Source organism: Variovorax raffinosi (assembly GCF_051216615.1).
GTDB lineage: Bacteria > Pseudomonadota > Gammaproteobacteria > Burkholderiales > Burkholderiaceae_C > Variovorax.
On sequence record NZ_JBPJZR010000002.1, the window covers coordinates 1 to 55,817 of the forward strand.

51 protein-coding genes and 3 pseudogenes (1 of these 54 running past the window's edge) are annotated in these 55,817 nt (G+C 67.2%); 29 read left to right on the forward strand and 25 right to left on the reverse strand.

The genetic code is table 11. The features are described from left to right. Positions 1-148: 148 nt before the first annotated feature. Positions 149-1,702 carry a glucose-6-phosphate isomerase gene (gene pgi / locus ACSFB7_RS06110; protein ID WP_435468103.1) on the reverse strand — a complete coding sequence of 518 codons (1,554 nt, stop codon included), beginning with the start codon at positions 1,700-1,702 and terminating at the stop codon, positions 149-151. 5 nt (positions 1,703-1,707) lie between these two features. Next, positions 1,708-2,664, reverse strand: coding sequence for a transaldolase (gene tal / locus ACSFB7_RS06115; protein WP_435468105.1), 957 nt, complete (start codon positions 2,662-2,664; stop codon positions 1,708-1,710). A 234-nt stretch (positions 2,665-2,898) separates the two neighbouring features. On the opposite strand from tal, the gene ACSFB7_RS06120 reads away from it, so the two are divergent. Further along, a complete protein-coding gene (locus ACSFB7_RS06120; protein WP_435468107.1) occupies positions 2,899-3,576 on the forward strand; it encodes a lipocalin family protein in 678 nt (225 codons plus the stop codon). Here ACSFB7_RS06120 and ACSFB7_RS06125 read toward each other — a convergent pair. The 4 genes from ACSFB7_RS06125 to ACSFB7_RS06140 are packed head-to-tail and all read right to left on the reverse strand — an operon-like array spanning position 3,522 to position 8,521. Beyond that, on the reverse strand, positions 3,522-4,184 hold the full coding sequence (locus tag ACSFB7_RS06125; protein ID WP_435468109.1) for an HAD family hydrolase: 663 nt from the start codon (positions 4,182-4,184) through the stop codon (positions 3,522-3,524). The two genes, ACSFB7_RS06120 and ACSFB7_RS06125, sit on opposite strands and share 55 nt — an antisense overlap. Positions 4,185-4,196: 12 nt before the next feature. Beyond that, positions 4,197-5,237: an ABC transporter ATP-binding protein gene (locus ACSFB7_RS06130; RefSeq protein ID WP_435468111.1), complete on the reverse strand. Its 1,041-nt coding sequence runs from the start codon at positions 5,235-5,237 to the stop codon at positions 4,197-4,199. Beyond that, positions 5,234-7,507, reverse strand: coding sequence for an ABC transporter permease (locus tag ACSFB7_RS06135; RefSeq protein ID WP_435468112.1), 2,274 nt, complete (start codon positions 7,505-7,507; stop codon positions 5,234-5,236). The genes ACSFB7_RS06130 and ACSFB7_RS06135 overlap by 4 nt, the downstream gene beginning before the upstream one ends. After that, positions 7,508-8,521, reverse strand: a complete 1,014-nt coding sequence (locus tag ACSFB7_RS06140) for an ABC transporter substrate-binding protein (protein WP_435468114.1) — start codon at positions 8,519-8,521, stop codon at positions 7,508-7,510. Between the two features lie 142 nt (positions 8,522-8,663). On the opposite strand from ACSFB7_RS06140, the gene zwf reads away from it, so the two are divergent. Continuing rightward, positions 8,664-10,136 (forward strand): glucose-6-phosphate dehydrogenase, encoded by a 1,473-nt coding sequence (gene zwf / locus ACSFB7_RS06145; RefSeq protein ID WP_435468116.1) that lies wholly within the window; start codon positions 8,664-8,666, stop codon positions 10,134-10,136. 22 nt (positions 10,137-10,158) lie between these two features. Here the strand turns inward: zwf and ygiD are convergent, their stop codons facing one another. From ygiD to ACSFB7_RS06195, 10 genes are all read right to left on the reverse strand, one after another. Continuing rightward, positions 10,159-11,061, reverse strand: a complete 903-nt coding sequence (gene ygiD / locus ACSFB7_RS06150; RefSeq protein ID WP_435468118.1) for a 4,5-DOPA-extradiol-dioxygenase — start codon at positions 11,059-11,061, stop codon at positions 10,159-10,161. Positions 11,062-11,142: 81 nt separating this feature from the next. Next, a complete protein-coding gene (mctP, locus tag ACSFB7_RS06155) occupies positions 11,143-12,648 on the reverse strand; it encodes a monocarboxylate uptake permease MctP (RefSeq protein WP_435468120.1) in 1,506 nt (501 codons plus the stop codon). Further along, positions 12,648-12,827, reverse strand: coding sequence for a DUF3311 domain-containing protein (locus ACSFB7_RS06160; protein WP_435468122.1), 180 nt, complete (start codon positions 12,825-12,827; stop codon positions 12,648-12,650). Before ACSFB7_RS06160 ends, mctP begins: the two co-directional genes overlap by 1 nt. 94 nt (positions 12,828-12,921) lie before the next feature. Further along, a complete protein-coding gene (locus ACSFB7_RS06165) occupies positions 12,922-13,953 on the reverse strand; it encodes an ABC transporter ATP-binding protein (RefSeq protein ID WP_435468124.1) in 1,032 nt (343 codons plus the stop codon). Continuing rightward, on the reverse strand, positions 13,950-15,020 hold the full coding sequence (locus ACSFB7_RS06170) for an ABC transporter ATP-binding protein (RefSeq protein ID WP_435468126.1): 1,071 nt from the start codon (positions 15,018-15,020) through the stop codon (positions 13,950-13,952). The genes ACSFB7_RS06165 and ACSFB7_RS06170 overlap by 4 nt, the downstream gene beginning before the upstream one ends. A 22-nt stretch (positions 15,021-15,042) precedes the next feature. After that, complete coding sequence (locus tag ACSFB7_RS06175) at positions 15,043-15,954, reverse strand: ABC transporter permease (RefSeq protein ID WP_435468127.1); 912 nt, start codon at positions 15,952-15,954, stop codon at positions 15,043-15,045. Positions 15,955-16,115: 161 nt separating this feature from the next. Further along, entirely contained in the window at positions 16,116-17,696 is a 1,581-nt protein-coding gene (locus ACSFB7_RS06180; RefSeq protein ID WP_435468129.1) for an ABC transporter substrate-binding protein, read from the reverse strand. A 31-nt stretch (positions 17,697-17,727) separates the two neighbouring features. Beyond that, positions 17,728-19,002 carry a M20 aminoacylase family protein gene (locus ACSFB7_RS06185; RefSeq protein ID WP_435468131.1) on the reverse strand — a complete coding sequence of 425 codons (1,275 nt, stop codon included), beginning with the start codon at positions 19,000-19,002 and terminating at the stop codon, positions 17,728-17,730. A gap of 1 nt (position 19,003) precedes the next feature. Further along, entirely contained in the window at positions 19,004-19,984 is a 981-nt protein-coding gene (locus ACSFB7_RS06190) for an ABC transporter permease (RefSeq protein ID WP_435468133.1), read from the reverse strand. Between the two features lie 173 nt (positions 19,985-20,157). Then, positions 20,158-21,471 (reverse strand): porin, encoded by a 1,314-nt coding sequence (locus tag ACSFB7_RS06195; protein ID WP_435468135.1) that lies wholly within the window; start codon positions 21,469-21,471, stop codon positions 20,158-20,160. A gap of 281 nt (positions 21,472-21,752) precedes the next feature. On the opposite strand from ACSFB7_RS06195, the gene coq7 reads away from it, so the two are divergent. Then, positions 21,753-22,382 (forward strand): 2-polyprenyl-3-methyl-6-methoxy-1,4-benzoquinone monooxygenase, encoded by a 630-nt coding sequence (gene coq7, locus ACSFB7_RS06200; RefSeq protein WP_435468137.1) that lies wholly within the window; start codon positions 21,753-21,755, stop codon positions 22,380-22,382. A gap of 7 nt (positions 22,383-22,389) precedes the next feature. Here the strand turns inward: coq7 and ACSFB7_RS06205 are convergent, their stop codons facing one another. Beyond that, complete coding sequence (locus tag ACSFB7_RS06205) at positions 22,390-22,839, reverse strand: OsmC family protein (protein ID WP_435469927.1); 450 nt, start codon at positions 22,837-22,839, stop codon at positions 22,390-22,392. Between the two features lie 270 nt (positions 22,840-23,109). Here ACSFB7_RS06205 and ACSFB7_RS06210 point away from each other — a divergent pair. After that, positions 23,110-23,580: pseudogene (locus tag ACSFB7_RS06210) on the forward strand (porin); the annotation flags it as partial. A gap of 127 nt (positions 23,581-23,707) precedes the next feature. Here ACSFB7_RS06210 and ACSFB7_RS06215 read toward each other — a convergent pair. Continuing rightward, a complete protein-coding gene (locus tag ACSFB7_RS06215; RefSeq protein ID WP_435468139.1) occupies positions 23,708-24,838 on the reverse strand; it encodes a hypothetical protein in 1,131 nt (376 codons plus the stop codon). A gap of 50 nt (positions 24,839-24,888) precedes the next feature. Between ACSFB7_RS06215 and ilvA the strand changes: the two genes are divergently transcribed. Continuing rightward, positions 24,889-26,502: a threonine ammonia-lyase, biosynthetic gene (ilvA, locus tag ACSFB7_RS06220; RefSeq protein ID WP_435468141.1), complete on the forward strand. Its 1,614-nt coding sequence runs from the start codon at positions 24,889-24,891 to the stop codon at positions 26,500-26,502. 91 nt (positions 26,503-26,593) lie between these two features. Here the strand turns inward: ilvA and ACSFB7_RS06225 are convergent, their stop codons facing one another. Continuing rightward, positions 26,594-27,217: a type II secretion system protein N gene (locus ACSFB7_RS06225; RefSeq protein ID WP_435468143.1), complete on the reverse strand. Its 624-nt coding sequence runs from the start codon at positions 27,215-27,217 to the stop codon at positions 26,594-26,596. Between the two features lie 49 nt (positions 27,218-27,266). Between ACSFB7_RS06225 and gspG the strand changes: the two genes are divergently transcribed. The 14 genes and pseudogenes from gspG to ACSFB7_RS06295 all read left to right on the forward strand — a co-directional run bounded on the left by gspG (position 27,267) and on the right by ACSFB7_RS06295 (position 40,742). Next, positions 27,267-27,707 carry a type II secretion system major pseudopilin GspG gene (gene gspG, locus ACSFB7_RS06230; RefSeq protein ID WP_435468145.1) on the forward strand — a complete coding sequence of 147 codons (441 nt, stop codon included), beginning with the start codon at positions 27,267-27,269 and terminating at the stop codon, positions 27,705-27,707. After that, positions 27,682-28,188 (forward strand): prepilin-type N-terminal cleavage/methylation domain-containing protein, encoded by a 507-nt coding sequence (locus ACSFB7_RS06235; protein ID WP_435468147.1) that lies wholly within the window; start codon positions 27,682-27,684, stop codon positions 28,186-28,188. Before gspG ends, ACSFB7_RS06235 begins: the two co-directional genes overlap by 26 nt. Further along, a complete protein-coding gene (gene gspI, locus ACSFB7_RS06240) occupies positions 28,185-28,565 on the forward strand; it encodes a type II secretion system minor pseudopilin GspI (RefSeq protein ID WP_435468149.1) in 381 nt (126 codons plus the stop codon). The genes ACSFB7_RS06235 and gspI overlap by 4 nt, the downstream gene beginning before the upstream one ends. Continuing rightward, positions 28,565-29,284, forward strand: a complete 720-nt coding sequence (locus ACSFB7_RS06245; protein WP_435468151.1) for a PulJ/GspJ family protein — start codon at positions 28,565-28,567, stop codon at positions 29,282-29,284. The genes gspI and ACSFB7_RS06245 overlap by 1 nt, the downstream gene beginning before the upstream one ends. Further along, positions 29,281-30,291, forward strand: coding sequence for a type II secretion system minor pseudopilin GspK (gene gspK / locus ACSFB7_RS06250; RefSeq protein ID WP_435468153.1), 1,011 nt, complete (start codon positions 29,281-29,283; stop codon positions 30,289-30,291). Before ACSFB7_RS06245 ends, gspK begins: the two co-directional genes overlap by 4 nt. 126 nt (positions 30,292-30,417) lie before the next feature. Next, on the forward strand, positions 30,418-31,629 hold the full coding sequence (gene gspL, locus ACSFB7_RS06255; protein ID WP_435468155.1) for a type II secretion system protein GspL: 1,212 nt from the start codon (positions 30,418-30,420) through the stop codon (positions 31,627-31,629). Beyond that, on the forward strand, positions 31,626-32,165 hold the full coding sequence (gene gspM / locus ACSFB7_RS06260; RefSeq protein WP_435468157.1) for a type II secretion system protein GspM: 540 nt from the start codon (positions 31,626-31,628) through the stop codon (positions 32,163-32,165). The genes gspL and gspM overlap by 4 nt, the downstream gene beginning before the upstream one ends. Before the next feature lie 16 nt (positions 32,166-32,181). Continuing rightward, positions 32,182-32,985 carry a type II secretion system protein N gene (locus ACSFB7_RS06265; RefSeq protein ID WP_435468159.1) on the forward strand — a complete coding sequence of 268 codons (804 nt, stop codon included), beginning with the start codon at positions 32,182-32,184 and terminating at the stop codon, positions 32,983-32,985. A 7-nt stretch (positions 32,986-32,992) separates the two neighbouring features. Further along, entirely contained in the window at positions 32,993-35,305 is a 2,313-nt protein-coding gene (gene gspD, locus ACSFB7_RS06270; RefSeq protein WP_435468161.1) for a type II secretion system secretin GspD, read from the forward strand. A 64-nt stretch (positions 35,306-35,369) separates the two neighbouring features. Further along, on the forward strand, positions 35,370-36,761 hold the full coding sequence (locus ACSFB7_RS06275; protein WP_435468163.1) for a GspE/PulE family protein: 1,392 nt from the start codon (positions 35,370-35,372) through the stop codon (positions 36,759-36,761). Positions 36,762-36,779: 18 nt separating this feature from the next. Further along, positions 36,780-38,018, forward strand: coding sequence for a type II secretion system inner membrane protein GspF (gspF, locus tag ACSFB7_RS06280; protein ID WP_435468165.1), 1,239 nt, complete (start codon positions 36,780-36,782; stop codon positions 38,016-38,018). A 22-nt stretch (positions 38,019-38,040) separates the two neighbouring features. Next, positions 38,041-38,940 carry a 5'-nucleotidase gene (locus tag ACSFB7_RS06285; RefSeq protein WP_435468167.1) on the forward strand — a complete coding sequence of 300 codons (900 nt, stop codon included), beginning with the start codon at positions 38,041-38,043 and terminating at the stop codon, positions 38,938-38,940. Positions 38,941-39,051: 111 nt separating this feature from the next. Further along, positions 39,052-39,324 (forward strand): annotated as a pseudogene (locus ACSFB7_RS06290) (phospholipase domain-containing protein); the annotation flags it as partial. Positions 39,325-39,344: 20 nt separating this feature from the next. Beyond that, complete coding sequence (locus ACSFB7_RS06295) at positions 39,345-40,742, forward strand: 8-oxoguanine deaminase (RefSeq protein ID WP_435468168.1); 1,398 nt, start codon at positions 39,345-39,347, stop codon at positions 40,740-40,742. Positions 40,743-40,757: 15 nt separating this feature from the next. On the opposite strand, the gene ACSFB7_RS06300 is transcribed toward ACSFB7_RS06295, so the two are convergent. Then, positions 40,758-41,177 (reverse strand): hypothetical protein, encoded by a 420-nt coding sequence (locus ACSFB7_RS06300; RefSeq protein WP_435468170.1) that lies wholly within the window; start codon positions 41,175-41,177, stop codon positions 40,758-40,760. Between the two features lie 209 nt (positions 41,178-41,386). Between ACSFB7_RS06300 and ACSFB7_RS06305 the strand changes: the two genes are divergently transcribed. Further along, positions 41,387-43,393 carry a lipoxygenase family protein gene (locus tag ACSFB7_RS06305; protein ID WP_435468172.1) on the forward strand — a complete coding sequence of 669 codons (2,007 nt, stop codon included), beginning with the start codon at positions 41,387-41,389 and terminating at the stop codon, positions 43,391-43,393. Between the two features lie 39 nt (positions 43,394-43,432). Here ACSFB7_RS06305 and ACSFB7_RS06310 read toward each other — a convergent pair whose 3' ends face one another. From ACSFB7_RS06310 to ACSFB7_RS06320, 3 genes are read right to left on the reverse strand one after another with little or no spacing between them, the layout of a single operon-like run. Next, positions 43,433-44,719, reverse strand: coding sequence for a c-type cytochrome (locus tag ACSFB7_RS06310; protein ID WP_435468174.1), 1,287 nt, complete (start codon positions 44,717-44,719; stop codon positions 43,433-43,435). 11 nt (positions 44,720-44,730) lie between these two features. Continuing rightward, positions 44,731-45,447, reverse strand: coding sequence for a c-type cytochrome (locus tag ACSFB7_RS06315; RefSeq protein ID WP_435468176.1), 717 nt, complete (start codon positions 45,445-45,447; stop codon positions 44,731-44,733). Then, the gene (locus ACSFB7_RS06320; RefSeq protein ID WP_435468178.1) at positions 45,444-45,632 is read right to left on the reverse strand and encodes a DUF2970 domain-containing protein; all 189 of its coding nucleotides are present in this window, start codon (positions 45,630-45,632) and stop codon (positions 45,444-45,446) included. Before ACSFB7_RS06320 ends, ACSFB7_RS06315 begins: the two co-directional genes overlap by 4 nt. A gap of 99 nt (positions 45,633-45,731) precedes the next feature. Here ACSFB7_RS06320 and ACSFB7_RS06325 point away from each other — a divergent pair, with 99 nt between their 5' ends. Continuing rightward, positions 45,732-47,150, forward strand: a complete 1,419-nt coding sequence (locus ACSFB7_RS06325) for an aminotransferase-like domain-containing protein (protein ID WP_435468180.1) — start codon at positions 45,732-45,734, stop codon at positions 47,148-47,150. A gap of 24 nt (positions 47,151-47,174) precedes the next feature. Here the strand turns inward: ACSFB7_RS06325 and ACSFB7_RS06330 are convergent. Next, positions 47,175-48,381, reverse strand: a pseudogene (locus ACSFB7_RS06330) (MFS transporter). A 177-nt stretch (positions 48,382-48,558) separates the two neighbouring features. Here ACSFB7_RS06330 and ACSFB7_RS06335 point away from each other — a divergent pair. Both ACSFB7_RS06335 and ACSFB7_RS06340 read left to right on the forward strand, forming a co-directional pair. Then, positions 48,559-49,458 carry a DapH/DapD/GlmU-related protein gene (locus tag ACSFB7_RS06335; RefSeq protein ID WP_435468182.1) on the forward strand — a complete coding sequence of 300 codons (900 nt, stop codon included), beginning with the start codon at positions 48,559-48,561 and terminating at the stop codon, positions 49,456-49,458. A 26-nt stretch (positions 49,459-49,484) separates the two neighbouring features. Continuing rightward, entirely contained in the window at positions 49,485-49,937 is a 453-nt protein-coding gene (locus tag ACSFB7_RS06340) for a GNAT family N-acetyltransferase (protein ID WP_435468184.1), read from the forward strand. A gap of 15 nt (positions 49,938-49,952) precedes the next feature. Here the strand turns inward: ACSFB7_RS06340 and ACSFB7_RS06345 are convergent, their stop codons facing one another. Next, on the reverse strand, positions 49,953-50,777 hold the full coding sequence (locus tag ACSFB7_RS06345) for a GntR family transcriptional regulator (protein ID WP_435468186.1): 825 nt from the start codon (positions 50,775-50,777) through the stop codon (positions 49,953-49,955). Between the two features lie 130 nt (positions 50,778-50,907). On the opposite strand from ACSFB7_RS06345, the gene ACSFB7_RS06350 reads away from it, so the two are divergent. The 6 genes from ACSFB7_RS06350 to ACSFB7_RS06375 all read left to right on the forward strand — a co-directional run. After that, positions 50,908-51,780: an isocitrate lyase/PEP mutase family protein gene (locus ACSFB7_RS06350; protein WP_435468188.1), complete on the forward strand. Its 873-nt coding sequence runs from the start codon at positions 50,908-50,910 to the stop codon at positions 51,778-51,780. A gap of 1 nt (position 51,781) precedes the next feature. Then, the gene (gene leuC, locus ACSFB7_RS06355; RefSeq protein WP_435468190.1) at positions 51,782-53,182 is read left to right on the forward strand and encodes a 3-isopropylmalate dehydratase large subunit; all 1,401 of its coding nucleotides are present in this window, start codon (positions 51,782-51,784) and stop codon (positions 53,180-53,182) included. A gap of 2 nt (positions 53,183-53,184) precedes the next feature. Next, entirely contained in the window at positions 53,185-53,811 is a 627-nt protein-coding gene (gene leuD, locus ACSFB7_RS06360) for a 3-isopropylmalate dehydratase small subunit (RefSeq protein ID WP_435469929.1), read from the forward strand. After that, complete coding sequence (locus ACSFB7_RS06365; RefSeq protein ID WP_435468192.1) at positions 53,808-54,440, forward strand: YbhB/YbcL family Raf kinase inhibitor-like protein; 633 nt, start codon at positions 53,808-53,810, stop codon at positions 54,438-54,440. Before leuD ends, ACSFB7_RS06365 begins: the two co-directional genes overlap by 4 nt. A gap of 47 nt (positions 54,441-54,487) precedes the next feature. Next, positions 54,488-55,480, forward strand: coding sequence for a Bug family tripartite tricarboxylate transporter substrate binding protein (locus ACSFB7_RS06370; RefSeq protein WP_435468194.1), 993 nt, complete (start codon positions 54,488-54,490; stop codon positions 55,478-55,480). A gap of 80 nt (positions 55,481-55,560) precedes the next feature. Next, positions 55,561-55,817 carry the start of a 2-methylaconitate cis-trans isomerase PrpF family protein gene (locus tag ACSFB7_RS06375; RefSeq protein WP_435468196.1) on the forward strand. It continues 916 nt past the right edge of the window, so the window shows 257 of its 1,173 coding nt (coding positions 1-257); the start codon lies at positions 55,561-55,563; its stop codon lies beyond the right edge, outside the window.

The following is a 55,817-nucleotide window of genomic DNA, read 5'->3' on the forward strand; positions in this document are numbered from 1 at the left end:
CTCTGAGCGCTCACGTCGATACGGGGCTCTTTTTCGCGAAATAAAGGAGGAGCGAAGCGGGGGACATTCGCGAAAAAGAGCACCGTGTCGGCGGGAGTGCCGCCCTGAACAGCAGCAACCGAACAGACACCGACAGGCGACAAGCCCCTCAGGAACTCAGCCGCTTCAACAAACCCGCCGTAGAGGCATCAAGCCCCGTGATGTCGCCGGAAGCCAGGCGCGGTTCGATATCGCGCGCCAACACCTTGCCCAGTTCCACACCCCATTGGTCGAAGCTGTTGATGCCCCACAGCGCGCCGCTGGTGAACACCCGGTGCTCGTACAGCGCCAGGAAGGCACCGAGCGTTTCAGGCGTGAGCTTCTCGAACACGAAGAAAGTGCTCGGCCGGTTGCCCGGAAAGTTCTTGTGGCCGCCCGCATCGAGCTTGCCCACCATCAACGCCTGTGCCTGCGCGAGCGCATTCGCCAACAGCTTGGGGTGATGGCCTTCGAGGTCGTGCGCCGCATCGCGCACCGCCACGAACTCAAGCGGAATCACGTCCGTGCCCTGATGCAGCATCTGGAAGTAGGCGTGCTGGCCGTTGGTGCCCGGCTCGCCCCAGAGCACCGGCGACGTGCCGAAGGCCACGGGCTTGCCACTGGCATCGACCTGCTTGCCGTTGCTTTCCATCTCCAACTGCTGCAGGTAAGCCGGCAGGCGCTTCAACGCGCTGTGATACGGCGCGATGCTGCGGCTGGTGAACTTGTGGAAGTTGCGATACCAGACGTCGAGCAGACCCAGGCGCACCGGCAGGTTCTGCGCCAGCGGTGCGGTGCGGAAGTGCTCGTCCATCGCATGCGCGCCCGCGAGCAGCCGGCGGAAACCATCCGCACCGATGGCCAGCGCAATCGGCAGGCCGATGGCCGACCACAGCGAATAACGACCACCCACCCAGTCCCAGAAACCGAAGGTGGTGTCGATGCCGAACTTGTTCGCGGCCTCTACGTTGGTGGTGAGCGCCGCGAAGTGGCCCGCGATGTCGGTGCCGCCCGACTGCTCGTACCAGCGCTTGGCCGAGAGCGCGTTGGTCATCGTCTCGGCGGTGGTGAAGGTCTTCGAGGCAATGAGGAAGAGCGTGTGTTCGGGTGCCAGCCCCTGAAGCACGCCGGACAGCTCGTGGCCGTCGACGTTCGAGACGAAATGAAAGCGCTTGCCCGGCGCCGCGAACTCGGCCAGCGCAAGCACCGCCATCTGCGGGCCGAGGTCGGAGCCGCCGATGCCGATGTTGACCACGTCGGTGATCGTGTGGTCGGCGCGCACCTTCTCGGCGTAGGCCAGCATGGCGTCGAGCGTGGTGTGCACTTCGCGCAGCTCGTTCACCGTCTTCGGACCGGTCGGCGCATTCGCCGGTGCGCGCAGCAGCGTGTGCAGCACGGCGCGGTCTTCGGTGTTGTTGATGTGCTCGCCCGCGAACATGGCGTCGCGGTGCGCTTCGAGGCCACATTCGCGCGCCAGCGTCAGCAGCAGCTCTTCGATGCGCGTGTCGATCAGGTTCTTCGACAGGTCGGCAAACACGTACGGCGCCTCCTGGCTGAAGCGGTCGTAGCGCCCTGCGTCGTCGACAAAGGCGTGGCGCACATCGAACTGGCGGCCCGCCGTCTCGAAGTAAGCCTGCAGTTGCGCCCAGGCCGGCGCACGGTCGCAGCGAAGGGTCATGGCCATGTTGTTTACTTGCCGCTTTCCAGCATGAGCTTTTCGAGCTTCACCGCGTCGGCCGCGAAGGCGCGGATGCCTTCGGCGAGCTTCTCGGTGGCCATCGCGTCTTCGTTAAGCGCGAAGCGGAAGCCGGCCTCGTCGTAGCTCACCTTCTTCGCGTCGCCGCTGGCGGCGGCCTTGGCATCGAGCGCGTGTTCGAGCGGCTCGTTGCTCGCGGCCAACTCGGCCAGCAGCTCGGGGCTGATGGTCAGCAGGTCGCAACCGGCCAGTGCCTGGATCTGCCCGACGTTGCGGAAGCTCGCGCCCATCACTTCGGTCTTGATGCCGTGCTGCTTGTAGTAGTTGAAGATTTCGCGCACCGACTTCACGCCGGGGTCATTGGCACCGGCGCTGGCGGCCTCGTCCCACTTGGCACCGGCCGACTTCTTGTACCAGTCGTAGATGCGGCCCACGAAGGGCGAGATCAGCTGCACGCCCGCATCGCCGCAGGCCACGGCCTGTGCGAACGAGAACAGCAGCGTGAGGTTGGTGCGGATGCCCTTTTGCTGCAGCGCGCGTGCAGCCTCGATGCCTTCCCAGGTGGAGGCGACCTTGATGAGCAGGCGCTTTTCGGTGTCGATGCCTTCGGCCTTGTAGAGCGCCACGATGCGCTCGCCGCGCGCCACGGTGGCGGCGGTGTCGAAGGACAGGCGGGCATCGACTTCGGTCGACACGCGGCCCGGAATGATCGAGAGGATTTCGGTGCCGAAGCGCACCAGCAGGCGGTCGATGACCTCGTCGAGCGGCTTGCCGGCATGCTTTTTCACGGTCTCGTCGAGCAGGGGCCGGTATTCGGGCTTCTGCACGGCCTTGAGGATCAGCGACGGATTGGTGGTCGCGTCTTGCGGCTTGGAAGCGCTGAGTTGCTTGAAGTCACCGGTGTCGGCAACCACGGTGGTCCACTGGCGGAGGGCATCGAGTTGGTTCATGAAATCATTATCCTGTGCGGGTTGTGACAAGTCCTGCACGCAGTTGCGCGTCGGCCGATGTTTTCATGCGCACCGTAGCACGGGTTTTCACGCGATGGCATCGGCCTGTTGCCCGTGTGGTTGTCCGGCCGCCCTGCCCTACACGGGCTGTGGTCCGCGGCTGACGGGGTTTGGCAAGAGGCGGGGGCACCCTGCACCTTAAGCCGAATGTTTGACCCCCTCAGGAGTGCACCCATGTCCCTTCGCCAACGCCCCGCAGCGCCCGCTGCAGCCGCCGTCAGGCCTTTCGACGACCGCCGCACCAGCGCCGCGATCGGTGCCATGTCCACCGCTTTCGTCGTGGGCGGCGTGGCCGCCTGGCTCGCACTGGGCGCGGCGCGCACCGCCCGCGCCCAGTTGGCCGGCCCGGCCGATGGCGCACCGCTGATGCGCGCGCCGCTGCAGGTGGTGGCGCCGGTCGATCTGCAGCGCTACGCGGGCATGTGGCATGAGCAGGCCCGCCTGCCGAACCGCTTCCAGAAACAATGCGCCGGCCCCGTGACGGCCGAGTACGCAACGCAGCCCGATGGCACGGTGCAGGTGCTCAACCGCTGCGTGCGGGCCGACGGCAATTTCGATGAAGCCATCGGCACCGCGCGCGTGGTGCCCGTGGCGGGCCAGCCCGGCGCGGGCCGCCTCGAAGTGCGCTTTGCGCCGTCCTGGCTCGGTTGGCTGCCGATGGTGTGGGGCGACTACTGGATCCTGAAGCTGGACCGCGAATACCAGGTGTCGCTGGTCGGCACGCCCGACCGCGAGTACCTGTGGGTGCTGTCGCGTGCGCCGCGCCTGGACGACGCGGTGCTGCAAGTCGAGCTGGATTACGCTCGCAGCCTGGGGTTCGACACCGACAAGGTGGTGCTGACCGGCAGGTAACGCTGCAGTTGCGACGCCAGCGTGGCCGGCGTGGTGCAGTGGATGGCCTGCCAGCCGAAGGCACGTGCCGCCTCGACGTTGGCGGCCGAATCGTCGATGAACACGGTCTGCGCCGGATCGAGCGCGTAGCGCATCGCCAGCACCTCGTAGATTTCACGATCCGGTTTGATGAACTTCACGTCGCCCGAGAACACGCCGCCGTCGAAGCGCCGCATGAACGCATGCCGGCGCTCGATGGCGCGGGCATAGGGCGAGGGCATGTTCGAGAGGTAGTACAGCCGCAGCGGCTGGCCGGCCTCGCGGTGGGCAATCAGCTCTTCGAGCATGGCCACCGTCACGTCGATGGGCTCCAGCCGCTCGCCCAGCGTGTCGAGCATCGCGTGCAGCGCCTCGGCCGGCAGCGCCAGCCGGGCCGACATGCGGGCGATGGAGTCACCCAGCGCGCGGGTGCCGCAATCGAAGCTGGTCCAGTCGTCGTGATGGAAAAGCGCACGTCCCAAGGCCGCGGCGGCGGCCTCGGTGGGCGCATGCGGGGAGAGATGGGCCTGTACCAGCCGTGTGGGCTCCCATGCGAACAGCACGGCGCCAAGATCGAAAACCACGTTCATGGCGCCATTGTTTCATGCGCCGGGCACCACGCTCACGCCATGGGCTCCGAGCGACAGCGTGGTCTGCGCGCCCGCGGCCAGCGGCTGCGACAGATCGGTCGACACCACGAAGACCGGCCCCAGCGTGGTGTCGAAGCCGTATTCGTAGAAGCTGCCGAGGTAGGCGGCCTTGCGCAAGGTGGCCGGCAAGCCCCCTGCGGTGCCGATCTGCCAGGCCTCGGGCCGCACCGCGACCTTCACCGATCCGGGCGCGACCGCATGGCGCGGCTGCAGGCGCAGCGGGCCCAGGGCCACGCTGCCGTCCGCTTCGGCGACGGCGGGGAACACCATGGCCTCACCCATGAAGCCGGCGACGAATTCGCTCTCGGGCCGGCCGTAGAGCTGCTCGGGCGTGCCGCGCTGGGCGATCACGCCGTGGTCCATCACGATGATCTGGTCGCTCACGGCGAGCGCTTCGCTCTGGTCGTGCGTGACATAGGCGACGGTGAGCTTCAGCCGCTGCTGCAGCGCGCGGATTTCCTCGCGCATCTCGCGCCGCAGGCGGGCGTCAAGGTTGGACAGCGGCTCGTCGAACAGCAGCACCGCCGGTTCGAGCACCAGCGCGCGCGCCAGGGCCACGCGCTGCTGCTGGCCGCCCGACAGCTCGCTGGGCAGGCGCTCGTCGAAGCCGACCAGGCCCACGCCCTTGAGCGCATCGCGCGCACGCGAGGTGGCCTCGTCCTTCTTCACGCCGCTCATGCGCAGGCCGTAGCCCACGTTCTCGATCACGTTCATGTGAGGGAACAGCGCGTAACTCTGGAACATCATGCTGACGTTGCGCTCGGCCGGCCCGAGCGTGGTGACGTCGCGACCGCCCATGAAAATCGAGCCCGAGGTCGGCGATTCGAGCCCCGCGATCATGCGCAGCGTGGTCGTCTTGCCACAGCCCGAAGGGCCGAGGATGGTGGTGAGCGTGCCCACGGGCACCTCGAAGCTGATGCCCTTGACGGCCATCGGCCCGTTCTTGTCGGTGCCGTAGCGCTTGGTGACGTTGCGGAATTCGATGCCGTTCATACAGAGAGGCTTTCCATTTTGTGATGCCCTTGATGGGTTGGCGTAGCACCACGCCGCCCCAGCTTGCGCTCCCCGACCACGAACTGCACCAGCGCGATCGCCAGCGACATCAGGATCATGAGCACCGTGCAGTACGCCAGCGCAATGCCGTAGTCGCCATTGCCGACGCGGCCGATGATGTACGTCGTGGCAAGCTCGTTCTCGGCGGTGACCAGGAAGATCACCGCGCTCACCGTCGTCATGGCGCGCACGAAGCTGTAGACCAGCGCGGCCACCAGCGCCGGCTTGAGCAGCGGCAGCACCACCTTGAAGAGCGTCTGCGAGGTCGAGGCGCGCAGCATCAGCGAGGCTTCGTCGAGCGAGCGATCGAGCTGCTTGAAGGCGGCAGTACCGGCCCGCACGCCCACCGGCAGGTTACGGAACATGAAGCACAGCACGATGATGAGCCCGGTGCCCGTCAACTCCAGCGGCGGCACGTTGAAGGCCAGGATGTAGCTCACGCCGAGCACCGTGCCCGGAATGGCGAAGGCCAGCAGCGCGCCGAACTCGAAGGCGCCCTGCCCCTTGAACTCGTTGCGCGCCAGCAGCCATGCGATCAACAAGCCCAGTGCCGCGGTGATCGGCGCCGAAATGCCCGCCAGCTTGAGCGTGGTGATCAGCGAGTTCCAGGCCGTGCCGGCCCACACCAGCCCGAACTGCCCCCACTCCAACGCGAACGCGCTCTTGAAGTGGTTCAGCGTGAAGGTGTAGTCGCGCCCCCAGGTCTGCACGAAGCCGCCCGCGAAGGCGAACAGGTAGACCACCACGGTGAACGCGATCCACGGCAGCGCGATGCAGTAGATGGTGCGGCGCACGCCGTCGGGCAGCGCCATCGCGATGCCGGCGTCGCCCTTGCCGCTGACGGTGGTGTAGTTCTGCTTGCCGAGCAGGCCGCGTTGCAGCGCGAACACGCCGAGCGCGAAGATCGTGAGCACCCAGGCCAGCGAAGCGGCACGGCCCTGGTCGTACTGCGCGCCGACGATGGCAAAGAAGATGTCGGTCGACAGCACCGAGAACTGGCCGCCCACCACCACCGGATTGCCGAAGTCGGCAATGCTCTCGATGAAGCCCACCAGGAAGGCGTTGGCCAGCCCCGGCTTGAGCAGCGGCAGCGTGATCGTGAAGAAGGTGCGACGCCGGTCGGCGCGCAGCATCTGCGCGGCTTCTTCCAGGCTGGGCGCGATGCCCTGCACCACGCCGCGCATGATCATGAAGGCGATGGGCGTGAAGGCGAACAGCTGCGCCACCAGCACGCCCGGCATGCCGTAGAACCAGCGCGTGGGCTCGATGCCGAACACGTTCTCCAGCACCTGGTTGACGATGCCGGCACGGCCGAACAGCAGGATCAGGCCCAGGCCCACCACAAAGGGCGGCGTGATGATCGGCAACAGCGCCAGCACCCGCAACGCGCCCTGCCCGCGCTTGCTGCCGCGCTCGGCCATCAGCGCCATCAGCGTGCCGAGGAAAGTGGTGCCGGCCGCCGTGAGCAGTGCCAGCACCAGCGTGTTCCAGGCCACGCCGCATCGCACGCCGCCCGACAGGCAACCCACGCCCCAGATGCGCTCGGTGAACACGCGCGCAACGAAGGCGCTGATCGACCATTGCCCGTCTTCATTGAAGAAGGCACCGGACAGCGCCTTGCTCACCGGATAGGCAATGAACAGTGCCATCAGCACGCCGCAGCCGACGACCGCGGCCGCCACGAACAGGTCGCCCTTGAACAGGCCGAGCCGCGCGATGCCGAAGGCCGCCAGCAGCACGAGCGCAGTGAGCGCCACGAAGCCACCCGCGCCAATGCCGAACTGGTTGATGGCCAGTTCGCCGAACTGCGTGTTGAGCGCCGCGAAGCTCCAGCCCTTCGCGCCGATGGTGAAGCCCGCGACCGCCAGGCCGATGGCGCCGATCGCACCGCCCGCCAGCAGCCAGCGCCCCTGCGCCCGGCCCGCCGGCAACCACGCGCCGACGGCGCACATCAGCAGGCCCGCAAGCCCGATGAGGAGCCAGGTGCGGCCCTGCGTGAGGGCTTGCATCAGGCCATTGGCGCCTTCGCCACTGCCGAAGACCTGCGGAACGGCTTCGTACCAGGTCGCGTCCTGGATCGCATACCAAGGCAGCAGCAGGTACGCCGCAACGCCCAGCGCGACCCACGCCCAGATCCAGCGCTGCGAGCGCCGGGCCGCGGCCAGGGACGCCGGATTGACGGGCGCCCCTTCGATGGAACGCGCTTCCACTTAACGCGGCAGCGAGTTGACGTCTTTTTCCCAGCGCGCGATCAGGCGGCGGCGCTCGGCGCTGGCACCGTACTTCGCGTAGTCGTAGTTGATGAACTTGATCTTCTTGAAGTCGGGAATGCGCGGGTCGAGCTTGGCGTTCACGTTGCTCGGCAACTGGAACTGCTTGTTGGCGGCGCCCAGTTCCTGCGCGGCCGGGGTCAGTGCCCATTCGTAGAACTTCTTGGCGGCGTCGAGGTTGCGCGCGCCCTTGATGATGCTCATGGAGCCGATCTCGGCGCCGGTGCCGTCGCTCGGCGTGATGGTCTCGACCGGGAAGCCCTGCATCTTCTCGCCCGGGCCGTCATGCACGAAGCTGATGGAGATGGCGGTTTCGCCGCGCGCCACCGCCTTGATCGGGCCAGTGCCCGAGCGGGTGTACTGGCCCACGTTCTTGTGCAGTGCCTTGAGGTAGTCGAAGGCCTTGTCCTCGCCCATCATCTGAACGAGCGTGGCGATCATCGTGTAGGCCGTGCCGCTCGATGCGGGGTTGGCCACCTGGATGTCGCCCTTGTATTCGGGCTTGAGCAGGTCGGCCCAGGTCTTGGGCACGGGCAGCTTCTTCTTGGCCAGCAGCTCGGGGTTGTAGCCGAAGCCCAGCGGGCCCGAGTAGATGCCGACCGTCTTGTAGCCCGACTGCTTGGCCTGCTGCTGCGCCCAGGGGTGCAGTTGCGACAGCGTGGGCGACTTGTATTCGAGCGTCAGGCCCTGTTCGGCCGCCTGCAGGTGCGGGTCGCCCGTGCCGCCGAACCAGACGTCGGTCTTGGGGTTGTCCTTCTCGGCGATGAGCTGGGCCAGCGCCTCGCCCGAGCCCTTGAGCGCCATGTTGATGCGCACGCCGGTCGTGCGGGCATACACGGTCGAGATCACGTTGCACCACTCGGCCTGCACCGAGCAGATCACGTTGACGGTCTGGGCCGATGCGGCGGCCGACAGGCCCAGCAGCGCGGCTGCGGTAAAAATCTTGCTCTTCATTGGGTATCTCCGCCTCAGCAATAAAAAAAGGCCTTGCGGCCACAGGCGAGCGTAGCTTTAGTACAGGTCCGCCGAATCGGTACAAGTACCATCGCGACTGGCACACTGCCTGCTCGGCACTCAGACAAAGGAAAGTCTTCTCATGAGCTTCGATCTCGTTCTGTTCGGCGGTACTGGCGATCTCGCGTGGCGCAAGCTCATGCCCGCGCTGTTCCAGGCATTCCGGCACGGCAGCCTCCCGCAAGACGGCCGCATCATCGGGGTGGCGCGGGACGATCACTCGGACGACCAGTACCGCGAACTCATCCAGTCGCGCTTCAGTGCGGTCGAAGGCGCCAAGCGGCCGTCGCCCGAGGAGTTCAAGAAGTTCGCGTCGATGCTGCATTACCTGCGCATGGACCTGTCCAAGCCCGACGACTACACGCGCCTGTCCGAGCTGCTCAAGCAGCGCGATGCCAAGACGGTCGTGATGTACGTGGCGACGGCGCCGGCGCTCTTCACCCAGGTGGTCGAGCAGATCGCCGCGGCCGGCCTGAACGGGCCGAGCACCCGCATCGTGCTGGAGAAGCCGCTGGGCCACGACCTGGCATCCAACCGCGCCATCAACGCGGCAGTGAGCAAGGTGCTCGAAGAAAAGCAGGTCTTTCGCATCGACCACTACCTGGGCAAGCCCTCGGTGCAGAACCTGTTTGCGATGCGCTTCGGCAATGCGCTGTTCGAGCCCATCTGGCGCCGCGAGCACATCGCCAACATCCAGATCACCATCGCGGAAGACCTGGGCGTGGAAAAGCGCGGCGCCTTCTACGACCAGACCGGCGCACTGCGCGACATGGTGCAGAACCACGCGCTGCAACTGCTGTGCGCCGTGGCCATGGAGCCGCCGATCAACGCGCATGCGGATGCGATACGCGATGAAAAGCTGAAGGTGCTGCGCGCGCTGAAGCCCTGGACGGCGGAGAGCCTGAGCCTGCACGCGGTGCGCGGCCAGTACACCGCCGGCACGGCCTACGGCGAGCGCGTGCCGGGCTATCGGGACGAGGCGGGCGTTCCGCCCGACAGCCGCACCGAGACCTTCGTGGCGCTGCGCACCGAGATCGCCAACTGGCGCTGGGCCGGCGTGCCCTTCTACATCCGCACCGGCAAGCGGCTGGCCTCGCGCGATGCGCGCATCGAGGTCAACTTCAGGCCGACGCCGCACGCGATCTACCGCGCGCCCGCCGGCAACGTGAACAAGCTGGTGATCAATCTGCAGCCCAAGGACGGCCTGGAGCTGCACATGCTCGCGCAGGCACAGGACAACCGCCAGCGCACCAACGGCAACCAGAGCGCGGCCGCGCAACTGGCGCCGGTGCAGCTCGACCTGGACTTCGACAAGCGCTTCGGCGCCGAACGCGTGGGCGCCTACGAGCGCCTGCTGCTGGACGTGATCGACGGCCGGCTCAACCTGTTCGTGCGCAGCGACGAGCAGGAAGAGGCATGGCGCTGGGTCGAGCCGCTGATCGACAGCTGGGAATCGGATGGCGGCCCGCGTCCCTATGCGGCTGGTACTTGGGGGCCGAGCGCATCGAGCGCGATGATCGCCCGCGACGGTTTCTCCTGGGGCGAAGAGCAGTAAGCCGCAGCGGCGTGCGCTTCATTCAGCCGAACTGGGTGCAGCGCATGCTGAGCGTGCCCGACTGAAATCCTTCGTAGACGGTTTTCGCGCGCTCGCTCGCCCCGGCAGCGCCGAGGGCATAGAGAAACGGGAAGTAGTGATCGGGCGTGGCCACCGCGGTGGACGCGCCTTCCAGCTTTTCATAGCCGATCAAGGCGCGGTCGTCACGGCCCGCCAGCGCGGCCTTCACCGCATCGTCGAAGGACTGCGCCCATGGGCGGCTGGCCTTCAACCCATCGACGGTGCCGCGATCCGTCGCCCGCAGGTTGTGCACCACGTTACCGCTGCCCATCACGAGCACGCCTTGGTCGCGCAACGCCGCCAGATCGCGGCCCACGGCGTAGTGGAAGGCTGCAGGCTTGTCGTAGTCGATGCTGAGCTGGAACACGGGAACATCGGCCTTCGGATAGAGGTGCTTGAGCACCGACCACGTGCCGTGGTCCAGGCCCCATTGGTCGGTGCCGATCACCGGCGACTGCTTGACCGTGCCGATGGTTTCGCGTGCGAGTGCGGGGTGGCCCGGAGCCGGGTACTCGACATCGAAGAGCGCCTGCGGGAAGCCGCCGAAATCGTGGATCGTCTTCGGCCGTTCCTGCACGCCGACGCCGGTGGCGCCCCGGCTCAGCCAGTGGGCCGACACGCTGAGGATGGCCGTCGGCCGGGGAAGCTCCTTTCCCCAGGCCGACAGGCGGCGCGTGAACGCGTTGTCGGTGATCGCATTCAAGGGCGTGCCGTGGCCGATGAAGACCACCGGCATGCGCCGCGAAGGCGCACCAGCCGCCTGCACGCTGCAGGCCAATGAGGCCAGCACGGCAGTCGCGCCAAGGGCGGTGCCCATCAGGAAGCCGCGGCGGCCCAGTTCGGAAGTTGCGAGAGTCGTCGTCATTGGCATGGCGGGACTCTGCAACAGTTTTGGACGCAAGGCGGTGCCTTTGCGCACACTTTCAATCGGCTGGGGCCGGCTTGCTCACTTCCTCGCGAGCACGGGCGCTTCGCGCAGCGGACTGCCCTTGACCACCAGTTGCACCACCACCGCCACGACGATGTTGAGCACCAGCGCCGTCAGCCCGGTGTAGAGCGTGTAGCTGCCATCGCCGATCACGAAGGTGTGGACCGGCTTGATGCCGTCCGAGAAGGCCAGCCAACTGCCGCCGACCAGCCCCACGGCCCATCCGGCAAGCAGCGCCGGTGCACGGAACCAGCCGAAGAACAGTCCGAACACCACCGAGGGGAAGGTCTGCAGGATCCACAGGCCGCCCAGCAACTGCAGGTCGAGCGCGAACTGCGTGGGCAGGAACAGGATGAACACCAGCGCCCCCAGCTTGACTACCAGCGACACGATCTTGGCGACCTTGGCCTCGCCCGCCGGCGTGACGTCGGGCTGCACATAGGCCTTCCAGAAATTGCGCGTGAACAGGTTGGCCGCGCCAATCGACATCACCGCCGCCGGCACCAGCGCGCCGATGGCGATGGCCGCGAACGCGAAGCCCGCGAACCACGACGGGAACAGCGCATTGAAGAGCGCCGGCACCACGTCGTTGTTGCTCTTCACCGTGAGATGGGCCGCATAGGCCATGTAGCCCAGCAGCGCGATCAGCCCCAGCAGCACCGTGTAGGCCGGCAGGAAGACGGCATTCTTTCGGATGGTGTTGGCGCTCTTGGCCGCGAAAATGCCGGTGAGCGTGTGCGGATACATGAAGGCCGCCAGCGCCGAGCCCAGCGCCAGGCTCGCATACGGCAGATACTGCGCCGGCTTGAGCGTGAGGCCGGTCGCCCCGCCCTTGGCCGCGAAGGCATCGCCGGCCGCCTGGAACACATGGCCGTAGCCGCCGAGCTTCATCGGCACCAGCACCACCGCCACCAGCACCACGATGTAGATCATCAGGTCCTTGACGAAGGCGATCAGCGCCGGCGCGCGCAGGCCGGCCGAGTAGGTGTAGAGCGCCAGGATCACGAAGGCCGCCGCCAGCGGCAGCTCGCCCGTCAGGCCCAGCGCCTTGATGACGACCTCCATGCCCACGAGTTGCAGCGCGATGTAGGGCATGGTCGCGACCACGCCGGTGACCGCAATGGCCAGCTCCAGCGCGCGCGAACCGTAGCGGCCGTAGACCACGTCGGCGGCCGTCACGTGCCCGGCGCGATGCGCCGCATGCCACAGCTTGGGCATGATGACGAAGACGATCGGGTACACGAGGATGGTGTACGGCAGCGCGAAGAAGCCGTAGGCGCCCACGGCGTAGACCAGCGCGGGCACGGCGATCACCGTGTAGGCGGTGTAGAAGTCGCCGCCCACCAGGAACCAGGTGATCCAGGTGCCGAAGTTGCGCCCGCCCAGGCCCCATTCGTCGAGATGGGCGCCCTTGCTCTTGGCGCCGCCGCTTTGCCAGCGCGAGGCCCAGAAGCCCATCACGGTGACCAGCACGAAGAAGAAGACGAAGACCGCCAGCGCGGTCCAGTTGATCTGGCCGGCCATCATTCGTCTCCCTCGTCATACTGGCTGCGGTAGACGATCCAGATCAGCAGGGCCGTGATCGGAACCCACAGCAGCTGATACCAGTAGAAGAAGGGAAATCCGAACAGTGCCGGCAACGGGCTGTTGTAGAACGGCAGCCACAACAACCCCACGAAGGGCAACAAGAGCAGGGCCCACATGTGCTGTTCTCCTTGGTGTGATTTTTACGAAAGCACCAAGGAGTTATAGACCTAAAGCCGAACACGCGGCGGCGACCCGGACAAAGGGGCCCCGCTAAATACGCCCCTCTTCGGCTGCATGGCAAGCGACCTGCACGCCCTTGATGCTCAGCAGCTTCGGCCGCTCCGAAGAGCAGCGCGCGTTGGCATGCGGGCAGCGCGGATGGAAGGCACAGCCTGTGGGCGGGTTCAGCGGATTCGGCACTTCGCCCTGCACCGGCGTGCGCTGGCGTCCCGTGTGCTTCATCTGCGGGATCGCGTCGAGCAGCATGCGGGTGTACGGGTGCTGCGGCTCGGCGAAGAGCTTGTGCTTGTCGGCCACTTCAACCAGCCGGCCCAGGTACATCACGCCGACCTGGTCTGCCACATGCCGCACCACCGCGAGGTTGTGCGAGATGAAGAGGTAGGTCAGGCCCTGCTCGCGCTGCAGATCCTTCATGATGTTGAGCACCTGCGCCTGCACGCTCACGTCGAGCGCGGAAGTGGGCTCGTCGCACACCAGGAACTCGGGTTGCGTGGCGAGCGCGCGCGCGATCGAGATGCGCTGGCGCTGGCCGCCCGAGAACTGGTGCGGGTACTTGCTCATGTCCAGCGGCGACAGGCCGACCGACTTGAGCAGCTCGCCCACGCGCTCGCGCAGCGCGGCCTTGTCGGTCAGGATGTCGTGCTCGCGCAGCGGCTCGCCGATGATGTCTTCCACGATCCAGCGCGGGTTCAGACTCGCATAGGGGTCCTGGAAGATCATCTGGATGCGGCGGCGCAGCTTGCGGCCTTCGGGGGTCTTGAACGCGGCGTGCGCGTCTTGCCCGTCGAACTGCAACCCGCCGCGCGTCGGCGCGTAGAGGCCGACCAGCAGGCGCGCCACGGTGCTCTTGCCGCAGCCCGATTCGCCCACCAGTGCCAGCGTCTTGCCGCGCTCGATGGAAAAGCTCACGCCGTCGACGGCATGCAGCAGCACGCGCGGCTTGCGCTCCAGCACGCGGTTGAGCCAGGGCGGCGAAACGTCGAAGGTACGGGCCAGGTCGTGGGCCACCACGAGCGGCTCGCCGGCGCCAACGTCCTTGCGGGGTTCGATCACGGCGCTCATCGCGTCACCTCAGCGAGCGGTTCGGCCGCTTCGGGCGTGGCGCGTTCACCGGCCACCAACGCATCGTGATGCCGGGCCGCCATTTCGGCCTGTCCCGCATGCGGATCGGCGGCATCGTGCAGCCAGCAGGCGGCGCGCGTGGCGCCGGCGTTCATCAGCTCGGGCCGCTCGGTCAGGCAGCGGGCAAAGGTGCGCGGGCAGCGCGGGTTGTAGGCACAGCCAGTCGGAATGGCGTTGAGCCGCGGCATGGCACCGTCGATCTGGTTGAGCCGCTCGCGGTCGCTCGTCATGTCGGGAATCGAGGCCATCAGGCCCGAGGTGTAGGGGTGCGCGGGCTGGTGGATCACTTCGTGCACCGGGCCGATCTCGGCGATCCGGCCGGCATACATCACGGCCACGCGGTCGCAGGTCTCGGCGATCACGCCCATGTCGTGCGTGATCAGCATCACCGCCGCGCCGCGCTCCTTGCAGATGCGCTTGAGCAGCTGAATGATCTGCGCCTGGATCGACACGTCGAGCGCGGTGGTCGGCTCGTCGGCCACGATCAGCTTGGGCTCGGCCGCAAGCGCCAGCGCGATCACCACGCGCTGCCGCATGCCGCCCGAGAACTGGTGCGGAAAGTGGTCGATGCGCTGGGCGGCGGCCGGAATGCCGGTGTCTTCCAGCAGGCCGATGGCGCGGCGGCGCGCTTCGGCCTCGCTCACTGGCAGGTGGGTGCGGATGGTCTCCATCAATTGCCGGCCCACGGTGTAGAGCGGGTTCAGCGAGGTCAGCGGATCTTGAAAGATCGCGCCGATCTTGCGGCCGCGAATCGGCCGCATCGCATCGAAGCCGAGGTTGTCGATGCGCTGGCCTTCGAGCAAAACCTGCCCGCCGGCCACGCGGCCCGGCGGTTCGAGCAGGCCGATGATGGCCGCACCGGTGAGCGATTTGCCCGCGCCCGATTCGCCCACCACGCCGAGGATTTCCCCGGGCGCGATGTCGAAGGAAATCTGGTCGATCGCGCGCAGCGTGCCGCGGCGATGGGGAAATTCGACGACGAGGTCTTTGACCTGGAGCAGCGTCATGGTGGCGTTCTCCTTCTTGTCTTCAGCGCAGGCGCGGGTTGAGTGCGTCGCGCAGCCAGTCGCCCAGCAGGTTCACGCTCAGGGCGATCAGCACCAGCATCAGGCCCGGAAACACCGTGATCCACCATTCGCCCGAGAACAGGTACTGGTTGCCGATGCTGATGAGCGTGCCCAGCGAGGGCGAGGTCGGCGGCACGCCGACACCGAGGAACGACAGCGTGGCCTCGGTGATGATCGCGGTCGCGACCTGGATCGTGGCCAGCACCATCACCGGCCCCATCACGTTGGGCAGCACGTGGCGCAGCATGATGCGCAGCGGCGCGACGCCGGTGACGCGCGCGGCCTGCACGTATTCCTTGTTGCGCTCCACCAGCGTGGAGCCGCGCACCGTGCGGGCGTACTGCACCCAGCCGGTCAGTGAAATGGAAATGATCAGCACGCCGAAGGCCAGTGACTCGTGCGCATTGGGAAAGAGCGCACGGCCGACGCCGGCAATGAGCAGCGCGACCAGAATGGGCGGGAACGACAGCATGACGTCGCACACGCGCATGAGGAAGGAATCGAGCCAGCCGCCGAGGAAGCCGGCCAGCAGGCCGAACACGACGCCGACGACGACCGACAGCACCACCGACACCAGGCCGACGATCAGCGAAATGCGTGCGCCATAAATGACGGCCGAGAGAATGTCCCGGCCCTGGTCATCGGTGCCGAGCAGGTACTTGGACGAGCCTTCGGCGCTCCATGCGGGCGGCAGGCGCGCGTCGCTCAACTCGAGCGTGGCAAGGTCGAAGGGGTTGTGCGGCGACACCCAGCCGGCGAACACCGAACAGAAGACGCACACCAGCGCGATGAGCGCGGCGGCCATCGCGACCGGCGAGGTGCGAAAGCTGTAGCCGACATCGCTGTCGAGCCAACGGGCAAGGGTTTTTTTCATCGCCGGGCCGCCCCAAGATGAAAAGCGGCCCCCTCGGGGGGCAGCGGACCTTGCGCAGCAAGGGGAGCGTGGGGGTTATTTTTCATCGTGAGGCAAAAAGGAATGGGCCCGCAAGAAGCGGGCCCATGGTCGGGCCGCTCAGGCGGCGGCCCACGGTCGACTTACTTGATGCTCATCCACTTGAAGTACATGAAGTTGTCGGCCAGTTGCACCAGCTCGACCTTCTTGCTCACGCCCCAGGCCAGCGACTGCTGATGCAGCGGCAGGTGGCCGATGTCGTCGGCGTGCATCTTGAAGGCTTCCTTGATCATCTCGTTGCGCTTGCCCTTGTCGGACTCGGACTGGATCTTCTTGGTCAGCTCGTCGAGCTTGGGATTGCAGTACGCACCCAGGTTGAACTGGCCGGTGCCCTTGTCGTCGGGGCAGGAGGTCAGCGAGCTCAGCGCGTTGTGCGAGTCATACGTGGTCGGGGTCCAGCCCAGCATGTAGAAGCTGGTATCGCGTCGCAGCACCTTCGGGAAGTAGGTGCCCTTGGTCTCGGCCACGAGGTTGATCTTCACGCCGATCTTCGCGAGGTTGGACGCGACGCTCTGGCAGATCTGGCCGTCGTTGACGTAGCGGTCGTTCGGGCAGTTCAGCGACACCTCGAAGCCGTTCGGGTAGCCGGCTTCGGTCAGCAGCTTCTTGGCGGCTTCGACGTCATAGGGCAGGCGCTTGTCCTGCTCGGCGGTCCAGCCGTTGATGCCGGGGCCGACCAGCAGGCCGGTGGGACGCGAGGCGCCGCGCATCACGGTCTTCTGGATGCCGACGATGTCGATGGCCTGGTAGAAGGCCTGGCGAACGCGCTTGTCCTTGAACGGGTTCTTGCCCTTGATGTTCGAGTACTGCAGCTCGTCGCGCTTCTGGTCCATGCCCAGGAAGATGGTGCGCATCTCGGGGCCGGTGATGACGCGGGCGTTGGGCGCGGCGTTGATGCGGGCGATGTCCTGCACGGGCACCGGCTCCATCACGTCGACTTCGCCGGAGACCAGCGCGGCCACGCGGGTGGCGGGGTTGGCGATGGGCGTGAAGATGATCTCTTGCGCGTTGCCGTCGATCTTGCCCCAGTAGGTGCCGTTGCGCGTGAACACGGTTCGCACGTTGGGCTGGCGCTCGCGCACGCGGAACGGGCCGGTGCCGTTGGCCTTGAAGGAGGCGGTGTTCTCGATGCCCTTGCGTCGGTCGACGGGCTTGGTGGCTTGGTTTTCCTCGCACCACTTCTTGCTCATGATCATCGTCAGCGAGATCACGTCCGGCAGGATGGGGAACGGGCCGTTGGTCTCGATCTCGACGGCGAGGTCGCCGACCTTGCGCACGGCCTTGATGTCGCTGAGCGTGGCGCGCATGTCGGAGCCATCGCCCTGGGCGCGCGCGAAGCTGAACACCACGTCGTCGGCGGTGAACGGCGTGCCGTCGTGGAAGGTCACGCCCTTGCGCAGCTCGAAGCGCCAGACGTTCGGCGAGGTCTGCTTCCAGCTGGTGGCGAGCAGCGGTGCAAGGCTCAGGTCCTTGTTGCGCCCCACGAGGGTTTCATAGACGTTGGCGGTGACGCTCAACTGCAGCGATTCGTTGAGCGAATGCGGGTCGAGCGACAGTGCGTCGCCCTGGTTCGCGATCCGGATGGTCTGCGCATTCGCGACCAGGCTGGCGGCGCTCAGCGCGCACAGGGCTGCGGCCGCGGCCACTTTCTTCTTGAAACTCATGGGAACACTCCTCGGGTTGAAATCGAACACATCACGACGCCGCGGTGGCGGCGGCTTTCCCTGGCTGCGCGCCGCGGGTAGCGGCAAGCGGCATGCCCTGCTCGATCAGGCCCGCATGCAACGCGGCGCCCAGCGGCAGGATCTCGTCATTGAAGTCGTAGCGGCTGTTGTGCAGGAAGGCGCCTTCGCGCACGTCCTGGCCGATGCGCAGGTAGGCACCCGCCTTTTTCTGCAGCATGAAGGAGAAGTCTTCGGCGCCCATGCTGGGCTCCATGCTGCGGTCGACATTCTTCGCGCCGACCAGCGACTCGGCCACGTCGGCCGCGAACATGGCCTCGGGCGAAGTGTTGATGGTGGCCGGGTAGATGCGCTCGTACTTGATGGTGGCGGTGGCACCGAAGCCGGTGGCCACGGCCGTGCACAGCTCTGTCAGGCGCTGCTCGACCTGCGCCTGCACGCGCGCGCTGAAGGTGCGCACGGTGCCGACCAGCGTGGCTTCTCCGGGCACGACGCTCATGGCGCCGAGATCGCCCGCCTGCATCGCGCAGATGCTGACGACGGCGGCGTCGATCGGGCGCACGTTGCGCGAGACGATGCTCTGCACCGCGGTGATGATGTGCGCCGCGACGATCACCGGGTCGACGGTGAGGTAGGCATGCGCGCCATGGCCGCCCTTGCCCTTGATGCTGATGGTGATGCGGTCGGCCGCGGCCATCATCGCGCCGCGGTTGATGCCGACGGTGCCGGCCGGCATGGCGGGCCAGTTGTGCATCGCGTAGACGGACTGCACGGGGAAGCGGTCGAACAGGCCGTCTTCGATCATCACGCGGGCGCCGGCAAAGCCTTCTTCGCCGGGCTGGAAGATCAACACGGCGGTGCCGTCGAAGTCACGGGTTTCGGCAAGGTAGCGGGCGGCGCCGACCAGCATCGCGGTGTGGCCGTCGTGGCCGCAGCCGTGCATGAGGCCTTCGCTGGCGGAGCGCCAGCCGAAGTCGTTGTCCTCGCGCATGGGGAGCGCGTCCATGTCGGCGCGCAGGCCGATCATGCGGCCGCTGGCAGTGGACTTGCCGCGGATGACGCCGACCACGCCGGTCTTGCCGATACCTTCGTGGATCTCGTCCACGCCGCAGGCACGCAGCGCCTCGCGCACACGACCCGAGGTGTAGACCTCTTCGAAGCCCAGTTCGGGATGGGCATGCAGGTCGCGGCGAAAGGCCGTGATCTCGGGGTAGAAGCTCGCGATGTGCGCGAACGCCCTGCCGGAGGCTTTCAGGCGCGGTGCGGTAGCGGTCGCTGCTATCGTCATTTCAATGCCCTCCTGCCTTGCCCACGCGCAGACGCGGATCGACCACGAAGTACAGCAGGTCGACCACGAGGTTGATCACCACGAAGATCAAGGCAATGAGGCACAGGTAGGCGGCCATCACCGGGATGTCGGCGAAGGTCACGGCCTGGATGAACAGCAGGCCCATGCCGGGCCACTGGAACACCGACTCGGTGATGATGGCAAAGGCGATCAGGCCGCCGAGCTGCAGGCCGGTGATGGTCATCACGGGCACCAGCGTGTTCTTGAGCGCGTGGCCGAAATGGATGGCCCGGTTCGAGAGGCCGCGTGCGCGCGCGAACTTGATGTAGTCGGTGCGCAGCACCTCGAGCATCTCGGCACGCACCAATCGCATGATGAGCGTGAGCTGGAAGATCGCCAGCGTCACCGCCGGCAGCACGATGTGGTGCCAGCCGTCGGCGCTGAAGAGGCCGCTGGTCCACCAGCCGAACTTCACGGTATCGCCTCGGCCGAAGCTCGGGAACCAGCCCAGCGTCACGGCGAAGACGAGGATCAGCAGGATGCCGATGAGGAAGGTGGGCAGCGACACGCCGAGCAGCGACACGGTCATGAACACCTGGCTCATGAAGCTGCCGCGGCGCAATGCGGTGTACACGCCCATCGGAATGCCGATGAACAGCGCCAGCGCAGCTGCCACGAGCGCGAGTTCGAGCGTGGCCGGGAAGCGCTCGCCGATCAAGCGCGAAACCTTCGCGCCCTGGCGCAGGCTCAGGCCGAACTCGCCCTGTGCCGCATTGACGAGGAAATGCCAGAACTGCACGAAGAAGGGCTGGTCGAGCCCCAAGGCAGAGCGCAGTTCACGGATCTGATCGGGCTTGGCGTCTTGTCCCAACAGGAACACAACGGGGTCACCGACATATTGGAACAAGAGGAAGGCGATGAACGCGACCGCGACCATCACGATCACGGCCTGGATCAGGCGGCGCAGTACAAAGGCAGTCATTCAGAAACAAAAGTGATCGGGCATGCTAGCAGTGCAAGGTGCGTGCCCGCACGGTGGTTCCCCGGGGGTGCGCTGCATGTTTTTCCGAGTTTCAGAACGAAAAAAAGCCACTCGACTTTCGTCGAGTGGCTTTCGAGCTTTTCGATTCGAAGCTGGCTTACGCCAGCGTCAAATTAGAAAGCGTGACGGATACCGAAGTCGTAGCCGGTTGCGCTCTTCGGAGCGTAGCCGCCACCCGTCAGGTAACCAGGCGAGCCGCCGGTCACTGCGTTCATCGCGCCCGTACCGTCGTTGTAGGCGGTCTTCAGGTTGATGCGCGACAGCGTAGCGTACAGAGCAGTGCGCTTCGACAGGTTGTGCACGTAGCCGATAGCGAACTGGTTCGCACGAGCGTTGTTGTTGCCCGTGTTGAAGAAGTTGAACGTCTGCGGAGCGCCGTTCTTGAACTTCACCGACGAGTACGAAGCGCGGATCAGGCCAGCGCCGACCGGCACCGTCACACCCAGCAGGTAACCGTTGTACTTGTCGTTCGTCGTGGTGCTCGTCAGGAACGGCAGGCCACCGATGTTCACAGGCGTACCCAGTTCGTTCTTGTCCTTGGTTTGCGACAGTTCACCGAACAGCTTGACGGGACCGAAGTCGTAAGAAGCACCCAGGTTGAAGGTGTTGATCTTGCGATCTTGCGTGCCAGCAAGTGCTGCCGAGTCGGCAGCCGTGCTTTGACCGTACGAAGCGGCGACGTCCAGCGGGCCGTTGGCGTAGCCGAAACGGCCACCAACGTAACGACCCTTCGACGACGGGCTGCTGAAGCCGGTGTCGCTCGACTTGGTGTTCTCATGCAGCGCGTACATGAACTGACCGTAGAAACCACCCAGGTTCGGCGGCAGGAAGTAGCCGATCGAGTTGCTCGAACGAACATAGTTGTCGCTGGCAGCAACCGAAGAGCCGGGGCCCACGGAGCTGGCCAGACGGCCGCCGATGTTCGAGATCAGGTTGGTGCCAACGCCGTTGGTGCCGAACGGATCGAACACGGTGTCGTTCCAGAACGTCGGGGTGTAGTCGCGGCCGAGGCGGACTTCACCGAACGGACCCGACAGGCTCACCGTCGAACGACGGTTGAAAGCCAGGCCGCCGTTACGGTCGGTCGTGGAGCCAGGGGTACCCTGCAGACCACCGAGGCCGGTGTCGTTGTTCAGACCGGCTTCGAGCCAGAAGCTAGCAGCCAGGCCACCACCGAGGTCTTCCGTACCACGGAAGCCCAGACGGCTCGAGTTGTAACCCGAGTTGGCCAGCGCGGTTTGGCTTTGCTTACGACCAGCGGGAACAGCGAAAGGCTGGATCGCGAACGGGGTCGACGGCTGCCAGGTGCTCTTGGTCGAGTAGTTACTGATCGACGCGTCGACCACACCGAACAGCGTGACGGACGACTGGGCCGAGGCAACACCGGCAACAGCCAGGGCAGCCAGAGCAACTAGAGATTTTTTCATTGCAAGTTTCTCCAAGGTTAAACATAGGGCTCCGGTGCGAAGGGCTCACCGTGACTGGCACTTAGTGCTCCCACCGGACCCCGGGCCAACCTCCTTTTGGGAAGTTGATGCTATTGCACCAGAGCCGCTGCGGCAGGGCAAAACAATTCGCCCGAAATCTTGGATGGCCTGCGCGTTTCGTTGCAGTCCTGCAACAAAGGACTTAGCCCGTCGAGCGCACCACAATATGAAATCAAACGACGATTCCGCGCGGCATTTGCCATGTGCGTTCAAATAGCTGCATGACGCCCCTGCTCGACCCCGTTCTGACCGCAGCAGATGCGGCATTGCGCACGCTTTTTGCTCGTCCCCATGCAACCCGGCCCATCCCCCCGCCTTCGCAAGCGGCCGGAGAGATGAGCGAAAGCGAACGCCGGGACGCCGGTGCGCTGATGCGCGTGAATCATGTGGGTGAAGTCTGTGCGCAGGCGCTTTACACGGCCCAGGCGGCCGTCGCACGCGATCCGGCACTTCGCGCCCAGCTCATGGAGGCCTCGCATGAAGAGACCGATCACCTCGCATGGACACGCCAGCGCCTCGACGAACTCGGCGCGCGGCCTTCGATCCTGAATCCGCTCTGGTATGCGGGGGCTTTCGGTCTCGGCCTCGTCGCGGGGCGCCTCGGGGATCCGCTGAGCCTTGGGTTCGTCGCGGAAACCGAACGCCAGGTGGAAGCTCACCTCGACAGTCACCTGGATCGTCTTCCTCCTGCTGACAGTGCTTCCAGGGCCGTGGTCGAGCAGATGAAGCTCGATGAAGCACGTCACGCCGCACAGGCCGTCGACGCTGGCGCGGCAGAACTTCCAGCACCGGCCAAGGCCCTGATGCGCGTGGCCTCCCGCGTGATGACCATGCTGGCACACCGCATCTAGGGCAGGCTCAGGTTTCGATCAGTTCGAAACTGGTGGTGATCTCGGCGGTCTTCGCAAGCATGATGCTTGCCGAGCAATAGGTTTCGTGGCTCAGTGCAATCGCGCGCTCCACGGCAAGCGTCGGAATGCCCTTCCCCGCCACGGTGAAGTGCATGTGGATTTTCGTGAAGACCTTCGGGTCTTTTTCCGCACGCTCGCTGGTCAGCTTGACGCTGCAGCGCTCGACACGATGGCGCCCGCGCTTCAGGATGAGCACGACGTCATAGGCCGTGCACCCTCCCGTACCCGCCAACACGGCCTCCATCGGCCGGGCCGCGAGGTTCTGTCCGCCGTTTTCGGGTTTCGCGGCATCGGGGGCGCCATCCATCATCAAAACGTGGCCACTGCCCGTTTCGGCGACAAAGCCCATGGCCGATCGGGTGCCTGCGTCGCCAGTCCAACTTACTGTGCATTCCATGGTTTTTGAAGGTTCCAGTCGGGGATGTCGGGCAAAAATGCACGTCAGCATCCATTTATGTGTGGGAAAAGCATCACTCGCTTGTTGCAACGCAACAAACAGTCGATATACTTTATTTCATTGCGCGCCAAGCTGTGCGCACCCAGTTGTCTCCTCCACCCTTCCAATTGGTGGATTTAGCCCCGAGCTGCAAAGCTCGGGGCTTTTTTCTTTCCGGTGAGCCTCGGGCGCCGAAGCCACTCTAGTGCGCGTCCGAAAAGGGCAACTGCTCTGGCTGCCCTGGCTGTTGCCGGTGTTGCCTCGGCCCAGTCGTCCGTCACGCTGTTCGGTGTGGTCGACGCGTCGATCAGTGGCTATTCGAACAGTTCGCGTGACACGCGCAACGGTCTCATCAATCTAGGCAGCGCCAAAACCAGCAGCCGTCAACTGGCCAGCGGGAGCTACAACGCCAGCCGTTTGGGCTTCCGTGGCACGGAAGACCTCGGTGGTGGCCTGGCCGCCAGCTTCTGGCTCGAAGCGCCGATCAGCAATGACGACGGCCAACAAGGTGTTGCGACGTTCAATCGTCGTTCGACGGTGAGCCTGTCGGGTCCGTTCGGCGAAGTCCGCCTTGGCCGTGACTACACCCCGACGTTCTGGAACGACACCGTGTTCGATCCGTTCGGCACCAACGGCCTTGGCCTGACGACCGGCGGCCCGGCTTTCATCGCCAACAGCACCTTCACCCCGAAGACCTCGACCGGCTACGACTTCGGCATCCGTCACGCGTTCTGATCCGTAAGTCTTGATTCCCATGCTGGCTCGCGCCAGTTCGAATCGGCAAAGCCTCAAGCTGCCCAGCTCACGCTGGGCAGCTTTTTGTGTTTCCTCAACTCATCCGGCCACGCCTGCTTTGCAGCAGCCCCACATTCATTTCTCCGCTCAGCACCGATGCGTAGAAACGCTCGACCATGTTGACGCTCGTTCGCGCATTGCGTGCCAAGGTCAGCATGTCGATCCCCTGTCCATACAGAAGTCGCAACGTGATTGCGGTATGGCGCAGGCAATACAACGTCCTCGATTGACCCAGCGGCCCTTTTTCGAGCCCCGTCTTTTCGAGCACCCAGTGAAAGAAGAAGTTGAGCACCGCGAGCGCGTGCTCGCGGTTCTTCAACTGCGGCAGGAAGATGTAGTCTTCCGCCCCGCCGAAACCATGCTCGCGGCGATGAGCGAGCAAGCATCCGTAAACACGCACGGCCGGACGCAAGCTCACGATGGGCTGGCTGTGCCGCTTGGTCTCCGGCAGGTTCATCCGCAGGTAGACATGCTTGCCGCGCACGACCTCGATGTGCTTGTGCTTCATGAGCTTGATGTCGCTCGGACGAACGAAGGTGTTCACCATCCAGCGGATCAACCAGGGCAACTCGTCGGGCATGACGAGCAACTCGCGCGCAATCCAGAAACGCTCGCCAGCCGAAAGTCGGTCGAGCACCGGATGCGAATGTCCGCGCAGGTTGCGCGCAGCAGCAATCAACGCCCTGTACTCCGCAACGCTGAAGCTGCCGCGCGGCTGGCTGCGCACCTTGATCTTCGGAAATGCGGGTGCGTCGCGCAGCACGCCGGTGTGCACACCGTGCATCACGACCTTGCGCAACAACACCAGGTACTGGGCGATCGTCGTGCTTGTGAAACCTTGCGCGCCAAGGTGGTCAATCAAGCGTTGCGCATCGGCCGTCGCGAACTCTTGCGCGGGCAAATCACCGAGCAGGGGAACGATGTGTGCACGCAATCTGTTGCCCATCACTTGCCATGTGGGCCGTCCAATTTCGTTTCGCTGAACGCGTGCGGCCTCGGCTTTCATCAGTCCCTGGGAAAGGTCACTGACAGAAACTGATAACAAATTTTGCTCGACGTTTACTGGTTTGGCGGGCGCATGAATCGCGGAATAGTTGCGCGTAAAAAAACCCGAATCATTTGCTGCTGGGACGCGGGAGAAGAGGTTTATGACATTTGTGTCCATGTACTCTTCCGCAAGCAATCCCGATGCCTCTTATCATCGTCAGTTAGCAAATGAAAACTCCCTTGAAAAAAATCGTGCGCGATGCGCCTGTTCATTCGGCGCTGACGCCCGCTGACTATCTCAGAAAAATTCTCAACGCCCGGGTTTACGACGTTGCTGTCGAGTCCGCGCTGGAGAAAGCGCGCGCGCTCAGCGAGAGGCTCGGCAACACCGTTCTGCTCAAGCGCGAAGACCAGCAACCTGTCTTCAGCTTCAAGCTGCGCGGTGCGTACAACAAGATGGCGCACCTGAATGCGGAGCAATTGGCCAGAGGTGTGATTTGCGCGTCGGCCGGCAATCACGCGCAAGGCGTCGCATTGGGTGCACGCAAACTCGGCACGCGTGCGGTCATCGTCATGCCGGTGACCACGCCCAAATTGAAAATCGATGCGGTGCGCGGCTTCGGCGGTGAAATCGTCTTGCACGGCGACAGTTATTCAGACGCCTATTTGCACGCGCTCGAATTGCAGGTCCAGCAAAACCTGACCTTCGTTCATCCATTCGACGACCCCGATGTGATTGCAGGCCAAGGCACCATCGCCATGGAAATCCTGCGGCAACACCAGGGCCCGCTCGATGCCGTGTTTGTGGCAATCGGCGGCGGCGGCCTGATCTCCGGCGTGGCCAACTACATCAAGGCCGTGCGCCCCGAGATCAAGGTGATCGGCGTGCAGATGAACGACTCCGACGCCATGATGCAATCGGTCGCAGCGCACCAGCGTGTGAGCCTGCCCGACGTGGGCCTGTTCTCGGACGGCACCGCCGTCAAGCTCGTCGGCGAAGAAACCTTCCGCATCGCCAGCAACCTGGTGGACGACTACATCGCCGTCGACACCGATGCCGTGTGCGCCGCCATCAAGGACGTCTTCGTCGACACGCGCAGCATCGTCGAGCCAGCAGGTGCGCTGGCAGTGGCGGCGATCAAGGAATACGTCGCGCAGCACGGCCGCCAGGGCGAGACCTATGCGGCGATCCTGTGCGGCGCCAACATGAACTTCGACCGGCTGCGTTTCGTGGCCGAGCGGGCCGAAGTCGGCGAGGAGCGCGAAGCACTGTTCGCAGTCACGATCCCCGAAGAGCGCGGCAGCTTCCGCCGCTTCTGCGAACTGGTCAGCGAGATGCCGGCGAGCACCGCCGAAGCCTCTGGCGGCGGCGGTGCACCGCGCAACGTGACCGAGTTCAACTACCGCATCAGCGATGCTGCCAAAGCGCACGTGTTCGTCGGCCTTACGACGTCGGCACGCGGTGAATCGGCCACCATCGCGAAGACCTTCATCGACCACGGCTTCGACGCGCTCGACCTCACGCACGACGAACTCGCCAAGGAGCATCTGCGGCATCTGGTGGGTGGCCGCACGGGCCTGGCACACGACGAACGACTGCTGCGCTTCGTGTTCCCCGAGCGTCCCGGTGCGCTGCTCAAGTTCCTGAGCCTGATGCGGCCGAACTGGAACATCAGCCTGTTCCACTACCGCAACCAGGGCGCCGACTACGGCCGCATTCTGGTCGGGTTGCAAGTGCCGGCCGGGGAATCCGCCGCCTTCGATGCCTTCCTCGAAACGCTGGGCTATCCCTACGTCGAGGAAACGACCAACCCGGCGTACCGCCTGTTCCTGCAGGCCTGACTGACGCACGACGGAAAAAGAAAAGCCGGCGCAAGGCCGGCTTCGGTCGTTCGGTCGTTCGGTCGCGCACTCGCGCGACAAACAAACAGCGCTATTGAGCAGCCGCCTGCGGCGGCACCGTCATTGCAGGCTGCAGCGAGGAGGTCCCGCCGGTTTGCGGCGGTGCTGCCATGGCCGGCATCGTCGACGGCAGGAGCCCTGCCGGTGCAGGCAGCGGCGCGGGCACGACAGCCATCGGGGCCGGCGGCACGCTGCTGACGCTGATCGGCGCGCGCACCGGCAACTGCAGCGTGAACGCAGCCGGTCCGTCGAGCTGGGCACCAAGCGTTGCGGCGCGAACACCCACCGACTGCAACACGTAGTTGTCACCGACCCGCGAGCCGACGCGGAACGGCCGCGGCGGCTTGCCGTCGATGGAGATCAGCGCGGCCCCTTGCTTCGAGGGATCCGCCACCACGCCCGACAACGCGAAGCGGCTGGCCGCTTCGGGAGCCACGGGCGCCGTGTGCGACGAAGGAAGCACGCCGAGCAGCCGCGCGACCGCGTCGGAATCGGCGGACACCGAAGGTCGAGGCATGGTCGCGGCAGCAGCGACAGCATCGGCCGGCGAAGCCAGGCGCAGCACCCAGAACACCGCGGCGCCAGCGGCCAGCGCCCAAAGGCCGGTCGTTGCAAGTGGGGCATGCCAGCGGGCTGCGGAGTAAGGACTTGTCATGGCCGCGGATTATCATGCAGCGCGCTTTCCGAACCATGTCACCCAACCTATGACCAAATTCCTTCGTGCCGCTTCCCGCACCGCCCAACGGGGCTTCACGCTGATCGAACTGATGGTGGTGCTGGTCATCATCGGCGTGCTGGCGGCATTGATCGTGCCGAACGTGATCGAGCGTGCCGACGACGCCCGCGTGACGGCCGCCCGCACCGACATCAACAACCTGATGCAGGCGCTCAAGCTCTACCGACTGGACAACCAGCGCTACCCAACCGCCGAGCAGGGCCTGCAGGCGCTGCTCACGCGCCCGACCAGCGGGCCGGCCGCACCCAACTGGAAGCCTTACGTCGAGAAGCTGCCCAACGACCCCTGGGGCCATCCGTACCAGTACATGAACCCGGGCATCAAGGGCGAAATCGACGTGCTCTCGTTCGGCGCCGATGGCGTGAGTGGCGGCGAAGGCAAGAATGCCGACATCGGCAGCTGGCAATAGCGGCACGGGCGCCCGGCGCCACACAAGGCAACAACAGCCACGCACCGCTCGCGGCTTCACCCTGCTGGAGCTGATCGTCGTGATCGCGATCATCGCGATCGCCACCGCCAGCGTGAGTTTTGCGATGCGCGACACCAACGCGGCCAAGCTCGACCGCGAGGCCGACCGGCTCGCCGCCCTGCTCGAATCGGCCCGTGCGCAATCGCGGGCCAGCGGTGTCGCGGTGCGGTGGCGCCCGGTCGAAGGCAGTTTCGTGTTCGATGGCCTGCCGGCCGATGCACTGCCCCGCGGCTGGGTCGCCGAGGGCATCACGGCCCAGGCCTCGCTCGCCAATGGCGTACTGGTTCCCGCCCTGCAGCTAGGCCCCGACCCGATCATCGCGGCGCAGCAGGTCATGCTGTATTCCGCCGGGCCGCCTGCGCGTTCGCTGCGCATCGCCACCGATGGCCTGCGCCCCTTCACCGTCTCCACCGTGCCATGAGCCGCAGGCCTGCTTCTTCTTCACGCGTCGGCGGCTTCACGCTGATCGAAGTGCTTGTCGCGCTCGGCATCGTCGCGCTGGCGCTGGCCGCCGGCTCGCAGGCGACGATGTCGCTGACGCGCAATGCGCAGCGGCAGTCCGACCTGGTGCTGGCCGACCTGTGCGCCGAGAACGAACTCGCCAAGGCCCGCCTGTCGCGGCAGATGCCGGCCGTGGGCGACTCGGGCTCGATCTGCGTGCAGGCGGGCGCATCGTTCAACGTGACGACCTCGACGGTGTCCACGCTCAACCCGAATTTCCGCCGCGTCGACGTGCAGGTGCGCGACGAGGGCAATGCGCCGATCCTGCGCATCTCGACCGTGATCGGGCGCTTCTGATGACGCCACGCACCCATCACCCGAAAGCCCCGCGCGGCTTCACGCTGATCGAACTGCTGGTGGCCATCTCCGTCATGGCGCTGCTTTCGCTCGTGAGCTGGCGCGGCCTGGACAGCATGTCGCGCGCCACCACGCAGAACCAGCAGCGCGCCGACGCCGTCCTCACGCTGCAGGCCACGCTCGCCCAATGGGGCGCCGACCTCGACGCCACGACCGCCCTGGCGCAGACCCGCCCGATCGACTGGGACGGCCGCGTGCTGCGCCTCACGCGCCGCAACAGCGACGCGACCGCGCCGTCGGTGCTGGTGGTCGCATGGACGCTGCGCGGCGGCCCCGACGGCATGCGCTGGCGGCGCTGGCAATCGCCCTCCTTCACCACGCGCGGCGAATGGCAGCAGGCCTGGAACCTCGCCGCCAGTTGGGCGCAGGACGGCGGCGCGCAACCCGGCGGCTACGGCGACGTCGCCTTGATGGCCGCGGACAGTTGGCAGCTCTACTTCTTCCGCGACAACACCTGGGCGCCAGCCGGCCAGTTGCCCAATGCCACGCCGCCGCCGACCAATCCGCCCACGCCGGGCAACCCAGCCAACCCCACCGGCCCGATCGTCAACATGCCCGACGGCGTGCGCCTGGTGCTGAGCCTGCCGCCGGGCGACGGCCTGTCGGGCGTGCTGACCCGCGACTGGGTCCGCCCGACGGTCGGAGCGCCGAAATCATGACGACGCAGCGCACCGCCAGGCCGATGAACCGCGCGCGCCGCCAGGCCGGCGCCGCGCTGCTCGCCGCGATGCTGACCGTGATGCTGGTCGCCACCTTCTCCGCCGCGGCACTGTGGCAGCAATGGCGCGCCTCGGAAGTCGAAGGCGCCGAGCGCGCGCGCGTGCAGGCGGCCTGGGTGCTGATCGGCGCGCTCGACTGGTCGCGGCTGATCCTCGGCGAAGACGGCCGCGCCGGCGGCCCCGATCACCTGGGCGAGCCCTGGGCCGTGCCGCTGGAGGAAGCGCGCCTCACCAGCTTCCTGGCGGCCGACAAGAACGTGTCGAGCGACAGCCTCGACGGCCTGCCCGACGCCTTCCTGTCGGGCCGCATCGTCGATGCGCAGTCCAAGCTCAACGTGCTGTCGCTGGTCGACGGCGGCAAGCCGGTGCCGGCGAGCCTCGCCACCTTCACCCGGCTGTTCAACCTGCTGGGCCTGCCGGTGTCGGAACTCAACCTGATGGCCAACCGCCTCGCAAGCACGCTGTCGAACGGCACCACGTCCGATGGCAGCGCCGATCCCGACGCCGGTGCTGCGCCGCTGATGCCGCAGGAGGTCTCGCAACTGGTGTGGCTCGGCCTCTCGCCCTCGACCGCCTCGGCGCTCGAGCCCTACGTGACGATCCTGCCGGTGCGCACCACGCTCAACATCAACACCGCCAGTGCCGAGGCGATCAGCGCCAGCATGGAATCGCTCAGCATCGCCAACGCGCGCCAGTTGGTGGACCGGCGCACGCGCTCCTTCTTCAAGGACCTCGCCGCCGCCAACGCCGCCTTGCCCAACGGCAGCACGCCCTTCAACGCGACGCAGCACGGCGTGGGCACGCAGTTCTTCGAGGTGTACGGCAAGCTGCGGCTTAACCGCACCTGGGTCGAGGAGCACTCGCTCCTGCAGCGCAACGGTGTCACTGTGACGACGATCTGGCGCACGCGCGGCGCCGGCGCAACAAACACTCCGGTCAAACCCTGATCTCGATGACATTTCTATAACAAAAAAGCCTTCTAACGGCCGTCACACCTACGCGCTACGCTATCGAAATTGGAGCGTTTGCCTGTAAGACGCCCACCTACAATCACCGGCTTTTCCAAGATCGACATGACTCCCCTGCTGCTCATTGCCCCCCTCCCTCCGGCCGACGCCGCGGGTGAGTACGACTGGGCCCAGGCAGGCGACGACGGCATTGCGTTGCGCAACCAAGGCCGCGCGCTGCTGGCGCTCTTGCCCTCGAGCACAGAAGTCACGCTCGGCATTCCTTCCGCTGTGCTGTCGTGGCATCGCATCACGCTGCCCAAGGGCAGCATGGGCAGCGCGTCCAAGTTGCGCGCCGTGCTCGACGGCCTGCTCGAAGAGCATCTGCTCGACGAGCCCGAGGCCCTGCACTTCGCGCTCGAACCCGACGCCAAGGCGGGTGGCCCGGTGTGGGTCGCGGCCTGCAACCGCATCTGGCTGCGCAGCATCGTGCAGGGGCTCGAAGCGGCCGGTCGGCGCGTGGTGCGCATCGTCCCCGAGTTCGCGCCGCAGCCGGTCGACGGCCCGCCGCTGCTGCAGATCACCGGTGAGCCCGAGGCACCGCAGCTCACGGTCTGCGATGCCGACGGCGTCGTCTCGCTGCCGCTGGCCGGCGCCGGGCTGGCCCTGTCGGGCGGCCTGCCGCTGGACACCGCCGTCATCACCACCGAACCCGCCGTGGCCGAAGCGGCCGAGCACCTGCTCGAGCGCCGCGTGCCCATCGTGCAGACGCCGCAGCGCTGGCTGCAGGCCGCGCGCACGCCCTGGGAGCTGGCGCAGTTCGACCTTGCCGTGACGGGCCGCGCGCGCGCCGGCAAGAAGTTCGCGTCGGTGTTCCAGACCCTGCGCTATGCGCCCGAATGGCGCGCCGCGCGCTGGGGCGTCGTGGTGCTGCTGCTGACCCAGTTGATCGGCCTCAACGCCTGGGCCTGGAAGGAGCGCAACTCGCTCGAAACCAAGCGCAAGGCCGCCGAGGTCATCCTGACCCAGACCTTCCCCTCGGTGAAGATCGTGGTCGACGCGCCGCTGCAGATGGCGCGCGAAGTCTCGGCGCTGCAGCAGGCCGTGGGCGACGTGGCCGGCAGCGACTTCGAACCCATGGTCGGCGCGCTCGCCACGAACCTTCCGCCCGGCAAGGTGCCGAGTGCCGTCGACTACAGCGCCGGCCAGTTGCGCCTGCGCGGCCTCGGGCTGCAACCCTCCGAGGTCTCCCAGCTCACCGGCGCGATGGCGCCGCGCGGCTACAACGTGCGCACCGAAGGCGATCTGCTGCTGGTACAGGCCGAGGCCACCCGATGAATTTCAGCGAACAGCTCAAGGCCCGCTGGGCCACCCTTGAAGCGCGCGAGCGCCGCATGGTCGCCGCCGCCATCGCACTCGTGGCAGTGGCCCTGCTCTGGTGGATTGCGCTGGCTCCCGCGTTGCGCACGCTGTCCGCGGCCCCGGCCGAGCATGCAAAGCTCGATGCCCAGTTGCAGCAAATGGCCACCTTGCAGAACCGCGCGAAGGCGCTGCAGTCGCAGCCCCGGCTGAACCGCGACGACGCGATGCGCGCGCTCGAAATCTCGGTGCGCGAGGGCCTCGGCACGAACAATGCCCAGCTCATGAACGCCGGCGGCGACAGCGCCACCGTCACGCTGCGCGCGGCGCCCGCCCACACGGTCGCCCAGTGGCTGGCGCAGGCACGCGGCAACGCCCATGCCGTGCCGCGCGAAGCCCACCTGACCCGCGCGCCCGCCGCCCCGCCGGCGGCAGGCGGCAAGGACGCGTCGTCGCAAACCCCGCAGGTCCGCTGGGAAGGCACGCTCGTCATGGCGCTCCCCGCAGCGCGATGAGCCACGGCAACCCGGCATGGTGACGCGCCCTCTTCCTCTTCCCGAAACCAGGCCGCGCCGCGGCTGGCGCTGGGCGCTGCTCGGCATTGCGATCGGCGCGGTGCTGGCGGTGGTGCTGTTCGCGCCGGCACGCTGGCTCTCGGGCGCCCTGTCGAACTGGAGCCAGGGCCGGCTGGTGCTGGCCAACCCGCGCGGCACCGTCTGGAACGGCACCGCCGCCGTGGTGTTCGCCAGCGGCGTCGGTGGCGCCGAAGCCATCTCGCTACCGGGCCTGCTGCACTGGCGCATGCGGCCGAACTGGAGTGGCCTGTCCGCCAGCCTCGACCTGCCCTGCTGCGCGGCCACGCCGCTCGAACTCAAGGCCAGCCTGCGCGCCGGCGGCATGCAGCTCGAATGGCAGGACGCCCGCTCGCGCTGGCCCGCGACCATGCTCACCGGCCTGGGCGCGCCCTGGAACACGCTCAAGCTCGACGGTGCGCTCGACCTCTCCACCAAGGCCTTCGCAATGCAGTGGGACGGCCCCACGCTGCGCATCGCGGGGCAGGCGACGCTCGACGCCACCGATGTTTCTTCCAGCCTGTCGACCCTGCGGCCGATGGGCAGCTACCGGCTCACGCTCGAAGGCGGCAACCGCCCCACGCTGCTGCTCAGCACGCGCGAGGGCAGCCTCGAGCTGAACGGCAGCGGCAGCTGGAACGGCACCACGTTCCGCTTCAATGGCGAGGCCAGTGCCGCGCCCGGCCGCGAAGACGCGCTTTCCAATTTGTTGAACATCATCGGACGACGCGACAACGCGCGTTCGATCATCACCCTGGGTTGATCCGATCATGATGAAGCCACTGTCTTCGCCCGGCGCCCGCCTCGGCATCGTCGCACTCGCGGCGCGCATGCTGATCGCGGCGTCCCTCCTGCAGGCCGTCGCGCCTGCCTTCGCGCAGGCCGGCGACGCACCGCGGCGCGGCGAACCGATCACGCTGAACTTCGCCAACGCCGACATCGAGGCCGTGGCACGCACCATGGCGGTGGTGACCGGGCGCGACGTGGTGGTCGATCCGCGGGTCAAGGGCACGATGAACCTGGTCACCGACCGCGCCATCGCGCCGGCCGCCGCGTTCAACCAGTTCGCCTCGGCCCTGCGCCTGCAGGGCTTCACGGTGGTGGAGGCCGACGGCCTCTACAAGGTGGTGCCCGAGGCCGATGCCAAGCTGCAGAGCAGCACGGTCAACACCTCCATCGGCGCGACCGCATCGAGCGGCAGCAACCAGATCGTCACGCAGATCTTCAGGCTGAACTACGAGTCGCCGAACAACCTGCTGCCGGTGCTGCGCCCGCTGATCCCGCCGAACAACACCATCAACGTGAACCCGGGCAACAACTCGCTCGTGATCACCGACTACGCCGACAACATGCGCCGGCTGGCCCGCATCATCGCGTCGCTCGACGTGCCCAATGCGTCGGACATCGAGGTCATCCAGCTCAAGCACTCCGTTGCCACCGACCTGCTGCCGCTGGTGCAGCGGCTGGTCGACGGCAGCGGCTCGGGCGCACCGGGCGCCGCTGCCGCGCCGGGCGCGGCCGATGCGTCGTTCCGCACCACGCTGCTGGCCGATCCGCGCAGCAACTCGCTGATCTTGCGCGCAGCCAATCCGGCGCGCGTGCAGCTCATTCGCACGCTGGTCGAAAAGCTCGACCGCGTGGCCACGGACAGCAGCAACGGCGCGGCCGGCAACATCTATGTGGTCTACCTGAAGAACGCCGACGCGGTGCGGCTGGCGGCCACGCTGCGCGCGGCAATGGCGGCGAACCAGCAGACGGGCACGCAAGGTGCGGCAGGTGGTGGCGGCGGCAGCCCGGTGCCACAGCAAAGCAGCGCGCCACAGGCCATGCAGGCCAGCATGAGCGGAAGCAGCGGCGGAGGCTCGGCCGCCGCCAATGCACCGCTGAACAACAACAACCAGCCCTCGACCGGCGGCCAGATCCAGGCCGACCCGACGACCAACTCGCTGATCATCACGGCGCCCGAGCCGCAGTACCGCCAGATGCGCGCGGTGATCGACAAGCTCGACGGCCGGCGCGCGCAGGTCATGATCGAAGCGCTGATCGTCGAGGTCAACGCCACCAAGGCCGCGAACTTCGGCGTGCAGTGGCAAAGCGCGCTGGGCAACAACGCCGTCATCGGCACCAACTCCAGCCTCAACAAGTCCAACATCCTGGCCCTGACCGCGGCGCTGGCCACCAAGAACGTCGCCGGCGTGGCGGGCGGGATTTCTTCCGGCCTGAACATCGGCATCGCCGGCAAGATCGGTGGCCAATACGTCCTGGGCGCAATCGCCAACTTCTTCAGCAGCGACGGTGACGCCAACATTCTCTCGACGCCCAACCTGCTGACGCTGGACAACGAAGAAGCAAAAATCGTCATCGGCCAGAACGTGCCCTTCCCGACCGGCTCGTACGCCAGCACCTCGGGCTCGGTGGGCGTGAACCCGTTCACCACCGTCGAGCGCAAGGACGTCGGCCTCACCCTGCGCGTGCGTCCGACCATCAACGAGAACGGCACCGTGAAGATGACGATCTTCCAGGAGACCTCGACCGTCGATCCCGCCTCGCTGAACGCCGCCAACGGCCCCACCACCAACAAGCGCTCGATCGAATCCACCGTGCTGGTGGAAGACGGCGGCCTCGTCATGCTGGGCGGCCTGCTCTCGGACACCTACAACAACAACATCGAGAAAGTGCCGCTGGCCGGCGACATCCCGGTGCTGGGCAACCTGTTCAAGAACGAGAACCGCACGCGCGTCAAGAACAACCTCATGATGTTCCTGCGTCCGGCCGTGATGCGCGACGGCACCGCGACCGAGGCCTTCGCCTACGACCGCTACGACGAGATCCGCGGCCTGCAGCAGCAGGTGCAGCCGAACACCGACAACGTCATGCTGCGCAACGTCGACGCCGCCGCCGTGCTGCCGGAAGCCCCGCTGGCGCGCTCGCCCAACCGCGGCAGCGGCAGCACCCGCATGGAAGGCACGCAGCTCATTCCACCGCCGCAGCCCGCGGTGGACAACCGCAAGCTGGCCCCGAGCCCGCTGCGCGGCGCGCTGCCGCCCACGGCCGACCCGGTGACCTCGCGCGAACTGCCCTGATCGCCCCGATCGTTCTATCCTTCGTTCCAACGCCATCCACGCACACGCCCCGCTGACCCTGCCCATGCGCTATCCCCTGCCCTATGCCTTCGCTCGCAGCCAGCAGTTGCTGCTCGAGGAAGCCGACAACGGCCGCTACACGCTGTGGATGTCGGCCCAACCCGCGCGCAGCGCGGTCGGCGAGGTGTCGCGCAAGTACGGCGTGCAGGCCTTCGAGGTGCTGGCCGACGGCGTGCTGGCGCAGCGCATCAGCGCGGCCTATGCGCAAGGTGAATCGAGCGCCGCCGCGGTGGTGAGCGAAGTGCAGAACGACGCCGACCTCTCGCGCATGATGCAGGAGCTGCCGGCGGTCGAAGACCTGCTGGCCAGCGCGGGCGACGCGCCCATCATCCGCATGCTGAACGCCCTGCTCACGCAGGCCGCGCGCGACGGCGCCAGCGACATCCACATCGAGCCCTACGAACGCACATCGTCCGTGCGCTTTCGCATCGACGGCACGCTGCGCGAAGTGGTGCAGCCCAACCGCGCGCTGCACGCCGCGCTGATCTCGCGCCTGAAGATCATGGCCGACCTCGACATCTCCGAGAAGCGGCTGCCGCAGGACGGGCGCATCAGCTTGCGCATCGGCACACGAGCGGTCGACGTGCGCGTCTCCACGTTGCCGAGCGCGCATGGCGAACGCGCCGTGCTGCGTCTTCTGGACAAGAGCGAATCGAAGCTCACACTCGAATCGGTGGGCATGCAGGGCGACACGCTGCAGCGCTTCGAAAAACTCATCACGCAGCCGCACGGCATCATCCTCGTGACCGGCCCGACCGGCTCGGGCAAGACCACCACGCTGTATGCCGCGCTGGCCCGGCTCGATGCGAGCCGCAGCAACATCATGACGGTGGAAGACCCGATCGAGTACGAGCTGCCGGGCGTGGGCCAGACGCAGATCAACGCGAAGATCGAGCTGACTTTCGCCAAGGCCCTGCGCGCCATCCTGCGGCAAGACCCGGACGTGATCATGATCGGCGAAATCCGCGACTTCGAGACCGCGCAGATCGCCATCCAGGCGTCGCTCACGGGCCACCTCGTGCTGGCCACGCTGCACACCAACGATTCGGTGAGCGCCGTCACGCGGCTGACCGACATGGGCGTCGAGCCCTTCCTGCTGAGCTCGTCGCTGCTGGGCGTGCTCGCGCAGCGCCTCGTGCGCAAGGTCTGCACGAGTTGCGGCGGCCCGGGCTGCGATGTCTGCGGTCAGACCGGCTACCAGGGCCGCACCGGCATCTTCGAGCTGCTGGTGGCCGACGAAACCGTGCAGGGCCTGATCCACAGCAAGGCGGCCGAGAGCGAACTGCTGCAGGCCGGCGCGCGCGGCGGCCTGCGCCTGATGCGCGAAGACGGCGAGCGGCTGGTGCAGGCCGGCATCACCTCGCGCGCCGAACTGTTGCGCGTCACGCGCGACTGACGCTGCGGCCTTCTTCCCATGCCCGCCTATTCCTTCGAAGCCATCGATGCCAGCGGCCAGTCGCGCGAAGGCGTGCTGGAGGCCGACACCGCGCGCAGCGCCCGCAGCCTGTTGCGCGCACAGGCGCTGATTCCGCTGTCGGTCACGCCGGTCGGCAGCGACCACATCAACGGCACCGGCCAGCGCAGCGGCCTCGGCCGATGGCTCGGCGGCGGCAAGCGCGTCTTCAATTCCACCGGCCTTGCGGTGTGGACGCGGCAGCTCGCGGGCCTCGTGTCCTCGGGCCTGCCGCTCGAACGCGCGCTGACCGCGCTCACCGACGAAGCCGAGTCCGAGCCGCAACGCAACCTCGTCGCCTCGCTGCGCGCCGAGGTCAATGCGGGCTCGCCTTTTGCGCGTGCGCTGTCTGCCCACTCGCGCGAGTTCTCGCCCATCTACACGGCCGTGATCGGCGCCGGCGAGCAGAGCGGCAACCTCGGACTGGTGCTCGACCGCCTCGCCGACGACCTCGAAGAACGCCAGGCACTGCAGCAGAAGCTGATCGGCGCGGCGCTGTACCCGGCCATCGTCACGCTGGTGGCCATCGTCATCGTGATCTTCCTCGTGAGCTACGTGGTGCCGCAGGTGGCGCAGGTGTTCGCGGGCACCAAGCGCTCGCTGCCCTTCCTCACCACGGTGATGCTGGCGCTGAGCGCGGGCGTGCGCAGCTACGGCTGGTGGATGCTGTGCGGGGTCGTGCTCGCCGCCATCGGTGTGCGCGTGGCGCTGGCGCAGGAAGCCTTCCGCCTCAAGTTCGATGCCGCCTGGCTCAAGCTGCCGCTGGTCGGCAAGCTCGCGCGCGGCTACAACGCGGCGCGTTTCGCGAGCACGCTCGCCATGCTGGCCACGGCCGGCGTGCCGATCCTGCGGGCGCTGCAGGCCGCCTCCGAAACGCTGGGCAACCGCGCGATGCGCGCCGATGCGCTCGATGCGCTGGTGCTGGTGCGCGAAGGCGCGCCGCTGGCCTCGGCACTGGCGCAGAAGAAACGCTTTCCGGGCCTGGTCTCGATGTTCGCGCGACTGGGCGAGCAGACCGGCACGCTGCCGCTGATGCTGCAGCGCGCCGCCAATCAACTGGGCGCCGAAGTGCAACGCCGCGCGATGCACCTGGCCACCATCCTCGAACCGCTGTTGATCGTGGCAATGGGCGGCGTGGTCATGCTGATCGTGCTGGCCGTGATGCTGCCGATCATCCAGCTCAACCAGTTCGTCAAGTGACAACGGCCAGGAAGCAGAACGCATGCCGGTAACGCTCGAAGACAAGCTCGTGGTCGCGATCTCCTCGCGGGCGCTGTTCAACCTCGAAGAAGAAAACCGCATCTTCGAGGCCGGCGACAACGAGGGCTACATGAAGCTGCAGCTCGATCGCATCGACGTGCCGGCCGCCCCCGGCATCGCCTCGTCGCTGATCCGCAAGCTGCTGCGCTTCAACGAAGATGGCGTGCAGCGCGTCGAGGTGGTGATCCTCTCGCGCAACGACCCGGTCTCGGGCATGCGCATCTTCAAATCGAGCGCGGCGGCCGACATCAAGCTGCAGCGCGGCGTGTTCACGCAGGGCCGCCCGCCCTTCGGCTACCTGCGCCCGCTGCGCGCGCACCTGTTCCTGTCGGTCAACGAACAGGACGTGCGCGAGGCGCTCGGCGCGGGCTTTCCGGCCGCGCGGGTGCTGGTCGAATCGGTGAAGGCCAGCGATGCGTGGCCGAACGAAGTGCGCATTGCCTTCGACGGCGACGCCGTGCTGTTCTCCGACGAGGCCGAGCGCGTGTTCCAGGCCGAAGGCCTCGACGCCTTCCAGGCGCATGAGCTGAGCAAGGCCGACCTGCCGCTGCCCGAAGGCCCGTTCAAGCCGCTGCTGACCGCGCTGCACCGCCTGCAGACGGCCGGCAATGCGCAGATGCGCATTCGCACCGCGCTCGTCACCGCGCGCAGCGCGCCGGCGCATGAACGCGCGATCCGCACGCTGATGAAGTGGAACATCCGCGTCGACGAGGCGATGTTCCTCGGCGGCCTGCCCAAGGGCGAGTTCCTGCGCGAGTTCGAGCCCGATTTCTTCTTCGACGACCAGACCGGCCATGTCGATGCGGCTTCGCTGCATGTGCCTGCCGGCCATGTGTCCAGCGGCATCAGCAACGAGCCCTGAACGCGGCGCTAAGCAGCGCCATGCCTTCGTTTCGCCTGTCCTGGCCCGTCGTTGGGCATGGTGCTGTCACGCCTGCGGAATAGAACCCGGAATGCGCTGCGCGCCCTGAACGCCAACGGCAACGTCCATCTGCGCATGCGCAACGACGGCAAGAACGCATGCACCATCACCGCCAAGGCCTACCGCACCGACGGCCCGTGGACCGCGACGGTGAACGACGGCGTGACCGCAGACCATCGCTGGGACCTGGCAAGCAGCGGCCAGTGCTACGACTTCGCCCTCACCTGCGACGCCGACCCCGCCTACTACCGGCGCTTCGCGGGCCGCGTGGAGACCGGCAAGCACACGGTGAGCGATCCGGCGATGGGCTTGCCGGACCTTTGAGCGCGGGCAAGAATGCCGGCATGCTGATCCTTCGACATGCCGACGTTCTGGTCACCATGGACGCCGCGCGGCGCGAAATCGCCGATGGCGCCGTGGTGTGCGACGGGCCCGCCGTGGCCTGGGTGGGGCCTACTGCCGAGTTGCCCACCGTGTACCTCGATGCACTGCGCAACGGCGGCGCGGAAGCCATCGACATGCACGGCCACGTCGTGATGCCGGGCCTGGTCAACACGCACCACCACATGTACCAGAGCCTCACGCGCGCCGTGCCCGAGGCGCAGGACGCGGAGCTCTTCGGCTGGCTCACCCACCTGTACCTGCTGTGGGCGCGCCTCACGCCCGAGATGATCCGCGTGTCGACGCAGACCGCGATGGCCGAGCTGATGCTCTCGGGCTGCACCACCACCAGCGACCACCTCTACCTTTTTCCCAACGGCTCGAAGCTCGACGATTCGATCGAGGCGGCCGATGCGATGGGCATGCGCTTTCATGCCGCGCGCGGCAGCATGAGCGTGGGTCGCAGCGCCGGTGGCCTGCCGCCTGATGAAGTGGTGGAGACGGAAGAAGCCATCCTGCGCGACAGCGAACGGCTCATTGGCCGCTGGCACGACGCCTCGCGCCATTCGATGCGCCGCATCGTGCTCGCGCCCTGCTCGCCGTTCTCGGTCTCGCGCGACCTGATGCGGCTGTCGGCCGAACTCGCACGCGAGCGCGGCGTGTCGCTGCACACGCACCTGGCCGAGAACGACAACGACGTCGCCTACTCGCGCGAGAAGTTCGGCATGACCCCGGCCGAGTACGCCGAAGACCTGGGCTGGGTCGGCCGCGACGTGTGGCACGCGCACTGCGTGAAGCTCGACGAAGCGGGCATCGCGCTGTTCGGCCGCACCGGCACCGGCGTGGCGCACTGCCCCTGCTCCAACATGCGGCTCGCCTCGGGCATTGCGCCCATCGGCGCGATGCGCCGCGCGGGCGTGCCCGTGGGGCTGGGCGTGGACGGCAGCGCTTCGAACGACGGCGCCCACATGCTGGGCGAAGCGCGGCAGGCCATGCTGCTGCAGCGCGTGGGCTACGGCCCGGCCGCGATGACGGCACGCGAAGCGCTGGAGATCGCCACGCTCGGCGGCGCGCGTGTGCTGGGGCGCGACGACATCGGGGCGCTGGCGCCGGGCATGTCGGCGGATGTCGTGGCCTTCGATATGCGCGGGGTGGCGCATGCGGGTGCGGGGCATGACCTGGTGGCGGCGCTGGTGTTCTGCACGCCTGGTTCCGTGGCACTGAGCGTGATCAACGGGCGCGTGGTGGTCCGCCACGGCGACTTCACGGGACTGGAGCTGACGCCACTGCTGGCAAGGCACCGGGCATTGGCCCGCTCGCTCTACGAAGGCGCGCAGCACCCGCACGTGACCGGGCGCTGAGCACATCCACGACGGTCAATTCAGCCGGACCATCGGGCACGACAAGGACAGTCGCTCGGGCAGCGCAGAGTTTCGCCACTCTGGCTGGTCCTGCTTCCGATACGCCTCCAGCGACTGGTAGCCGCGCACATCCCAGCCGTACGTGCTGACCTGTTCCGCTTCGAATACCTCGTAGCGACACTGTCTGCTGCGCGTCGTGATGCGCACGGCAATCCGCTTGTGGTCGACGGTCAGGTCTTTCGCCAGAAGCTCATAACGGCTCGGCTTGCAAATGCTGTAGGTCGAGATCCATTCGACCGTCCTGGCACGCAGGTAGAGCCCGCCGGAACAGGCGCGCCCCGTTCCACTGAAAGCGCCAGTGAAGGGGGCATCGGCGGCGATGACGGTGCCAGTAAAGACCCACAGGGCCAATCCCATCGCCTTGGTTGCTTGCATGTGCGCTCCATTCTTTTGCGCATGGCGCCCACACAGTTTCGCCGTTTGGCGATGCGTACCTTCGCGCTAGGCACCAACCCTCATTGCCAACGCCAGAGCCCCTCCGCAGAATCCGCCCACTGAATAGAACGGTCGTTCGATTTAGTGGGCCGAACCCATCTCCCCCTTCCTCGGCTCCCCCCACATCCAAAACAACAGGGCCCCTTTCGATGAAGCGCAGAGACATCCTCAAATGGTCCGCCTCGGCGGGCGGCCTGGGCCTGCTGGCCGGCAAACCTTCGACCGCTTCGGCGGCCCTGCCGGTGCTCAAGCCCACGCTGCCGCAGAAGATCGATCCGATCAGCGCCACGCTGCGGCGGCTCGAACTGGTGGGGCGGCAGGCCACCTACCTCTGGACCGAATCGCACATCAACCTTGCCGGCGTGCCGATGGGTGCGGTGGTGCCGCTGAGCGAGCTGCCGGCGGTCGAGCACCAGTTGAAGACGGTGGCGAAGGCGGTCGAGGCGGTGATCAATTTCGCGGCCTCGTTCGCCACCAGCACGCTGGCGTCGAACAACCTGCAGACGCTCGACAACCTGCGCACGCGCATCGCCGGGCTGCAGGCCAGCTTCGACCAACTGGCCTCGCAGAACGCCGGGCTGCTCACGCTGCCGGCCGCGGTGCTGACGCTGCTGGCAACACTCACCAGCAGCGTGGGCGATGTCAGTACGCAGCTCAAGCAGATCCACCAGGACCTGTTGTCGCAAGGCCCGCTGGGCGCGCTCAACGGGCCGAAGACGCTCGCGCAGTACGACGCGCTGTTCGTGACCATCGACAAGCCCGCGATCTCGCAGATCCTGCATGACAACGACCTGTTCGCGTACGTGCGCGTGGGCGGGCCCAACCCGATGCTGCTGCAGCGCGCCACCTCGCTGCCGACGAAGTTTCCGCTGGTCGATGCGCAGTACCGGCAGGTCATGGGCAACGACGACAGCCTCGCGGATGCAGCCGCATCGGGCCGGCTCTACCTGCTCGACTACGTGGGCCTGGGCGACATGGCGCCGACCGGCCCGGTGACCAAGCCGCTCACGGGCACGAGCTATGTCTATGCGCCGGTCGCGCTGTTCGCACGGCCGAAGAACGGGCGCTCACTGGTGCCGGTGGCGATCCAGTGCGGGCAAGACCCGGCGCTGCATCCGATCTTCCTGCGCGTGGACGACACCACCAACGCCGAGGCCTACTGGGGTTGGCAGTCGGCCAAGACGACGGTGCAGGTGGCGGACTTCAACTACCACGAGATGTTCGTGCACCTGGGCCGCACGCACCTGATGTCCGAGGCCTTCACGATGGCCACGCAGCGGCAGTTTGCGACGGCACATCCGCTGAGCCGGCTGCTTTCGCCGCACCTCGAAGGCGCGATGTTCATCAACGAGTTCGCGACGCTGATCATCATGGCGCCGCTGACCACGGGCGACGTGATCCTGACCGCGCCCATCGAAACGCTGCAGCAGCAGTGCGGCCGCGACCGGCTGGCCTACGACTTCTACGACAGCATGCTGCCCAACGACCTGCGCACGCGCGGCGTGGACGATGCCACCGCGCTGCCCGACTACCCCTACCGCGACGACGCGCTGCTGGTGTGGAACGCCATCGCGCAGTGGGTCGGCGACTACGTGGCGACCTACTACATCGGCGACGGCGACGTCACCGGCGACTACGAACTCAAGGCCTGGGCGACCGAGCTGGCGACCACCGGAAAGATCAAGGGCTTTCGCGCGATCACCACGCGCGCGCAACTGGTCGATGTGCTGACCGCGATCATCTTCAACACCAGCGCGCAGCATGCGGCGGTGAACTTCCCGCAGTACTCGGTGATGACCTATGCGCCCTTCAGCGCGGGCGCGGGCGGCACGCCGGCCCCCACGGGCAACGCGGGCCAGAGCGAGGCGAGCTGGTCGCAGATGCTGCCGTCGCGGCTGGCGGCGCAAGAGCAGATCTTGCTGTTCCACATCCTCGGCGGCGTGTACTACCGGCCGCTGGGCGAATACAAGGACAACGCCTTCCCGCACCTGCCGGTGCTGCTCGACCCGGCCATCGCGGGGCCGGGCGGGCCGTTGGAGCGTTTTCGCAATGCACTGGGCGGCATCGAGAACACCATCCGCCAGCGCAACACCACGCGCTCGCGGCCTTACGAGCATTTGCTGCCGAGCCGGATTCCGTCGAGCACCAACATCTGACGGACCACCAACGGCAGCCCGACGACCCGGTGCGGCGGCTCAGCGCCGCATCGTGTCGAGCTGCGTGACAGGCGCGCTGTTGTTGCCCCACGAGCCGCGGATGTAGGTGAGCACCGAGGCCACCTCTTCCGCATCGAGCGTCTGCCCGAACGGCGGCATGCCATAGGGGCGCGGATTGCCCGGCGTCGAGGGCAGGAAGCCGCCATGGGCGATCACCTGGATCAGGTTGGTGGGCCGTGCCATGTTCACCGCGCGGTTGCCCGCGAGCGGCGGGTACGCACCCACGGCGCCCTGCCCCTGGTCGCCATGGCAGTAGGCACAGCGCTGGTCGTAGATCTTCGCGCCGCGCGCCATGATGCCGGCATCGCGGCGGATGGGCGCCTTGGTGCTCGCGGACGCGTCGGGCTTCGGCGCGTCGGGCAGGTCCTTCAGGTAGCTCGCCATCGCCGTCAGGTCCGAATCGCTCAGGTACTGCGTGCTGCGGAACACCACGTCGGCCATCGGCCCCATGACCGAGCCGCGCGGCGCAACACCGCTCTTGAGCAGCGACACCACATCGGCCACCGGCCAATCAGCAAGGCCCGCTTCATGCGGATCGGTGAGTGACGGGGCATACCAGTTCTCGACCGCGATCAGGCCGCCCGAGAGGCCGAGCTTGGTGTCAGTGGCGCCCAGCGAATTGCGGCTGCCATGGCAGGCGATGCAATGCCCGAGCCCATCAACGAGGTAGGCACCGCGATTCCACTCGGCCGGCTTGCCCGCGTTGGCGACGAAGGCCTCGGGCTTGAACGACAGCGCGCGCCACACGGCCAGCGCGGCCTGCGTGTCGTACGGAAAGCGCAGCCGGTGCTCGCGGTTCTGTTCCGCTGCGGGCTCCAGGCTGCGCAGGTAGGCGTAGATCGCATCCGAATCCTCGCGCGTCACCTTGGTGAAGTTCGGATACGGGAAGGCCGGGTACAGCAGGCGCCCGTCCTTGCTGCGGCCGTTGTGCATCGCGCGCCAGAAATGCGCGCTGCTCCAGCCGCCGATGCCGGTCTGCGCATCGGGCGTCAGGTTGCTCGAATAGATGGTGCCGAAGGGCGTCTCGATGGGCAGGCCGCCCGCATAGGGACGGCCGCCGCGCGTGGTGTGGCAGCCCGCGCAGTTGCCCGCCAGCGCGAGGTAGCGGCCGCGCTCGACCAACTGGGGCGTGGCGTTGAAGCTTTCAGCCTGCTCGGGCAGGGCATCCTCGCCGCGCAGGTTCATCATCACCAGGGCGCCGGCGACCAGCGCCGCCAGCACGACCAGCACCAGCGCCACCCATCCGGTGCGTCGCAAAAGGCTCATGGGGGCTTTCGTCACTTCGTGGTTCCGCCGCAGGCAATCGGCATCGGCGCCGGCAGCGACGCCACGGCCTTCGCGTTGGCCGGCATCGGCTGCGTCGCCAGCCAGCTTGCGACGGCATTCACGTCAGAAGTCCACATGCGGCGGCCGACTTCGGCCATGCAGTCAGGCGCAATCGCATGCCGTTCGTTGGTAAGCCAGGCACCAAGCTGCGACGCGAGGTACAGGCGCGGCAGGCCCAGCAGGCCGGGCGTGGCAGGCTGCACACCCGTCAATGCCGCGCCGTGGCACTGCACGCAGGCCGGCAGCCGGCGCTCCGCATCGCCTTGCAGCGCGAGCACACGGCCGCGCTCGAGCACCTCGGGCTTGGCGTCACTGAGCGGCGAGATCGGCGGATAAGGCAGGTCGAGCCCGGCGAAGTACTCGGCCATCTCGCGCAGGTAGTCGTCCGAGAGGTGCTGCACCATGTAGGTCATGTCGCTGTTGAAGCGACGGCCGTCCCGAAAGCTCACGAGTTGGTTGAACAGGTAGCCGGCCGGCTTGCCCGCCAGGCGCGGGAAGTAGCCGGCATTGGTGGTCGCGCCCTCGCGGCCGTGGCAGGCGATGCAGGCGGCCACGCGCTGTTCGATGGTGTCGGGCACCGTTGCAGGCGTCGCGGCGCTTGCGACGCTCACGATGCCGGACACGAGAAGCAGCAGCGCTGTCGCGGCGAATCGAAGGCGGCGCCTCATGTGCCGGCTGCGTAGTGCGCCAGGCCCAGCAGGCCCGCGATCAACAGCAGCACCACGACGAACGCCACACCGATCAGCGGCAGGATGCCGACCTGCGCGGTCCGCTTGTCGGCATCGGCGCGACGGCCACCCAGCCCGATGAAACTCCAGAGGACGGCGCGCACCGCGCGCATGAGATTCGACATGGGGTCGAGTGTCGCCCAGCCGCGCCAGAAAAAACAGATGCAGATCCGCATCGATTCACCGGAGCAGATAAAGTCCCCGCGAATGACAACGACCCTGCGATGAAGCGTTACGAAGCCCTGGCCGCCGACATCGAGGCCTCGATCCGCAACGGCACCCTGAAGACCGGCGACCGCCTGCCCTCGGTGCGGCACACCGGCCAGAGCCGTGGCGTGAGCGCGTCCACCGTGTTCCAGGCGTACTACCTGCTCGAAGCGCGCGGGCTGGTGCGCGCACGCGACCGCTCGGGCTACTACGTGGCGGGCGACGGCCTGCGCGACGCGCCGCCTGAATCGACCCTCACCTCCCGCCCCGCCGAGGGCCCGATGTCGCTCGACGTGAGCGACCAGGTGTTCGACATCCTCGAAGCCGGCATGTCGCGCAAGGTCGTGCCCTTCGGCTCGGCCTTTCCGAGCCCGCTGCTGTTTCCGCTCGCGCGGCTCGGGCAGTTCATGGCCGCCAGCGCCAAGTCGCTCGACCCGTGGAGCACGGTGGACGACCTCACGCCCGGCAGCGCGGCGCTGCGGCGCCAGATCGCGCTGCGCTACCTGGCCGACGGCATGCCGGTGGCGGCCGATGAAATCGTCATCACCAACGGCGCGCTGGAGGCGCTCAACCTGTGCCTGTCGGCGGTCACGCGGCCGGGCGACGCGGTGATCGTCGAGTCGCCCACCTTCTATGCCGCGTTGCAGGCGCTGGAGCGCATGGGCCTGCAGGCCATCGAGGTGCCGACGCACCCGGGCGAAGGCATCGACCTCGCCGCGCTGGAGCTGGCCATCGCAGCCCACAAGCCGCGCGCCTGCTGGCTCATGACCACCTTCCAGAACCCGCTCGGCAGCCTGATGCCCGACGCGAAGAAGAAGGCGCTGGTCGAACTGCTGGCGCGGCATGAACTGCCGCTGATCGAAGACGACGTGTACGCCGAGCTTTACTTCGGCGACCGGCGACCGCCGCCGGCGAAGGCCTTCGACACGCAGGGCCTGGTGCTGCATTGCGCCTCTTTCTCGAAATGCCTGGCACCGGGCTACCGCATCGGCTGGACATCGGCCGGTCGCTTCGCACGCAAGGTGGCACGGCAGAAGCTCACGACCACGCTCAGCACCTCGGCACCGGCGCAGCTCGCGCTCGCGAGCTATCTGGAAAAGGGCGGGCTCGACAAGCACCTGCGCAAGCTGCGCCAGACCCTGGCGATGCAGCAGGCCACTTTCGCGCAGGCGGTGGGGCATTACTTTCCGCCGGGCACGCGCGCGACACGGCCGCTGGGCGGGTACTTCCTGTGGGTAGAGCTTCCAGCGCATGTGAACGCGCTGGACATTCACCGCAAGGCGCTGGAGCTGGGCATCAGCGTCGCGCCCGGCCCGATCTTCTCGGCCACGCGCGCCTTCACCAACTGCCTGCGGCTGAACTACGGCCACGCATGGGACACACAGAGCGAACAGGCGATGCAGACCCTCGGCCGGCTGATTGCGGAAGCCGCCTGAAAAGGCCGGTGCGCTTTTTCTTCTTCAGGCCATAGCGAGCGCGCGGCCCCGGCGCAACCTGAACAGCAGGAAGGCCGCGATGCTCACGTTCACCAGGTTCCAGCCGATGCCGTTCAAAAAGGCCGCGTGGTAGCTGCCGGTCAGGTCGAACACCTTGCCCGACATCCAGCCGCCCAGCGCCATGCCGAACAGCGTGAACATCAACACCGTGCCCACGCGCGCGCCCGCTTCCGCCGGCGGGAAATGCTCGCGCACGATGATCGCGTACGACGGCACGATGCCGCCCTGGAACAGCCCGAACAGCGCCGAGATCACATACAGCGGCACCAGTCCGTCGAAGGGCAGGAACAGCAGCAGCGCCACGCACTGCAGCACGCCGCCCAGCATCAGGGTGCGCAGGCCGCCGATGCGGTCGCAGATCACGCCCGACACCAGCCGGCTCACGATGCCGAAGCCCAGCATGAGCGACAGCATCATCGCGCCCTGCGCCGGCCCGTAGCCGAGGTCGCCGCAATAGGCCACGATGTGCACCTGCGGCATCGCCATCGCCACGCAGCAGGCCACGCCCGCCACGCACAGCAGGCCTTGCGCCGTGCCCATGCTCAGGCCGAAGGGGCGCGTCAGGTCGCGCGGCAAAGCGGTGCTCGATGCGTTGGCCTTCACCGGCGCCTGGGCCAGTGCCGGCGGCCGCGCCCTGAAGCAAAGTGCCAGCAGCGCCATCGTGACGCCGCAGAAGATGCCCATGCCGATGTAGGTCTGGCGCCAGCCCACCGTTTCGACGAAGTGCTGCGCAATCGGCGGCCATATCGCACCCGCCAGGTAGTTGCCGCTCGCGCACACCGCCACCGCGATGCCGCGCCGCTTGACGAACCACAGCGAGGTGTCGGCCACCAGCGGCGCGAAGGCCACCGAACTGCCGAGCAGCCCGACCAGCAGCGCCTGCGCGATGGTGAACGACACGATGCCGCCCGACATGCCGGTGGCGATGTACCCCGCGCCCAGGAACACCGAGCCGAACAGCAGCGGCCACATCACGCCGACGCGGTCGGCCAGCCTGCCCATCAGCACGCCGCCGAAACCGAAGCCCAGCATCAGCAGCGTGTAGGGCAGCGAAGCATCGGCGCGCGCGATGCCGAACTCGGCCTGCACCGCGGTGCAGCATCACCGACACCACATACATGCCGCTGCTGCCGACCGTCATGATCAGCAGCGTGAGCGCCAGGCGAACCATGGCATAGCGCGAATCCGCCTGGTGGGCGGTTGTCTCGTCGTGTGTTGTCACTGTTTTTCTCCGCGCCTGGAATGGCCGGCGCATGTCGTGTGGCATTCTCGCGGAAGACCGCCGCCGGCCTGCTGCCGGCCTTCTTTGCTTCCTTCCCGCACGCCACATCACCGAAGAAGAACCGCCATGACCATCCAGCGCACCGGCCATCGCTACCGCGACGTCGAAACGGGCAAGACCCTCGACGTGTGGTTTCCCAGGCACGCCACCTTCAACCACCGGCGCTGCCTTGCCGAGAAGGTGGGACTGATCGCGGGCGACACGATCGAAGTGCGCATCGAATCGCTCGATGCGCCGCCGGCATCGACCGAGGATGCCTACCTGCGCCTGCACCTTTTGTCCGAACTGGCGGTGCGGCCGAACGAGATCAACCTTGAAGGCTTGTTCGGTTTGCTGCAGAACGTGGCATGGACTTCGGCGGGCCCGGTGCTGCCGTCGAAGGTCGATGAACTGCGGCACCTGGTCGCGCCCGGATACCACCACCTCACGGTGCCGTCGATCGACAAGTTCCCACGCATGAGCGACTACGTCGTGCCGACCGGCGTGCGCATTGCCGACGCCGACCGCGTGAGGCTGGGCGCGCATCTCTCGCCGGGCACCACCGTCATGCACGAGGGCTTCGTGAACTTCAATGCGGGCACGCTGGGCGAGTCGATGGTCGAGGGGCGCATCACACCGGGCGTGACCGTCGGCAAGAACTCCGACATCGGCGCGGGCGCGTCCATCATGGGCACGCTCTCCGGCGGCGGCAAGACGAAGAACGCCATCGGCGAGCGCAGCCTGCTGGGTGCCAATGCGGGCATCGGCATTTCGCTGGGCGACGAATGCATCGTCGAGGCGGGCCTGTACGTGACGGCGGGCACCAAGGTCAAGCTGCCGGATGGCAGCGTGGTGTCTGCCAGGGCGCTGTCGGGCAAGTCCGGTCTTCTCTATCGGCGCAACAGCCAGAGCGGTGCTGTCGAGGTGCTGGAGACCGATGCAAAGCGATGGGGCGGGTTGAACACGACGCTGCACAGCAACGACTGATGCGTGTGAGCGAGCGAACGGAACGCATGAACGTCGTCTACAGAAAGGCCATCCCCGAAGACACGCCTGGGTGCATCGACCTGCGTGGCAAGACCAGAGAGAACGCCTTCTCGGTCGAAGAACTCGAAGCCATCGGCATCACGCTGGAGAGCTGGCAGGCCGCCGTCGCCGACGGCTCCCTGCCCGGCTACGTGGCGCTGATCGATGGCGAACTGGCCGGCTATTGCTTCGGCGACCGTGAGACTGGCGAGATCGCTGTGCTTGCGCTGCTGCCGACCTGCGAAGGCAAAGGCATCGGCAAGGAACTGCTGCGCCTGATGGTCGAGGAGTTCAAGGCGCTGGGCTTCAAGCGGCTCTTTCTCGGCTGCTCGTCCGACCCGAAGGTCCGCTCGCATGGCTTCTACAGGCACCTGGGCTGGCAGCCCACGGGCGAGATCGATGCGGCGGGTGACGAGGTGCTGGCGTACCTCGTTCCCTGACCCGAGGTAAACAGGCTAGGCGCGCCTCCTGGGTGGCGGTGACGGCGGGTGCACGTCGTGCACCACCTGCCCCGCCGTGAGCGTGTTGATCGTCTCGCCTGCGATGTCCATGAGGATGCGGCTGCGCTCCGCGGTCAGCGACACGGTGAGGTGCTGCACCGGCCGTGCGTCCAGGTCGTGCAGCAGCCGCACCATCTTCAGCAGCGGCGCGCCGGTCTCCACATGCAGCAGCCGCGCGCGCGCCGGATCGGCCACCTCGGCCGTGATCTCCTGCACCACCCGGCCGAACTTCACGCCCTGCGCCAGCAGGATCTCGTAGAGCGCGTGCTTGCGCAATGCGCTGGCCGACACGCGCTTGCCCAGCAGCGCCGGCACCCAGGCGTCGGTGAGCATGACCGGCACGCCGTCGATGCTGCGCAGGCGCAGCGCATGCACCGCCTTCTCGCCGGGTTCGAGCTGCAGCAGCGCGGCCACGTCGGGCGGCGCCTCGGCATGCGCGACCTCCAGCACCTCGACATCGGTTTCGAGCGCCGCCTTGCGCAGCCCGTCGATCAGGCCGAGGCTGGGCCTTGCGCGCACCTGCGGCAGGTCGGCGCGCACGAAGGTGCCCAGTCCATGCCGGCGCTCCACGAGGCCGAGCGAGGCCAGGTCGGCCAGCGCGCGGCGCACCGTGATGCGCGACACGCCGAAGCGCTCGCACAGCGCTTCTTCCTTCGGCAACGCGCCGGAGGCATAGACGCCACGGGTGATTTCGTCGCGCAGCACGACGAACAACTGCCGGTGCAGCGAGGTGCCGGGACCGCGTTCGAGCGAGGGAGCGGATGTGGGAGGACGTGCCATGGAAGAAGGAAAAACGAAGGTCGAGCATAGCAAGACGCCCAACCGCGTCCCGTGGGCGACTTGCGGATTTCGATCAGTTGTACTTAGAATATAAACACATAAACTCAAGTACCGCTGAACAAGGCCCACCATGAACCCTTCCCTCACGCTTCGCCAACTGCTCGACGCGCCCGGCATGGTGATCGCCCCCGGCGCCTACGACGCCATCGGCGCGCGGCTGATCGAACAGGCCGGCTTTGCCGCTGCCTACATGACGGGCGCCGGCACCTCGGCCGCGCGCGGCTTTCCCGACTTCGGCCTGCTCACGATGAGCGAGATGGTCGACAACGCCGCCGTGATGGCGCGCTCGGTCGCCATTCCACTCATCGCCGATGCCGACACCGGCTACGGCAACGAGCTGAACGTGACACGTACCGTGCGCGAATACGAAGCGCGCGGCGTGGCCGCCATCCATATCGAGGATCAGGTCTCGCCCAAGCGCTGCGGCCACCTCGACGGCAAGGAGGTGGTGTCGCGCGAGCAGTTCGTCTCGAAGATCCGCGCGGCGGTGGAAGCACGCCGCAGCAAAGAGTTCGTGGTGATCGCCCGCACCGACGCGCGCGCCATGCTGGGCCTGGACGAAGCCATCGACCGCGCCAATGCCGCGCTGCAGGCCGGTGCCGACATGGCTTTCGTCGAAGCCACGCAGACGCCCGAGGAAGTGGCCGCCGTGCCGAAGCGCGTGCACGGCCCTTGCCTGCTCAATGTGGTGCCCGGTGGCCGCACGCCGGTGTTCGACCTGCGCGAGGCCGAAGCCATGGGCTACAAGCTCGCGATCCTGCCGGGGCTGATGCTCAAGGCCGCCATCGAGGCGGGCGACGCGGCACTGGCCGAACTCAAGGCGACCTTCAAGGCTCCGGCGGTGAACGCCAGCGTGGCGCAGACCTTCCGCCGCTTCGGTGCCGACGAGTGGGATGCCCTGCGCACGCGTTTCAACGCGGGTGCCACCATGGAAAGCCGCTGACATGGCCCGCACCCTGTTCGACAAGCTCTGGGACGCGCATGTCGTGCGCGAGCTGGGCGACGGCTGGGCCCTGCTGCACATCGACCGCCACCTGCTGCACGACCTCTCGGGCCCACCCGCAATGGCCGAGGTGGCCGCGCGCGGACTGCCGCTGCACAACCCGGAGCTGGACTTCGCGACGCCGGACCACGCCGCGTCGAGCCAGCCCGGCCGCACGGCCGGCACCTTCCCGCTCGGCGGCCGGCTGCACGGCGCACTGCGCGACCTCAGCGCGAAATCGGGCGTGCGCTTCTACGACCTCGGCCAGCCGGGCCAGGGCATCGTGCATGTGATGGGGCCCGAACTGGGCATCGTGCTGCCGGGCCTGACGGTGATCTGCGGCGACAGCCACACCTGCACCAATGGCGGCCTCGGCGCGCTGGCCTTCGGCGTGGGCTCTTCGGAAAGCACGCACGCCCTGGCCACGCAAACGCTGCGCCAGCAGAAGCCACGGCGCATGCGCATCCGCTGCGACGGCGTGCTCGGCGCGGGCGTCACCGCGAAAGACTTGGCGCTGCACATCATCGGCGCGCTCGGCGCGGCGGCCGGCGTGGGCTATGCGATCGAGTTTGCGGGCGAAGCGGTGCGCGCGCTCGATGTCGAGGCGCGGCTCACGCTGTGCAACCTCACGGTGGAGCTGGGCGCGCGCTTCGGCCTGATCGCGCCCGACCGGCGCACTATCGACTGGGTGCGTGGACGCAGCTTCGCGCCCACGGACGCGGCCTTCGATGCGGCAGCCTTGTATTGGCTCTCGCTGGCTTCCGACGACCATGCCACGTTCGATCACGAAGAGGTGATCGACGCCAGCGCCATCGCGCCCACCATCACCTGGGGCACCAGCCCCGAGGACGCCATCGCCATCGACGGCACCGTGCCCGATCCATCGGCGGCTGCCGATGCCGCCAGCCGCAGCGCCATCGAAGCCGCGCTCGACTACATGGGCCTCGCGCCGCGCACCGCCATCGCCGGCACGCCGGTCGACTGGGTCTTCATCGGCTCGTGCGCCAACTCGCGCCTGCCCGACCTGCGCGCCGCCGCCGAAGTGGCGCGCGGGCGCCATGTGGCGCAAGGCGTCACTGCATGGGTGGTGCCCGGCTCCGAGAACGTCAAGCGCGCCGCCGAAGCCGAAGGGCTGCGCGAGGTGTTCGAGGCGGCCGGCTTCCAGTGGCGCGAACCCGGCTGCAGCATGTGCGTGGCGGCCAATGGCGAGCAGGTGCCGCCCAAGGCGCGCTGCGTGTCGACTTCCAACCGCAACTTCGTCGGGCGGCAAGGCCCGGGCGCGCGCACGCACCTCGCGAGCCCGGCGATGGCCGCCGCCGCGGCGGTGACCGGCCGCATCACCGATGTGAGGACGCTGAAATGACCATGACCCCCTTCACCGCCGTCACCGGCCCCGCCGTGCCGCTGATGCGCGCCAACGTCGACACCGACGTCATCATCCGCATCGAGCGCCTTACCTCGTTCCAGCGCGACCAGCTCGGCCCCTTCGCCTTCGAGGCGCTGCGCCTGCGCGCCGATGGCAGCGAAGACCCGGCCTGCGTGTTGAACCAGCCCGCCTTCCGCCAGGCACCCGTGCTGTTGGCTGCCGAGAACTTCGGCTGCGGCTCGTCGCGCGAAGGCGCGGTGTGGGCATTGATGGGCCTGGGCGTTCGCTGCGTGATCGCGCCGAGCTTCGGCGACATCTTCTTCAACAACTGCTTCCAGAACGGCGTGCTGCCGCTGCGCCTGCCCATCGCGCAGGTCGAGGCACTGGCGGCGCAATGCGCGGGCGGTGCGGCGGTGACGGTTGATCTGCAGGCGCGGACGGTCACGGCACCGGACGGCAGCGTGTCGCCGTTCGAGATCGATCCGCTGCGCCGCGAGGCACTGCTGCACGGCCTCGACGACATCGGCCTCACGCTGAAGGACGACGCGCTGATCCGCGAATGGCAACAGGCCGACCGCGTGCGTCGGCCCTGGGCATGGCCCGTCGCTGCGGGAGTCGAGGCTTGAGCACCAACACCACCTCGCTGCAACGGCACCCCTGGGTGCTGCGCTGGGCCGGGCTGCTCACGCGCGGACGCCATGCCGGCGATGCGAGCCTGGCCTGCAGCGACGCGGTGCTCGCCCGGCTGCCCGCGACGATCGAACTGCGAAGCGCGGACTTCGCGCATGGCAAGGCGATGGCGCAGCGGCAGGCGGGCGAAGGCGTCGGAGACAACCGCTCGCCCGCGCTGGCGTGGCAAGGGCTGCCGCCTCAGGCCACGCATTGGCTGCTGCTGTGCGAAGACCCCGATGTGCCGATGGTCCATGCCATCACGCATGCGCTCGCATGGGGCCCTTCGTCATTGAACGCGCTGCAGCAAGGGGCGCTGAACAGCGACCAAGCCCCAGCGGGCGTGACGCTGGCGATGAACGGCCTCGGGCGCAGGGGCTACGACGGCCCGCGACCCTTGCCCGGCCACGGCCCGCACCGCTACGTGTTCCAGCTCTACGCGCTCGACGCCATGCCGCCGCCTGATCTTTCACGCGAAGGCGGCCTGCTGCCCTGGCTGCATGCCCACGCCCTGGCGCGTGGGCGCCTGGATGGCCTTTACCAGCGTGACTGGCGCGGCCGGACGGTCGTGCCTTCGCCCCCCTGAGGCACGGCACCGCCCCTCATTCATTCATTCAAAAAAACGGAGACAAGATGTTCGACAACCCCTTCAGGCCCAAGAGGCCTCCACCAGCGTTCGCCCTGCTCCCCGCAGCGGTGTTGTTCGCGCTCGCACCGCCAGCCTTCGCCCAGGCGAGCTGGCACCCCGACCGCCCCGTGACGCTCATCGTTCCCTACTCGGCCGGCGGCGGCACCGACGCTACAGCCCGTGCCGTCTCCAAGCAGCTTGGCGTGATCTGGAAACAGCCCGTGGTGGTCGAGAACATGCCCGGCGCCGACGGCCTGATCGGCACGCGCCGCGTGATGGAGGCCAAGCCCGACGGCTACACATTGCTGCTGCAGGTGCCATCCATTGTGGTCACCAAGTACACGCCGGGCCTGAAGGGCGTCGACCCGCTCGCGCGGCTGGAGCCGGTGACGGCGGTGTCGCAGTCGCCCGCCGCCGTGGTCGTCAGCGCGAAGCTGCCGGTCAAGACCTTCGGCGAGTTCATCCAGTACTGCAAGACCGCCGCGCAGCCCTGCTCGCTCGGCACCGGCGAATCGACGGCGCGCATCTCCGCGAAGCAGCTTGCCGCCGAGGCGGGGCTGCCGAACCTGATCGTCGTCAACTACCGCGGCACGGGCGCGATCGTGACCGACATGATCGCCAACAACGTGAACATGGCGTTCACCGGCATCACGGCTGCGCTGCCGCACTACAAGTCGGGCACGCTGAAGATCCTCGCCACGCAAGGCGCGAAGCGCGCGGCCGCATTGCCCGAGGTACCGACCACCGCCGAGGCCGGCTATCCGCAGTTCCGGTCGGTCACCTGGTTCGGCCTGTTCGCGCCCATGGGCACGCCGCCGGCCGTGACGCAAGGCATCGTCGCCGCGCTGCAAGAGGCGGTGAAAGACGCCGACGTACAGAAGACCATCGCCTCGGCCGGCGCCGAGCCGGTGGTGAACACACCCTCCGCCTTCGCGGCGCAGGTTCGCGAAGAGAGCGAGCGCATGGCCGCGCTCGTCAAGCTCTACCCGCTCGAATAGCTCATCCACCCACGTTTACTGCCTCAAGGCGCGGCGCATCGGCCCCGCCCGCCGGCATTCCATTTCCAAGGAGCAAGACCATGGCTTCCATCCAGGAGACCGAACAGGTCGCCGTGCGCTGCGTGCTGATGCGCGGCGGCACCAGCAAGGCGCTTTTCTTCCACGAGCACGACGTGCCACCCGCGGGCCCCGCGCGCGACCGCCTGCTCAAGCGTGCGATGGGCACGCCCGACGTGCTGCAGATCGACGGCATGGGCGGCTCGCGGCTCGTGACCTCGAAGGTCGCGATCATCCAGCGCTCCGCGCGGGACGATGCCGACGTCGACTACACCTTCGC

Coding starts and splice junctions, on each gene's coding strand:
- ACSFB7_RS06180 (WP_435468129.1), bottom strand. CDS start 17,696: ATGAGTTTCAAGAAGAAAGTGGCCGCGGCCGCAGCCCTGTGCGCGCTG.
- ACSFB7_RS06185 (WP_435468131.1), bottom strand. CDS start 19,002: ATGACGATAGCAGCGACCGCTACCGCACCGCGCCTGAAAGCCTCCGGC.
- gspK (WP_435468153.1), top strand. CDS start 29,281: ATGACGACGCAGCGCACCGCCAGGCCGATGAACCGCGCGCGCCGCCAG.
- ACSFB7_RS06310 (WP_435468174.1), bottom strand. CDS start 44,719: ATGAGCCTTTTGCGACGCACCGGATGGGTGGCGCTGGTGCTGGTCGTG.
- leuC (WP_435468190.1), top strand. CDS start 51,782: ATGGCCCGCACCCTGTTCGACAAGCTCTGGGACGCGCATGTCGTGCGC.
- ACSFB7_RS06320 (WP_435468178.1), bottom strand. CDS start 45,632: ATGTCGAATCTCATGCGCGCGGTGCGCGCCGTCCTCTGGAGTTTCATC.
- ACSFB7_RS06190 (WP_435468133.1), bottom strand. CDS start 19,984: ATGACTGCCTTTGTACTGCGCCGCCTGATCCAGGCCGTGATCGTGATG.
- ACSFB7_RS06285 (WP_435468167.1), top strand. CDS start 38,041: ATGCCGGTAACGCTCGAAGACAAGCTCGTGGTCGCGATCTCCTCGCGG.
- ACSFB7_RS06140 (WP_435468114.1), bottom strand. CDS start 8,521: ATGAAGAGCAAGATTTTTACCGCAGCCGCGCTGCTGGGCCTGTCGGCC.
- ACSFB7_RS06265 (WP_435468159.1), top strand. CDS start 32,182: ATGGTGACGCGCCCTCTTCCTCTTCCCGAAACCAGGCCGCGCCGCGGC.
- ACSFB7_RS06120 (WP_435468107.1), top strand. CDS start 2,899: ATGTCCCTTCGCCAACGCCCCGCAGCGCCCGCTGCAGCCGCCGTCAGG.
- ilvA (WP_435468141.1), top strand. CDS start 24,889: ATGAAAACTCCCTTGAAAAAAATCGTGCGCGATGCGCCTGTTCATTCG.
- ygiD (WP_435468118.1), bottom strand. CDS start 11,061: ATGACGACGACTCTCGCAACTTCCGAACTGGGCCGCCGCGGCTTCCTG.
- gspL (WP_435468155.1), top strand. CDS start 30,418: ATGACTCCCCTGCTGCTCATTGCCCCCCTCCCTCCGGCCGACGCCGCG.
- ACSFB7_RS06225 (WP_435468143.1), bottom strand. CDS start 27,217: ATGACAAGTCCTTACTCCGCAGCCCGCTGGCATGCCCCACTTGCAACG.
- ACSFB7_RS06300 (WP_435468170.1), bottom strand. CDS start 41,177: ATGCAAGCAACCAAGGCGATGGGATTGGCCCTGTGGGTCTTTACTGGC.
- ACSFB7_RS06165 (WP_435468124.1), bottom strand. CDS start 13,953: ATGAGCGCCGTGATCGAACCCCGCAAGGACGTTGGCGCCGGCGAGCCG.
- ACSFB7_RS06325 (WP_435468180.1), top strand. CDS start 45,732: ATGAAGCGTTACGAAGCCCTGGCCGCCGACATCGAGGCCTCGATCCGC.
- ACSFB7_RS06235 (WP_435468147.1), top strand. CDS start 27,682: ATGCCGACATCGGCAGCTGGCAATAGCGGCACGGGCGCCCGGCGCCAC.
- pgi (WP_435468103.1), bottom strand. CDS start 1,702: ATGGCCATGACCCTTCGCTGCGACCGTGCGCCGGCCTGGGCGCAACTG.
- ACSFB7_RS06340 (WP_435468184.1), top strand. CDS start 49,485: ATGAACGTCGTCTACAGAAAGGCCATCCCCGAAGACACGCCTGGGTGC.
- gspF (WP_435468165.1), top strand. CDS start 36,780: ATGCCCGCCTATTCCTTCGAAGCCATCGATGCCAGCGGCCAGTCGCGC.
- ACSFB7_RS06175 (WP_435468127.1), bottom strand. CDS start 15,954: ATGAAAAAAACCCTTGCCCGTTGGCTCGACAGCGATGTCGGCTACAGC.
- ACSFB7_RS06215 (WP_435468139.1), bottom strand. CDS start 24,838: ATGGACACAAATGTCATAAACCTCTTCTCCCGCGTCCCAGCAGCAAAT.
- zwf (WP_435468116.1), top strand. CDS start 8,664: ATGAGCTTCGATCTCGTTCTGTTCGGCGGTACTGGCGATCTCGCGTGG.
- ACSFB7_RS06130 (WP_435468111.1), bottom strand. CDS start 5,237: ATGAACGGCATCGAATTCCGCAACGTCACCAAGCGCTACGGCACCGAC.
- ACSFB7_RS06160 (WP_435468122.1), bottom strand. CDS start 12,827: ATGTGGGCCCTGCTCTTGTTGCCCTTCGTGGGGTTGTTGTGGCTGCCG.
- ACSFB7_RS06205 (WP_435469927.1), bottom strand. CDS start 22,839: ATGGAATGCACAGTAAGTTGGACTGGCGACGCAGGCACCCGATCGGCC.
- ACSFB7_RS06245 (WP_435468151.1), top strand. CDS start 28,565: ATGACGCCACGCACCCATCACCCGAAAGCCCCGCGCGGCTTCACGCTG.
- ACSFB7_RS06125 (WP_435468109.1), bottom strand. CDS start 4,184: ATGAACGTGGTTTTCGATCTTGGCGCCGTGCTGTTCGCATGGGAGCCC.
- ACSFB7_RS06315 (WP_435468176.1), bottom strand. CDS start 45,447: ATGAGGCGCCGCCTTCGATTCGCCGCGACAGCGCTGCTGCTTCTCGTG.
- mctP (WP_435468120.1), bottom strand. CDS start 12,648: ATGGCCGGCCAGATCAACTGGACCGCGCTGGCGGTCTTCGTCTTCTTC.
- ACSFB7_RS06195 (WP_435468135.1), bottom strand. CDS start 21,471: ATGAAAAAATCTCTAGTTGCTCTGGCTGCCCTGGCTGTTGCCGGTGTT.
- ACSFB7_RS06170 (WP_435468126.1), bottom strand. CDS start 15,020: ATGACGCTGCTCCAGGTCAAAGACCTCGTCGTCGAATTTCCCCATCGC.
- tal (WP_435468105.1), bottom strand. CDS start 2,664: ATGAACCAACTCGATGCCCTCCGCCAGTGGACCACCGTGGTTGCCGAC.
- coq7 (WP_435468137.1), top strand. CDS start 21,753: ATGACGCCCCTGCTCGACCCCGTTCTGACCGCAGCAGATGCGGCATTG.
- gspG (WP_435468145.1), top strand. CDS start 27,267: ATGACCAAATTCCTTCGTGCCGCTTCCCGCACCGCCCAACGGGGCTTC.
- gspI (WP_435468149.1), top strand. CDS start 28,185: ATGAGCCGCAGGCCTGCTTCTTCTTCACGCGTCGGCGGCTTCACGCTG.
- ACSFB7_RS06370 (WP_435468194.1), top strand. CDS start 54,488: ATGTTCGACAACCCCTTCAGGCCCAAGAGGCCTCCACCAGCGTTCGCC.
- ACSFB7_RS06275 (WP_435468163.1), top strand. CDS start 35,370: ATGCGCTATCCCCTGCCCTATGCCTTCGCTCGCAGCCAGCAGTTGCTG.
- ACSFB7_RS06295 (WP_435468168.1), top strand. CDS start 39,345: ATGCTGATCCTTCGACATGCCGACGTTCTGGTCACCATGGACGCCGCG.
- ACSFB7_RS06350 (WP_435468188.1), top strand. CDS start 50,908: ATGAACCCTTCCCTCACGCTTCGCCAACTGCTCGACGCGCCCGGCATG.
- gspD (WP_435468161.1), top strand. CDS start 32,993: ATGATGAAGCCACTGTCTTCGCCCGGCGCCCGCCTCGGCATCGTCGCA.
- gspM (WP_435468157.1), top strand. CDS start 31,626: ATGAATTTCAGCGAACAGCTCAAGGCCCGCTGGGCCACCCTTGAAGCG.
- leuD (WP_435469929.1), top strand. CDS start 53,185: ATGACCCCCTTCACCGCCGTCACCGGCCCCGCCGTGCCGCTGATGCGC.
- ACSFB7_RS06305 (WP_435468172.1), top strand. CDS start 41,387: ATGAAGCGCAGAGACATCCTCAAATGGTCCGCCTCGGCGGGCGGCCTG.
- ACSFB7_RS06345 (WP_435468186.1), bottom strand. CDS start 50,777: ATGGCACGTCCTCCCACATCCGCTCCCTCGCTCGAACGCGGTCCCGGC.
- ACSFB7_RS06335 (WP_435468182.1), top strand. CDS start 48,559: ATGACCATCCAGCGCACCGGCCATCGCTACCGCGACGTCGAAACGGGC.